General features: G+C 34.9%; 60 protein-coding genes, 6 tRNA genes and 1 pseudogene (1 of these 67 only partly in view). 11 read left to right on the forward strand and 56 right to left on the reverse strand.

Annotation, left to right across the window (positions count from 1 at the left end):
- The 4 genes from aroC to HMPREF9013_RS00725 form a co-directional block, all read right to left on the reverse strand.
- Positions 1–908, reverse strand: partial view of a chorismate synthase gene (gene aroC, locus HMPREF9013_RS00710; protein WP_006626449.1) — the 5' portion only. The gene continues 184 nt to the left of window position 1, outside the view; 908 of the gene's 1,092 nt are visible here — the first part of the coding sequence; it begins with the start codon at positions 906–908; its stop codon lies beyond the left edge, outside the window.
- Positions 901–1,896: a 3-dehydroquinate synthase gene (gene aroB / locus HMPREF9013_RS00715; protein WP_006626450.1), complete on the reverse strand. Its 996-nt coding sequence runs from the start codon at positions 1,894–1,896 to the stop codon at positions 901–903. Before aroB ends, aroC begins: the two co-directional genes overlap by 8 nt.
- Positions 1,897–2,244: 348 nt before the next feature.
- Positions 2,245–3,168, reverse strand: coding sequence for a 2-dehydropantoate 2-reductase (locus tag HMPREF9013_RS00720; protein ID WP_006626451.1), 924 nt, complete (start codon positions 3,166–3,168; stop codon positions 2,245–2,247).
- A gap of 21 nt (positions 3,169–3,189) precedes the next feature.
- Entirely contained in the window at positions 3,190–4,257 is a 1,068-nt protein-coding gene (locus tag HMPREF9013_RS00725) for a PTS sugar transporter subunit IIC (protein ID WP_006626452.1), read from the reverse strand.
- A 363-nt stretch (positions 4,258–4,620) separates the two neighbouring features.
- Between HMPREF9013_RS00725 and HMPREF9013_RS07515 the strand changes: the two are divergent.
- A pseudogene (locus tag HMPREF9013_RS07515) lies at positions 4,621–4,866 on the forward strand (DUF4417 domain-containing protein); the annotation flags it as partial.
- On the forward strand, positions 4,853–5,125 hold the full coding sequence (locus tag HMPREF9013_RS00735; RefSeq protein WP_006626455.1) for a hypothetical protein: 273 nt from the start codon (positions 4,853–4,855) through the stop codon (positions 5,123–5,125). The pseudogene HMPREF9013_RS07515 and the gene HMPREF9013_RS00735, both read left to right, overlap by 14 nt.
- Before the next feature lie 180 nt (positions 5,126–5,305).
- On the opposite strand, the gene HMPREF9013_RS07520 is transcribed toward HMPREF9013_RS00735, so the two are convergent.
- Genes HMPREF9013_RS07520 through HMPREF9013_RS00755 form a run of 4 tightly spaced genes read right to left on the reverse strand, consistent with a single transcriptional unit; the run spans position 5,306 to position 9,155 of the window.
- Positions 5,306–6,757, reverse strand: coding sequence for a hypothetical protein (locus HMPREF9013_RS07520; RefSeq protein ID WP_006626456.1), 1,452 nt, complete (start codon positions 6,755–6,757; stop codon positions 5,306–5,308).
- A gap of 11 nt (positions 6,758–6,768) precedes the next feature.
- The gene (locus tag HMPREF9013_RS00745; protein ID WP_006626457.1) at positions 6,769–7,563 is read right to left on the reverse strand and encodes a metal ABC transporter permease; all 795 of its coding nucleotides are present in this window, start codon (positions 7,561–7,563) and stop codon (positions 6,769–6,771) included.
- Positions 7,556–8,206: a metal ABC transporter ATP-binding protein gene (locus HMPREF9013_RS00750; protein ID WP_006626458.1), complete on the reverse strand. Its 651-nt coding sequence runs from the start codon at positions 8,204–8,206 to the stop codon at positions 7,556–7,558. The genes HMPREF9013_RS00745 and HMPREF9013_RS00750 overlap by 8 nt, the downstream gene beginning before the upstream one ends.
- Complete coding sequence (locus HMPREF9013_RS00755; RefSeq protein ID WP_006626459.1) at positions 8,199–9,155, reverse strand: metal ABC transporter substrate-binding protein; 957 nt, start codon at positions 9,153–9,155, stop codon at positions 8,199–8,201. Before HMPREF9013_RS00755 ends, HMPREF9013_RS00750 begins: the two co-directional genes overlap by 8 nt.
- 465 nt (positions 9,156–9,620) lie before the next feature.
- Here HMPREF9013_RS00755 and HMPREF9013_RS00760 point away from each other — a divergent pair, with 465 nt between their 5' ends.
- The 3 genes from HMPREF9013_RS00760 (at position 9,621) to HMPREF9013_RS00770 (ending at position 12,614) form a co-directional block, all read left to right on the forward strand.
- The gene (locus HMPREF9013_RS00760) at positions 9,621–10,946 is read left to right on the forward strand and encodes a polysaccharide deacetylase family protein (protein WP_006626460.1); all 1,326 of its coding nucleotides are present in this window, start codon (positions 9,621–9,623) and stop codon (positions 10,944–10,946) included.
- A 154-nt stretch (positions 10,947–11,100) separates the two neighbouring features.
- Positions 11,101–11,445 carry a hypothetical protein gene (locus HMPREF9013_RS00765; protein WP_006626461.1) on the forward strand — a complete coding sequence of 115 codons (345 nt, stop codon included), beginning with the start codon at positions 11,101–11,103 and terminating at the stop codon, positions 11,443–11,445.
- Positions 11,445–12,614 carry a cation:proton antiporter gene (locus tag HMPREF9013_RS00770; protein ID WP_006626462.1) on the forward strand — a complete coding sequence of 390 codons (1,170 nt, stop codon included), beginning with the start codon at positions 11,445–11,447 and terminating at the stop codon, positions 12,612–12,614. The genes HMPREF9013_RS00765 and HMPREF9013_RS00770 overlap by 1 nt, the downstream gene beginning before the upstream one ends.
- 112 nt (positions 12,615–12,726) lie before the next feature.
- Here the strand turns inward: HMPREF9013_RS00770 and HMPREF9013_RS00775 are convergent, their stop codons facing one another.
- From HMPREF9013_RS00775 to ulaG, 13 genes are all read right to left on the reverse strand, one after another.
- Entirely contained in the window at positions 12,727–13,215 is a 489-nt protein-coding gene (locus HMPREF9013_RS00775) for a hypothetical protein (RefSeq protein ID WP_006626463.1), read from the reverse strand.
- Positions 13,216–13,247: 32 nt separating this feature from the next.
- A complete protein-coding gene (locus HMPREF9013_RS00780; protein WP_006626464.1) occupies positions 13,248–13,583 on the reverse strand; it encodes a hypothetical protein in 336 nt (111 codons plus the stop codon).
- Positions 13,584–13,809: 226 nt separating this feature from the next.
- On the reverse strand, positions 13,810–14,919 hold the full coding sequence (locus tag HMPREF9013_RS00785) for a glycosyltransferase family 2 protein (protein WP_198002107.1): 1,110 nt from the start codon (positions 14,917–14,919) through the stop codon (positions 13,810–13,812).
- Between the two features lie 238 nt (positions 14,920–15,157).
- Entirely contained in the window at positions 15,158–15,721 is a 564-nt protein-coding gene (locus HMPREF9013_RS00790; RefSeq protein ID WP_006626466.1) for a DJ-1 family glyoxalase III, read from the reverse strand.
- A 25-nt stretch (positions 15,722–15,746) separates the two neighbouring features.
- Positions 15,747–16,205 carry a low molecular weight protein-tyrosine-phosphatase gene (locus HMPREF9013_RS00795; protein WP_006626467.1) on the reverse strand — a complete coding sequence of 153 codons (459 nt, stop codon included), beginning with the start codon at positions 16,203–16,205 and terminating at the stop codon, positions 15,747–15,749.
- A 62-nt stretch (positions 16,206–16,267) separates the two neighbouring features.
- Entirely contained in the window at positions 16,268–17,266 is a 999-nt protein-coding gene (locus HMPREF9013_RS00800; protein WP_006626468.1) for an NERD domain-containing protein, read from the reverse strand.
- 189 nt (positions 17,267–17,455) lie between these two features.
- A complete protein-coding gene (locus HMPREF9013_RS00805) occupies positions 17,456–18,304 on the reverse strand; it encodes an L-ribulose-5-phosphate 3-epimerase (protein ID WP_006626469.1) in 849 nt (282 codons plus the stop codon).
- Positions 18,294–18,983, reverse strand: a complete 690-nt coding sequence (gene araD / locus HMPREF9013_RS00810) for an L-ribulose-5-phosphate 4-epimerase (RefSeq protein WP_006626470.1) — start codon at positions 18,981–18,983, stop codon at positions 18,294–18,296. Before araD ends, HMPREF9013_RS00805 begins: the two co-directional genes overlap by 11 nt.
- Before the next feature lies 1 nt (position 18,984).
- On the reverse strand, positions 18,985–20,034 hold the full coding sequence (locus tag HMPREF9013_RS00815) for a hypothetical protein (RefSeq protein ID WP_006626471.1): 1,050 nt from the start codon (positions 20,032–20,034) through the stop codon (positions 18,985–18,987).
- Positions 20,035–20,081: 47 nt separating this feature from the next.
- Positions 20,082–20,375 (reverse strand): PTS sugar transporter subunit IIB, encoded by a 294-nt coding sequence (locus HMPREF9013_RS00820; RefSeq protein WP_006626472.1) that lies wholly within the window; start codon positions 20,373–20,375, stop codon positions 20,082–20,084.
- Positions 20,376–20,382: 7 nt separating this feature from the next.
- Entirely contained in the window at positions 20,383–21,843 is a 1,461-nt protein-coding gene (locus tag HMPREF9013_RS00825; protein ID WP_006626473.1) for a PTS ascorbate transporter subunit IIC, read from the reverse strand.
- An 8-nt stretch (positions 21,844–21,851) separates the two neighbouring features.
- A complete protein-coding gene (locus HMPREF9013_RS00830; RefSeq protein WP_006626474.1) occupies positions 21,852–22,307 on the reverse strand; it encodes a PTS sugar transporter subunit IIA in 456 nt (151 codons plus the stop codon).
- Positions 22,308–22,321: 14 nt separating this feature from the next.
- Positions 22,322–23,386 (reverse strand): L-ascorbate 6-phosphate lactonase, encoded by a 1,065-nt coding sequence (ulaG, locus tag HMPREF9013_RS00835; protein ID WP_006626475.1) that lies wholly within the window; start codon positions 23,384–23,386, stop codon positions 22,322–22,324.
- Between the two features lie 210 nt (positions 23,387–23,596).
- On the opposite strand from ulaG, the gene HMPREF9013_RS00840 reads away from it, so the two are divergent.
- Positions 23,597–24,412, forward strand: a complete 816-nt coding sequence (locus HMPREF9013_RS00840) for a DeoR/GlpR family DNA-binding transcription regulator (RefSeq protein ID WP_006626476.1) — start codon at positions 23,597–23,599, stop codon at positions 24,410–24,412.
- A 105-nt stretch (positions 24,413–24,517) separates the two neighbouring features.
- Here the strand turns inward: HMPREF9013_RS00840 and mgtE are convergent, their stop codons facing one another.
- The 17 genes from mgtE to HMPREF9013_RS00920 form a co-directional block, all read right to left on the reverse strand.
- Entirely contained in the window at positions 24,518–25,912 is a 1,395-nt protein-coding gene (gene mgtE / locus HMPREF9013_RS00845; protein WP_006626477.1) for a magnesium transporter, read from the reverse strand.
- 314 nt (positions 25,913–26,226) lie between these two features.
- Positions 26,227–27,546 (reverse strand): sensor histidine kinase, encoded by a 1,320-nt coding sequence (locus tag HMPREF9013_RS00850; protein ID WP_456297471.1) that lies wholly within the window; start codon positions 27,544–27,546, stop codon positions 26,227–26,229.
- Positions 27,547–27,569: 23 nt separating this feature from the next.
- Entirely contained in the window at positions 27,570–28,226 is a 657-nt protein-coding gene (locus HMPREF9013_RS00855) for a response regulator transcription factor (RefSeq protein ID WP_006626479.1), read from the reverse strand.
- 125 nt (positions 28,227–28,351) lie between these two features.
- Positions 28,352–29,728 carry an ABC transporter permease gene (locus tag HMPREF9013_RS00860; RefSeq protein ID WP_006626480.1) on the reverse strand — a complete coding sequence of 459 codons (1,377 nt, stop codon included), beginning with the start codon at positions 29,726–29,728 and terminating at the stop codon, positions 28,352–28,354.
- Between the two features lie 11 nt (positions 29,729–29,739).
- On the reverse strand, positions 29,740–30,384 hold the full coding sequence (locus tag HMPREF9013_RS00865; RefSeq protein WP_006626481.1) for an ABC transporter ATP-binding protein: 645 nt from the start codon (positions 30,382–30,384) through the stop codon (positions 29,740–29,742).
- Between the two features lie 10 nt (positions 30,385–30,394).
- Positions 30,395–31,678, reverse strand: coding sequence for an ABC transporter permease (locus tag HMPREF9013_RS00870; protein WP_006626482.1), 1,284 nt, complete (start codon positions 31,676–31,678; stop codon positions 30,395–30,397).
- 214 nt (positions 31,679–31,892) lie between these two features.
- On the reverse strand, positions 31,893–32,252 hold the full coding sequence (locus tag HMPREF9013_RS00875; RefSeq protein ID WP_006626483.1) for a DUF4153 domain-containing protein: 360 nt from the start codon (positions 32,250–32,252) through the stop codon (positions 31,893–31,895).
- Between the two features lie 352 nt (positions 32,253–32,604).
- Complete coding sequence (locus HMPREF9013_RS00880) at positions 32,605–33,954, reverse strand: MATE family efflux transporter (RefSeq protein WP_006626485.1); 1,350 nt, start codon at positions 33,952–33,954, stop codon at positions 32,605–32,607.
- Between the two features lie 68 nt (positions 33,955–34,022).
- The gene (locus HMPREF9013_RS07425) at positions 34,023–34,190 is read right to left on the reverse strand and encodes a hypothetical protein (protein WP_006626486.1); all 168 of its coding nucleotides are present in this window, start codon (positions 34,188–34,190) and stop codon (positions 34,023–34,025) included.
- 107 nt (positions 34,191–34,297) lie between these two features.
- Positions 34,298–35,761 (reverse strand): ABC transporter ATP-binding protein, encoded by a 1,464-nt coding sequence (locus tag HMPREF9013_RS00885; protein ID WP_006626487.1) that lies wholly within the window; start codon positions 35,759–35,761, stop codon positions 34,298–34,300.
- Positions 35,758–36,462: an energy-coupling factor transporter transmembrane component T family protein gene (locus HMPREF9013_RS00890; RefSeq protein WP_006626488.1), complete on the reverse strand. Its 705-nt coding sequence runs from the start codon at positions 36,460–36,462 to the stop codon at positions 35,758–35,760. The genes HMPREF9013_RS00885 and HMPREF9013_RS00890 overlap by 4 nt, the downstream gene beginning before the upstream one ends.
- Complete coding sequence (locus HMPREF9013_RS00895) at positions 36,463–37,062, reverse strand: MptD family putative ECF transporter S component (RefSeq protein WP_006626489.1); 600 nt, start codon at positions 37,060–37,062, stop codon at positions 36,463–36,465.
- A gap of 68 nt (positions 37,063–37,130) precedes the next feature.
- Positions 37,131–37,745 (reverse strand): TetR/AcrR family transcriptional regulator, encoded by a 615-nt coding sequence (locus HMPREF9013_RS00900; RefSeq protein ID WP_006626490.1) that lies wholly within the window; start codon positions 37,743–37,745, stop codon positions 37,131–37,133.
- A gap of 315 nt (positions 37,746–38,060) precedes the next feature.
- Positions 38,061–38,576 (reverse strand): hypothetical protein, encoded by a 516-nt coding sequence (locus HMPREF9013_RS00905; protein ID WP_006626491.1) that lies wholly within the window; start codon positions 38,574–38,576, stop codon positions 38,061–38,063.
- Positions 38,577–38,619: 43 nt separating this feature from the next.
- Entirely contained in the window at positions 38,620–38,994 is a 375-nt protein-coding gene (locus tag HMPREF9013_RS00910) for a hypothetical protein (RefSeq protein ID WP_420535203.1), read from the reverse strand.
- A 313-nt stretch (positions 38,995–39,307) separates the two neighbouring features.
- Positions 39,308–39,802 carry a methyltransferase family protein gene (locus tag HMPREF9013_RS00915; protein WP_006626493.1) on the reverse strand — a complete coding sequence of 165 codons (495 nt, stop codon included), beginning with the start codon at positions 39,800–39,802 and terminating at the stop codon, positions 39,308–39,310.
- A 233-nt stretch (positions 39,803–40,035) separates the two neighbouring features.
- On the reverse strand, positions 40,036–40,569 hold the full coding sequence (locus tag HMPREF9013_RS00920) for a DUF402 domain-containing protein (protein WP_006626494.1): 534 nt from the start codon (positions 40,567–40,569) through the stop codon (positions 40,036–40,038).
- 85 nt (positions 40,570–40,654) lie between these two features.
- Here HMPREF9013_RS00920 and HMPREF9013_RS00925 point away from each other — a divergent pair, with 85 nt between their 5' ends.
- Positions 40,655–41,107 carry a GAF domain-containing protein gene (locus HMPREF9013_RS00925; RefSeq protein WP_232209557.1) on the forward strand — a complete coding sequence of 151 codons (453 nt, stop codon included), beginning with the start codon at positions 40,655–40,657 and terminating at the stop codon, positions 41,105–41,107.
- On the opposite strand, the gene HMPREF9013_RS00930 is transcribed toward HMPREF9013_RS00925, so the two are convergent.
- Genes HMPREF9013_RS00930 through HMPREF9013_RS00945 form a run of 4 tightly spaced genes read right to left on the reverse strand, consistent with a single transcriptional unit; the run spans position 41,104 to position 44,292 of the window.
- The gene (locus HMPREF9013_RS00930) at positions 41,104–41,913 is read right to left on the reverse strand and encodes an aminoglycoside N(3)-acetyltransferase (RefSeq protein WP_006626496.1); all 810 of its coding nucleotides are present in this window, start codon (positions 41,911–41,913) and stop codon (positions 41,104–41,106) included. The genes HMPREF9013_RS00925 and HMPREF9013_RS00930 overlap by 4 nt on opposite strands.
- Positions 41,913–42,818 (reverse strand): pseudouridine-5'-phosphate glycosidase, encoded by a 906-nt coding sequence (locus tag HMPREF9013_RS00935; RefSeq protein ID WP_006626497.1) that lies wholly within the window; start codon positions 42,816–42,818, stop codon positions 41,913–41,915. The genes HMPREF9013_RS00930 and HMPREF9013_RS00935 overlap by 1 nt, the downstream gene beginning before the upstream one ends.
- Positions 42,815–43,750, reverse strand: coding sequence for a carbohydrate kinase family protein (locus tag HMPREF9013_RS00940; protein WP_006626498.1), 936 nt, complete (start codon positions 43,748–43,750; stop codon positions 42,815–42,817). Before HMPREF9013_RS00940 ends, HMPREF9013_RS00935 begins: the two co-directional genes overlap by 4 nt.
- Positions 43,750–44,292 (reverse strand): hypothetical protein, encoded by a 543-nt coding sequence (locus HMPREF9013_RS00945; protein ID WP_156780611.1) that lies wholly within the window; start codon positions 44,290–44,292, stop codon positions 43,750–43,752. The genes HMPREF9013_RS00940 and HMPREF9013_RS00945 overlap by 1 nt, the downstream gene beginning before the upstream one ends.
- A 95-nt stretch (positions 44,293–44,387) precedes the next feature.
- Between HMPREF9013_RS00945 and HMPREF9013_RS00950 the strand changes: the two genes are divergently transcribed.
- The gene (locus HMPREF9013_RS00950) at positions 44,388–44,774 is read left to right on the forward strand and encodes a metal-dependent transcriptional regulator (RefSeq protein WP_006626500.1); all 387 of its coding nucleotides are present in this window, start codon (positions 44,388–44,390) and stop codon (positions 44,772–44,774) included.
- An 86-nt stretch (positions 44,775–44,860) separates the two neighbouring features.
- On the opposite strand, the gene HMPREF9013_RS00955 is transcribed toward HMPREF9013_RS00950, so the two are convergent.
- The 6 genes from HMPREF9013_RS00955 to HMPREF9013_RS00980 all read right to left on the reverse strand — a co-directional run bounded on the left by HMPREF9013_RS00955 (position 44,861) and on the right by HMPREF9013_RS00980 (position 45,390).
- Positions 44,861–44,931, reverse strand: a tRNA-Gly gene (locus HMPREF9013_RS00955).
- 8 nt (positions 44,932–44,939) lie between these two features.
- A tRNA-Lys gene (locus HMPREF9013_RS00960) sits at positions 44,940–45,012 on the reverse strand.
- A 16-nt stretch (positions 45,013–45,028) separates the two neighbouring features.
- Positions 45,029–45,100 (reverse strand) — tRNA-Gln (locus tag HMPREF9013_RS00965).
- Positions 45,101–45,136: 36 nt separating this feature from the next.
- A tRNA-Tyr gene (locus tag HMPREF9013_RS00970) sits at positions 45,137–45,221 on the reverse strand.
- A gap of 4 nt (positions 45,222–45,225) precedes the next feature.
- Positions 45,226–45,301 (reverse strand) — tRNA-Thr (locus HMPREF9013_RS00975).
- A 13-nt stretch (positions 45,302–45,314) separates the two neighbouring features.
- Positions 45,315–45,390 (reverse strand) — tRNA-Val (locus HMPREF9013_RS00980).
- A gap of 224 nt (positions 45,391–45,614) precedes the next feature.
- Between HMPREF9013_RS00980 and HMPREF9013_RS00985 the strand changes: the two genes are divergently transcribed.
- Both HMPREF9013_RS00985 and alr read left to right on the forward strand, forming a co-directional pair.
- On the forward strand, positions 45,615–46,046 hold the full coding sequence (locus HMPREF9013_RS00985) for a hypothetical protein (RefSeq protein ID WP_006626501.1): 432 nt from the start codon (positions 45,615–45,617) through the stop codon (positions 46,044–46,046).
- A gap of 10 nt (positions 46,047–46,056) precedes the next feature.
- Positions 46,057–47,145, forward strand: coding sequence for an alanine racemase (gene alr / locus HMPREF9013_RS00990; protein ID WP_006626502.1), 1,089 nt, complete (start codon positions 46,057–46,059; stop codon positions 47,143–47,145).
- A 140-nt stretch (positions 47,146–47,285) separates the two neighbouring features.
- Here alr and HMPREF9013_RS00995 read toward each other — a convergent pair whose 3' ends face one another.
- The 5 genes from HMPREF9013_RS00995 to pnuC form a co-directional block, all read right to left on the reverse strand.
- Complete coding sequence (locus tag HMPREF9013_RS00995) at positions 47,286–47,831, reverse strand: hypothetical protein (RefSeq protein WP_040333203.1); 546 nt, start codon at positions 47,829–47,831, stop codon at positions 47,286–47,288.
- Between the two features lie 20 nt (positions 47,832–47,851).
- Positions 47,852–50,383, reverse strand: a complete 2,532-nt coding sequence (locus HMPREF9013_RS01000; protein WP_006626503.1) for a hypothetical protein — start codon at positions 50,381–50,383, stop codon at positions 47,852–47,854.
- A gap of 194 nt (positions 50,384–50,577) precedes the next feature.
- Positions 50,578–51,333 (reverse strand): SDR family NAD(P)-dependent oxidoreductase, encoded by a 756-nt coding sequence (locus HMPREF9013_RS01005; RefSeq protein ID WP_006626505.1) that lies wholly within the window; start codon positions 51,331–51,333, stop codon positions 50,578–50,580.
- Positions 51,317–51,874 carry an elongation factor P gene (efp, locus tag HMPREF9013_RS01010; RefSeq protein WP_006626506.1) on the reverse strand — a complete coding sequence of 186 codons (558 nt, stop codon included), beginning with the start codon at positions 51,872–51,874 and terminating at the stop codon, positions 51,317–51,319. The genes HMPREF9013_RS01005 and efp overlap by 17 nt, the downstream gene beginning before the upstream one ends.
- A gap of 74 nt (positions 51,875–51,948) precedes the next feature.
- Positions 51,949–53,160 (reverse strand): nicotinamide riboside transporter PnuC, encoded by a 1,212-nt coding sequence (gene pnuC / locus HMPREF9013_RS01015; RefSeq protein ID WP_006626507.1) that lies wholly within the window; start codon positions 53,158–53,160, stop codon positions 51,949–51,951.
- Positions 53,161–53,418: 258 nt separating this feature from the next.
- On the opposite strand from pnuC, the gene ftsH reads away from it, so the two are divergent.
- Positions 53,419–55,296: an ATP-dependent zinc metalloprotease FtsH gene (ftsH, locus tag HMPREF9013_RS01020; RefSeq protein WP_006626508.1), complete on the forward strand. Its 1,878-nt coding sequence runs from the start codon at positions 53,419–53,421 to the stop codon at positions 55,294–55,296.
- A gap of 37 nt (positions 55,297–55,333) precedes the next feature.
- Here the strand turns inward: ftsH and rpiB are convergent, their stop codons facing one another.
- From rpiB to HMPREF9013_RS01035, 3 genes are read right to left on the reverse strand one after another with little or no spacing between them, the layout of a single operon-like run.
- A complete protein-coding gene (gene rpiB, locus HMPREF9013_RS01025; RefSeq protein ID WP_006626509.1) occupies positions 55,334–55,768 on the reverse strand; it encodes a ribose 5-phosphate isomerase B in 435 nt (144 codons plus the stop codon).
- Entirely contained in the window at positions 55,765–56,526 is a 762-nt protein-coding gene (locus HMPREF9013_RS01030) for a prolipoprotein diacylglyceryl transferase (RefSeq protein ID WP_006626510.1), read from the reverse strand. The genes rpiB and HMPREF9013_RS01030 overlap by 4 nt, the downstream gene beginning before the upstream one ends.
- Positions 56,519–57,124 carry a DUF308 domain-containing protein gene (locus HMPREF9013_RS01035; RefSeq protein WP_006626511.1) on the reverse strand — a complete coding sequence of 202 codons (606 nt, stop codon included), beginning with the start codon at positions 57,122–57,124 and terminating at the stop codon, positions 56,519–56,521. Before HMPREF9013_RS01035 ends, HMPREF9013_RS01030 begins: the two co-directional genes overlap by 8 nt.
- Between the last annotated feature and the right edge of the window lie 547 nt (positions 57,125–57,671).

Below are 57,671 nucleotides of genomic sequence, written 5' to 3' on the forward strand. Positions count from 1 at the left end.
ATTGAAGAAGTTGGCTTCACCACCGTATGAAACACCAATGGCATACCATTAGAAAGGCCACCATTAATACCACCATTATGATTCGTCTTTGTTTTTACTTTCCCTTTTTCATAAAATAAAACATCATTGACTTCAGAACCTTTATATTGTGCAAAATCAAAACCCAAGCCAAAGGAAACACCTTTGATTGCCGGTATAGAAAATAAAATTTTGGATAAATTTGACTCCAAACTATCAAATATCGGATCCCCCAATCCCACTGGCAAGCCAACCACTGCTGTCTCTAAAATACCACCTATCGAGTCTTTTTCCTCCTTTATCTTTAAAAGATATTCTTGCATCGTCTTAGAAATTGAACTATCTAAAACCGGGAAATTCAACCGGCTTAATTTTTGAATATCCTTTTCATAATTTTCAAAAGATCGATCTTGAAAACGATACAGCCTTTTAATATGACTACCAATATAAACGCCTTTATCTTCTAACAGTTTTTGACAAATAGCTCCTCCCACCACAAAAGCAGCGGTTAAACGGCCACTAAAAATAGCCCCACCAGCAAGATTCATATACCCAAAATACTTTTCATAAGCTGCATAATCTGCATGGGAAGGTCTTGGCTTATGAAGTTCATAATCTTTAGACTGCACATTTTTATTTTTCAAAATAAACGCAATGGCGTTACCTTCTGTATATCCTTGATGGATGCCCGACAAGAAAGTAGGGACATCTTCCTCTTGTCTGGAAGTGGAGATAGATCCTTTCGCTTTTCGAAGATTTAATTTTTCTTGGATATATTCTAAAGGCAACTCAACCCCGGCAGGAATACCATCTAAAATTCCACCGATTACAGAACCATGGCTTTCTCCAAAAATCGTCAAACGAATACGTTCACCAATACTATTAGACATCTATACTCCTTTCCAATTCTGCCAACGAAACAGTTTGAATAACAGCTTCTCCTATCTTTTTAACCAAAACAATTGAAATACCGGTAGAATTTACCTTTTTATCCTGATGGATGTATCGTAATAATTCTTCCTGTTTCACCGGATATACAATTGGACAATGTAGTTTTTTTAAAATACATTGAACCCTTGATTTTAAAGGTTCTTCTAACATTTTCAACATACCAAGTCCAACCGCTTCTCCGTGTAACAATTCTCCTTTAGCATAAGATTCATACGCATGGCCCCAAGTATGACCAAAATTCAAAATCATTCTTGGCCCTGTTTCTTTTTCATCTTCTTCAATGACTTTCTTTTTCACCAATAAACTTTTTTCAATAACGGTTTCTAGAGGAAAAGAATCTTGTTCTAAAAGATAAACCAAGCTATCATCCGCAATCAACCCGGCCTTTAAAGCTTCTACTAATCCATTATAAACCTGCCTTTTCGACAATGTTTCTAGAACAGTAGGATCCATCAAAACCATCTCAGGTTGGTAAAATGTACCCACCATATTTTTATAGCCACCCAAATTAATTGCCGTTTTCCCTCCAATAGAAGAATCAATCATCGCTAAAGTGGTGGTCGGGATTTGAATATAAGCAATTCCACGCCGATACGTACTCGCCACAAAACCGGCCAGATCTCCAACAACCCCACCTCCAAGAGCTAAAATCACATCTTGGCGTGTCACTTCCAGAGATAATAATCGTTCCATCAGAAAAGTATACGAAGTCATGGTTTTATGACTTTCTCCCTGTTCAAATTCAATTAGATTAGAATTAGGTAATTGACTTAAAATGAGCTCTTTCCACTTTTTAGGAACGCCTGTATCACTAATGACAATATATCGCTTATACAACTCTAAATAGAAATCTAAGTGATGTAATAAGCCAGCTTCCAAATAAATTGAATACTGTTTACTTTTGGTTTGAATCTCTATTTTTTTCATTTCTTTCTCCCACTCAATTGTATCAAAAAAGCTGATATTGACTGATTAATGATAACTTTCTTCCCTATTTCTTTCAATCTCGCATCAAGAAAACTTAAAGGAAGGTCAAATGAAAATCTGTAGACTTTTTTACTTTGTTGGTTAATCTTTTTCAAAATAACTTCAACTGTTCAAACAGCAATACATGCGTTTTTATCTCATTCAGATTTTTTATCTTTATCTAAACTTAAAATTCTACGAAGCAAGTATCTCAATCAGTTTCGATCTTCTCATAATCTGATGGCACAATGGATACAATCCATTTGACAAGGCTAATTTAGAGTAAAAGAAAAAGGCTGATCTCTCAGCCTATTGAATCTTTAAAACATGTTCTTTCGCATGAACCAAATCTGTAATCATATGACAGTATGGTGTTGGAATACCTAGGGAATCTCCTTTCTTCGCTACAGCTCCATTGATGTAATCAATTTCTGTTAAACGATGATTTTGAACCAAATCTTGGTGCATTGATGGATAGTGACCTGCTGCCACAACAGATGTGTGCATCACATAATCTTTAATGGCCTGCTCATCTAATTTCACGCCAGTAGCTTCACCGACCATCACAAATTCATGAATGATTGTATCCACTACTCTTAAAGCTTCTTCACTCGCAAAAAATTCACCAATCGTACAATCCAATAAAGCACAAGTGGAATTCATAGTACCATTGACACACGCTTTACGCCAAATAGATGGAACGACATCTTCATCATAAGTGACTTTCAAACCGGCTTCATTCAACAAGTCTACAAAAACCATCGCTTCCTTTTCACCAGATTGATCAATGGATTGTAAGTTCACTGAACCAGTGGCTGTTAACAGAGCTGTCCCTGGCCCTTTTAAGCCGGCTGTCCAAACCGTCACTCCCATTAAAATATTTTTTTCCGGAATATATTTCTTGATGACATCTTCATGTCCTAAGCCATTTAAAAGACATAGAACTTTAGTCTTATCAGTAATAATTCCCTTAAGACTTTGAAGCATAGTTTCCAACTGCATAGCTTTTGTGAATAGGACAATAAAATCCGCTTTTTGAGTCGCTTCTTCCGGTCTCATGATTGGAATATGAACACAATCTTCGTGATCCCCCACAATCTTTAAACCATCTTTTTGAATGGCTTTAATATGATCTTCCCATTTATCTAGTAAGATAACTTCCTTACCAGCCTTAAACAATTGATAACCAAAGCGACATCCCATCGCACCAGATCCAGCAATATATGTTAACATTTTTCTTCCTTCTTTCTATTCTTAACCTTTAAACACAAAGATTTCTTTCTTATATAGATGGAGAACATCCCCTAAAACTTTATCCACTACATAGCCAACGGCGAAAGGAACGGCAATCCAAGCAATAACCATACCAATCACTCCGACAGATCCCGCATTTAAAGCGGCTAGCGGAGAAACTAAACCCACAAAACCAAAACCGGCTGAACCGGGTGTCCCAACCATTCCTAAAATAGGAACTGATAAGGAACTAATCGCTGCCGTCAAGGCTACCGGTAACGCCATAATTGGATTTGTTAAAAAATTAGGCATCATCATCTTCATACCACCCAACGCAATTGCAGTAGGGACACCAGGCTTATTCACCTTTAAAGTAGCCCAAACCAACAAAGCTGCCGCACTAGCAACTCCCATACCGGCCGCTGCTGAAGACATACCATTTAACCCAATTGCCAACCCGATTGCAACGGTGGAAATTGGTGAAATAATAATAATGGAGAATGAAATCGAAATAAGAATACTCATTAAGATTGGTTGTAAGGTAGTAAAGGAATTAATACCTCGTCCAATTAATGTGGTAATCATGGAAACATATGGTAAAGTCAACGTACCGATCCAACCAACTCCAAAACCAACAACAATCGGTAACAGAACCAAATTTAATGACCCCAATTTCGGACTGACTGCTTGAATCACCAAAACAGCCAAAGCCGCAATCAACATGGTATTAATAACATCCCCAATACCGGCTAATTGGAATAGCCCTACTCCCTTACCTGCCACAGTTGCCATTGTAAATTTCCAAGCTCCTGAAGCAATATAAGTCGTTCCAGCCAACGTAGCAGATTGAATGGGATTCATCTTAAATTGCATACCAATTAAGAAACCAGCCATAATTGGTGTGAAAAATTGGAATACAGTTACAATATGAAGCCAATTAGCCACTAGTGGATTTGAAGCAAATGGCTTGAGAAATGTAGCTAGAATTGCATTCGGAATTAAAGCAACTACAATCGCAACAGTCGTTCCATTCAAAATTTTAAGAATAAATGAACCAACTGTCTCCTTTTGAACAGCTTTTTCAGACATACTTGTCTACCTCCTAACATGTGAGTAATTTCACTATATATTTTTATAGTAATTCTTCTCCTTTTAAATTCAAGTAAAACGATTATAAAATTCTCTAAAATATCACCGATTTTTGATATTATTTTTAAAATAACGAATTCAACACTTTATAAAATCATCATCTTCTAAATTAAAAAAATTAGAATTCAAAGCCTTTCAAATTAACTTTTGTTTCATTATTTCATAAACAAGCGCTTTTTTTACATTTTTCATTTTTATAAAATATTTTTAACCCATCTGATAAAACATTCCCTAAATCTTTCAAAATTCTTTCTCTTAGATCTTGAAAATAGTCTCTCATTCACCTCATAGGCAGAAAAAGAAACATTTAGCTTTTGCTTTGACGGTATCCCGGAAGCTTCAATTGTGGCAGTAAGTACCGTTGGGGTTAAGCGTGATGATGACGCCTTACAAGTTTGGAAAGACGGTATGGACGCTATGATCGATAAAATAAAGCCTTCTGTGATACTGGTATATGGTGGTAAGTTGGAATATGCTTATAATGAGGATATAGAAGTGAAATATTTTAAAAATAAAGTAACAGAAAGGATGAAGCATGAAAAGAAATGATTTTATAAAGAACTTAGAATTTACCGGCAAATACATTCTTTACTATAAAAACAAAGAAATTGAGATATATGAGGATTGTATTCTTGGAATTGATGGAAAAAGAAAACGATATAATAGTTTTAAGGAATTATTTGACATAGATATTTTTGATAAAAAAATTGGTGATATAGTAGATGAATTAAAAAAGTATGATAAATCATGCCACTATCATATTCCAATAATGATGTTTGATGAAAGCGGTAATGAAGTAATTTTATAAATATCAAAAGGCGCATAAACAGCGCTTTTTATTTTGAAAGGAAAAAATAATGGATGGAAGAGGTGCGAGTATAAAGATAAAAAGTAAGGAAGAAACTAAAAAAGAGCTATTTTAAAGTGAACCTCCTCAGTCATTGTCCAACTTTTAGGATTCACTTCATTTCTAGCTCGTTTTACCTTCTTATTCTTTCTTTAATTTTTCCGGATATTTTAATTTCGGTAAATCAACCCCTGCTTTAACAATCCCGTTTTCAACAATCAGATCGTCAGCCGCAATTTTAACTAAATCATCTCCATTAATAGAAACCACATAATTACCCAAGAAATATCTCACTTGATTTTCTGAAACTCCATAATGTTTCGCTAAGAATCGACACTTAGCTATCATTTCTTCTTCGGTATCTATCCTATCTTCAATCACATAATGATGATTCACTTTATATTTCAAAAATGCGACCACTTCTTTTGCCGTAATCCCTTTGAAACGACCTTCTTTTTCCATCGCAATTAAATCCGGGATACTCACCGCATGATAATGTGAATCGTGCAACCAGTAGAAATACCGACCACTTTTATCAGGTTTTATGATACCAAAAACCGGTAAACCATCTGTCACTTTTCCATAATGAGTCATTTTTTTCAAATTCTTACTTAGAATTTTTTCTACTCTCTTATCCAATTTTTCTTTTACATCTTCATAGGTAAATAAGTCTGTTTCTTTAACTTTTGTATGTCCTCCATGATTGGATTTTTCTTGGATATATTCCGCCTTTGGAAACATAGATCTTGGATTTTCTTTTGTAATACCAATTTCTTTTCCATTTTCGTACACATGCCAATGGTCTCCATGATCCACAATCTTGGTAATATTTCTACCCTTTAATTTATTCAGTGTTAAGACTCCTACAACCGGTCCTAATTTTTTATTAGGAGTGTCCGGTTTTGGCAAAACAGCTTTAGGATTCGTTGGCTTAGAAGAATGATTCCCTTTATATTCCCCCACTTTTGCTTTTGGGTAAAAAGGGCGCGGATCTTGATAACTAATAAATTCACCGCCATCTGTTGTATAAATATGCCAATGATCCCCATGTCTTAAAATTTTATAGACCGTAGACTTTTTAGCTAAATTCTGAATGGAATGTGTTGGTTTTCCACGATGAGATCCCTTGTATTGTCCAATTTTAATTTTCTTAAACAAAGAAGACGGATCTTGATAGGTCAAATATTCTTTCCCATCTGCGGTATAAACATGCCAATGATTCCCATGTTTCTTAATACTAACCACCCTTTTACCTTTTAATTGTGCCAAAGTAAGAACTGAAACCAATTCTAATCCACCGGTATCCTTCAAATTAGCCGGATTGGTATATGTAATATGTTCCTTACCATCTTTAGTGAACACATGCCAATGATCCCCGTGTTTAATCACTTTAACAATATTAGATTTTTGAATGTGATTATCATCTACCAAAATAGTAGTAGTGGTATCTTTTTCATATGTTGTCACCTTTGGTTGCACGAATTCCTTCTTTTTCGACTCTGTATTAGAAGCCACTTTTTGATGAAAAGTACACGCAGTCAAAGAAAGAACAGCTAAAATAGCGACACTTGTTTTTTTATAAATACGATTCATATCTATTCCTTTTATTTTCTCCTTACCAACATTGCGAAGATCAGAAAAGTCACCGCAATCAACACAATCACAGATCCTGGTTTCAAATTTGCGTAATAAGAAACCAATAACCCTATGTAAACAAATAATACCGATAAACCAATGGATAAAAATAAAGTGGCCTTATAAGTTCTCGCAAATTGCATGGCACAAATTACCGGAATAACTAATAAAGATGACACAATCAAAGATCCAATAGTTTTAGCTGACATTGATATGGCGATCGCACTTAAGAAAGTAAATACAAACTGAATACGTTTTGCATTTACCCCTAAAATAGGCGCCGCTTTAGGATCAAATACACTTAAATATAATTGATCATAAATCCACCTATATAACACGATTACCACCATTGCAATTCCTAAGACTAAGTAAAATTCATCATCCGAAATTGTTACAATTGACCCAAATAAATAAGAACTAATCGAATTACTATTTCCTGTAAAACTGGAGAAAATACCCGCTAACCCGATGGAAGCCGCCAAAATGATGACTGTCGATATTTCTTGATAAGATCTTAATTTTTGTTGAATAAATTCAATGCTTAAGCCTGCTATCACACAAGCTATAATAGATCCTAGTAAAGGATTAATCCCCATACACAAACCAATTGCAACGCCCGCCAATGAAGAATGAGCTAATGTATCTCCCATCATAGATAACCGTTTCAATAGAATCGGAAACCCCATACAAGGAAGAATGATGGCTAATAATGTTCCAACAATGAAAGCTCTTTGCATGAATTCATAATGAAACAAATCAAGCATACATAATCTCCTCCCATTGTCCCCTCACCAGACGGAGAATTCGATCAACATGAATTTGAACATCTTGCAGATGATGGGTCACCATTAAAATCGTTTTCCCCTCTTTCTTCAATCGTTCTAACATTCGATAAAGTTCCTCTGAAAATAGCTGGTCCACTCCTGAAGTTGGCTCATCCAAAATAATCAATTTCGCATTTTTAATCAGTGCTAATAAAATAGCGACCCGTTGAAGTTGACCACCCGATAATTCATTGAGCATTTTATGACCCTGTTCTTCTAAATTCACCAATTTAAGGTAAGAACCATAGTCTTTTCCTTTTTTTAAAAAACGCAAATGAATCTTGACCACTTCTATCACTGTGGTGGGAAAATTACGATAATTCATGACTGAATTCTGTGAAATATAAGCAATATCTTCATAATGGGGCTTTTCATTCACTAAATCTCCAAACAACCGGATTTCACCTTGCTGAGGTTTTAAATTTCCAAGAATCAGATTAAGCAAAGTACTCTTTCCGGCTCCATTTTCCCCAACCATCGCAACGAACTCTCCTTCATTTATTTCTCCATTTAAATGTTGTAAAATCCATTCCTGATGATCATAGGTAAAACAAACATTGGATAGTTGAAGAATTTTATTCATGAAACGATTTCACCAAATTTTCTAAGTTCTTTTCCATTAGTCCAATATATCCCAATTTTTCTTCTTCGCCTGTAATGCTTTCCAAAGTATATAGGACATCTGTGCGAACTCCCACTTCTTTTGCCAAAGTTTTAGCCACTTTCGGTGTTGCCTTCCCTTCAAAGAAAATCACCTTGATTTTATGCTTCTTTACAAAATCAGCCAATTTTTTCAACTGTTGAGCGGTTGGCTCTTCTTCAGGAGAAATACCGGCGATAGCGGCTTGTTTTAAACCATAATCCCTCGCTAAATAATTAAACGCAGCGTGTGATACTACAAAATGTTTCTCTACGTTAGCTGGAAGTTTAGCAATTTCTGAACTGAATTTTTCATCAAGTTTCTTAAAATCAGCCAAAGACTTTTCTAAATTTCTCTTATAAAAATCTTTATTTTCAGGATCTAAATTCGATACTTTCTCATAAATACTCTTTAATTCAAACATCGCATTTTTCACGCTTAACCATGTATGAGGATTCACCTGATGTTCTTCTTTTCCATGTTTTTCTTTGTCATGATCGTGACCATCCTGAGAAGTAGCTTTCAATAAAGTCAATCCAACGGATAAGTCCAAAAACTTGTTATTATCTTTCACGGTTTTCTTTAAAGCCTCTATAAATGACTCCATTCCTGCTCCATTATAAATAATTAGATCCGCCTTGGAAATTTCAGCCATATCTTTTGTCTGAAGCTCATAGTCATGAGGTTCTTGATCTCCTTTGATAATTTGACGAACCTCCATCTTATCCCCGACAATACGATTTGTTAAATCTCGAACGGGATAGAAAGTTGTGTAGATCACCTTCTTCTTTTGTTGTTTTGTCTCACTCTTCGTCACTTTACTAGAACAGCCAGCCAATCCCAAAGCCGTCACCAGAAAAACACCCAGTAATTTTTTTATCAAACAATTCATTTCGTCCTCTCTTTCCCTAATTTAATAGTTGAATAAAATCAACCCAATATCACAAATATACTCATCTATTTTTCTCTCGTCAACCTTTATTATTCAAAAATATCATTTTTCTTAAAATATCGATAAAATAAGGCTTTTCGTCATATTATTTGTTCATATGAGTGATTATTCAAACAAATATATCAACTTTTTATTTGAATATATATTCAAATATTATACACTTAAAATACCACATTATATTCAAATGTTAATTTCTATTCATTTTGCTTTATAATAAAAGTAAACTTACGGATAGGAAAACAAATCATTCTATTACTAAAATATATAAACTCCAATATCCCAGAAAGGACGTCAGCATGAAAAAACATTCTTGGGCAAAGTGGCTTCTCATCAGCTTATTATTCACCATAATCATTTATGGCATTTCCTTTGTTTTTTCAATAAAAAACAATTGTTTTTGAATCTATGCCTTCATCAACCGTCGACTACAAATCTTCCTATGATGATTCACACACAAAAGCTTATGAGAGATGGTCTCTTTTACCGTTCTATAAAAAAGAAGTTCCCTTTACCCGTAGCGGTCATGTGGATACCACAAAACTAGGTTCTTATACCCTGCGATACAAAGTCGATCAAGGAAACCTTAAAAAAGAAGTCATTCAAAATGTTCGAGTGGTTGACCGTGAAGCACCAAAAATTCAATTAACTCATAAACCGAATTCTTATACGCCTATTGGTCATGATTACCAAGAAGAAGGCTTCACTTGCATGGATAATTACGATGGTGATTTAACCAAACAAGTCAAAAAAGAAATCAAAGACGGTGTGGTCTATTATAGTGTCCAAGATAGTTCGGGAAATATGACTAAGGTAGAGCGAAAAATCATCTATGATGATCGTAAAGGTCCACAAATTCAATTACTTGGTGGAAAAGAAATCCAGTGGCCAAAAGGTCAAAAATGGGTAGATACTTACCAAGCCATAGATGATGTCGATGGTGATGTTACTAAAAATGTGCGTGTTTCAGGAACGGTCAATGTCAATCAAGTGGGTGATTATAACCTCAGCTATCAAGTAGAAGATGCCCATCATAATAAAACTGAGCTGAAACGAATTGTCCATGTAGTCGAACCTTCCAAAATGACCAAATCCAATGAAAAAACCATCTATCTCACTTTTGATGATGGTCCTAGTCGTTATACAGAAGAATTATTAGCTATTTTAGCCAAGAACCAAGTAAAAGCCACTTTCTTTACAACTTCTTGTGATAAAACTCATCTTCACATGATTCGCAAAGAAGCGGAAGCTGGACATACGATAGCCTTACATACTTATACTCATAATTACCAAAAAATTTATTCTTCTAAACAAGCCTTTTGGAAAGACTTCTATGCACAGATGAATACTATTAAATCCCAAACAGGGAAAGGAACTAAGTTATTTCGTTTTGCAGGAGGCTCTTCCAATACAGTATCACGAAACTATACAAAAGGAATCATGCGTGAATTGGTAAAAGAAATAACGCTAAAAGGCTATGTCTATTTTGATTGGAATGTTTCCTCAGGTGATGCCGGTAGTACCACTTCCTCCGATGGGGTTTATAACAACGTCATTCGTCAAATCAAGGCCAACACAAAATACCATTACCCTTCTGTCGTTCTCCAACATGACACAAAACTTTATTCCATTCGTGCTGTAGAAAGAATCATTAAATGGGGAAAAGCTAATGGCTATACTTTTGCGACATTGGATACTCATTCTTTCGCCCCTCATCATCCGATTGCTAATTAAAAGGGATTTCAAGATCCCTTTTTTGCAAAACTTCCACCCCTATCCCTCATCCGTCTTCTTTTCCTTTTGTATACAAGATTATATCTAGAACTTTTCTTGAAAGTATTTTCTACCATCTCCTATAATAAGAAGAGAAAGGTCTATTTATACATTTATGCAATTACTTGTTCATATTACCAATCACGAAGAAAGTGTTTCTCCTATTTTAGCAAAAATGATGGAATCGGGTTTTCATGGTGCCAGTGTCTTAGATTGTGAAGGCATGTTAGCTAATTTAAACCATTCTGACGAAGTAAAAACACTATCCATGTTTGGAGGTTTACGGCAATTTTTAAATCCCGAACGTCCTCAAAATAAAATTATTATGGTTGTTCTCAAAGACGAACAAATTCAAACAGGAATTGAAATTATTCACCAAATTTCCGGTGATTTAAAATTACCAAATAGCGGTGTTTTATTCTGCTTACCAGTTACACGATGGGAAGGAGTCACCGATTAATGAGTCTTACCTTCCCTCTTGGTCTTGCTATTTTGGTGGGATTATTATTAACGTTAGTTACCAAAAAAATCCAACTGCCAAATGTAACAGCTTATATTCTCATTGGTGTTTTGATAGGACCTCATCTACTTAATATCCTCAATCATGAAACCTTAGCATCTTTAGGTATCATTCCTGAAGTTGCTTTAGGTTTTATTGCCTTTTCAATCGGCGATGAATTTGAGTTAAAAACCTTAAAATCCATTGGGAAACCGGCCCTAATCATCACTCTTTTTGAAGCATTGGGAGCTGTCTTAATTGTGGATACAGTCACTTTATTGTTAGGTTTTCCACCAGCAGAATGTTTGATTCTTGGGGCTTTAGCTGCTTCTACAGCTCCCGCCGCCACTTTAATGATTGTCCGTCAATATAAAGCAGACGGTCCTTTAACCAGAATGTTATTACCGGTGGTCGCAGCTGATGATGCCATCGGTCTAATTACGTATTCCATTTCAATTTCCATTGCGATTGGCATGATGAATCATCAAGCCTTTTCTTTGGTGAATACCATTCTATTTCCAATTGTCAAAATCATAGCTTCTCTGGTTTTAGGCATCGTCTTAGGACTCATTCTATCTTTTATCCACCGGTATTTTCAAATTGTGATGAATCGTATGTCACTATGTATTAGTTTTATCCTAATTGCTTGTGCTTTAGCAAAAAGTTTTGGACTAAGTGATCTATTAGTCTGCATGGCTTTAGGTTCTTCCTATGTGAACACCCGAAAAGATGCTCAAAAAGTACTGTCTTCCATCAATGATTGGACTTATCCTCTTTTTATTCTTTTCTTTGTGTTATCCGGTGCCGAGTTAAATCTATCCGCTTTACCAAAAGTCGGTATCCTAGGCATTCTCTATATCTCACTCCGTTTTGGTGGAAAATGGTTGGGATCTTATGTCGGTGCAAATATTTCAAAACAACCATCCGTTGTTAAAAACTATATCGGCTTTGCGTTAATGCCTCAAGCCGGTGTGGCTATTGGTTTGGCTACTTTAGTCATTAAAGATATGCCTGGTGAATTGGGAATGGAAATTCAAACCATTATTCTTTCCGCCACCTTGATTTACGAACTAATCGGGCCATTGTCTGCTAAGTTTGCCTTAACACAAGCCAATGAAATTCATGCTTGATCTCAATAAATAATTTTCTATATATAAAAACACCATTCATTTCAGATGGTGTTTTTATACCTATAGGTGATCATCCAATTCCTTTCAACAATCAAAAATTCTAGCATTTTTCCTAATCAACATCACATATAAGGGCTTTCCCTGTTTCATCTGGGAATAGAAGACATAACTTCTCAATCAGTACATCTAATTCCTCTAAATCACAACTTTTTATATCAATTCTTTCATTGTTTCTAAATTGCAACGCATAACCAAAATATTTCCCTTTCACAAATAATGAATGAATCAACATTGGTTCAATGGCATATAATTCATGAAAAAACACTATCTTTTCTTTTTTGTTTCTTTTTAAAACAATTCCATTTTCAAAAAGTTTTACCTCTTGCCATAAATCAAACTCTGTCGGCAAAATAAATTTTCTTTTCCCTTTTGAAACAAAAATCAAATTTCCTAACTCTGTTACCGTTGGAATCGGAACACTTCCCATCGCAAAAATGATTGTTTTTAATTTATAGGAAGGACCAACTGGTGGTTTTACAACTTTCTTTATCAAAAAGGCTCCCAATATAGCCAATAAACCGATCACTAAAAATTTTTCCATCATTCCTCCCTTTTTATTTATCTCAATTTATATCAAAAATTTTCTAAATAAGAAACTTTTTTACCCGTTTTCTTAGCATAGGCGATTTCCGACTTAGTACTATCTCCAATATACCCGTTCTTATTGATAACAAATATTTCATCTGCCATATCAATCTTTCTTTTGTGCATGTCATCCAACATTTCTTTCGTTTTAGTCAATGTTCCTTCATCCATATTTTCCCAGACTTCCTCATCTCCTGAATGCCCAAATAACCCCACACTAATTACAATCTTACCAGCTAAAGTAAGTACTTTTTGAGCTTGCATAAATTCATTTTTGAAACGTGTACTGCCACATAATGTAACAACTGGATACTGATCTACCATATAACCCTCCTTTATTTTCTATTACTTTATCTAACATGTTTTAGTAAATTAACCGGAATGGCTTCTTGTTGTCTTCCCTCTATTTTAAACTAAATTGGCGAATATCAATCAAATCTAAGCTCCTAAATAAGTATAAAAAGAATGCGATGTAGAATAGAAAAAACCATCACTAACCAGACTGCCTATCATCAAAAAAAGATTCTTAAATATTTCTCTAAAAACTCTATCATTTCATATCTTCAATTTTCAGTTTCCGATCATGTATCACCGGCTTCCATTCCGCCTTTTTGCGACATAAATTTAAGAATATCATGGGAATAAATAACATCACAAATAATGGGAAAAATACAATTCCCTTCCAAACCCTTATCAGTTTTGTACCATTTTTTCTGACTGCCAAGCATTGCACCCATACAATCAATCCATAGACAACTAGTAGGATCCAACCAATTGATCGAAATAGCCACTGTACAAAACCATCTTGAAAAAGACACATACCAATCAGTACCACCAAAGCAATCAGAAATAAAATTGGTGCCACCAATATCACAAACATATCCAGGCAAACAAAAGAGTGCTTCCTAACTCCCTCTTTAAGCAAGCAATAAGCATAACGCCGCATACACTGTAACTGTCCAAAAACCCAACGTCTTAATTGAATCCACGCCATTTTGATAGTGGCTGGATATTCATCATATACAAAAGCTTCATGAACGTAGCCAATTCTCTCTCCTTTTAATGCTGCAATAGCGCTTAACTCAATATCTTCTGTCAATAATTCAACCGGAAAACCATACTCTTTCAAGAATGACCTTTTCATCATCCAAGCCGTTCCATTTAGAGAAGCACTATGTCCTTTTTGCATATGGGCATGATTAAATACCATATTTTGTAAAATATAAAAAACTTCATAACAAGAACTTAGCCAACTATCTTGAATATTCTTCCCCGTTCTTCTTCCTTGATAAAGTTGATATCCATGTCCATAGGCTCGATTCATCTGTTCTAAGAATTGTGCATCCGCCAAATTATCCGCATCTAAAATAATATAAGCCTCTATTTTTGAATCTGATTGCAGTTTCTCAAAAGCAACCTTTAATACTTCCGCTTTTGAACGAACCTCTCGATCCATATGAATGACTCTAGTCCCTTGATTTAAAGCAATCTTTTCTGTCTGATCTTGACTATTATTGACTAAAACATAAATATCATATGCGGTATTCGAATACTCTTGTTTCTGAAGCGATTCTATTAAAGGACCTATGACCTGCTCTTCGTTTCTAGCCGGAATTAATATCGCAAAATGGTGTTGGATAGAGGACTTTTCATAAACCATAAAATCCTTTCTTAAAGAAACTAAAAAGATATATAGAAAATACAATAGGATCAAAATCACTACCACCCAAAATATCATGTCATTTCCTTTCTAATCTTTTCAAAACCAAATTCTTTTTCACTATGATTCATCATAAGAAGAGATCGCTAGAGTTCATCATCCCAACTACATCCATCCATATGAGTCTGATTCCAAATGATGATCAGTCAAATTTCCACTAAAAGTCTCCAATCTGAAGTCAATATTCTAAGAATGAATGTTCGTATTGAATACCTATTTCCACCTGTTTACGAGCTTCTAAACCCAGAGAGGTTTCAACAATCGCTAAGGCAAAATCAATAGTTGCCCCCATTCCACGTCCTGTTATTATATGACCATCTTGAACAATAAGAGACTGTTGATATTCACCTTCAAAACCATCTTCATTAAATCCCGGATAACAGGTATATTTCTTACCTTTAAGCAAACCCATATGACCTAAGATTGAAGGGGCTGCACAAATGGCACACGCCAATCTTCCTTGTTCAATATGCTTTCTAAAAGCCAGTTTCAATGTTTCATTCGCTTCTAAATTAATGGTTCCCACTTTCCCGCCAGGCATGATTAGGATGTCATAATCCATTGGTTGAATCTCTTTAAATAAGCGATTGGCTTGCACCGCCACACCATGGGAACTTTCTACACTTAAATCATCGTTCATGGATATCATGTCAATATCCATTCCCGCTCTTCTTAGTAAATCAACGGTAATCAAAGCCTCACACGTTTCAAAACCATTCGCTAAAAAAATTGCTGTTATCATCTTTTTCCTCTTTTCTTTTTTATTATCAAGCTTCTGTAGTTAATTTTTCAAGCCAAACTTGTAATCCATGCTCAATCTGTTGATATACCCCTTCAAAATTGCCACTATACCATGGATCTTCAATATCTTGTCGATTTAACAGCAAGGAAATTTTGCGGTCCGGATCTTTCTTAAACAGGTTCATTAAATTCTTATAATTTTGTTGATCCATACAAATAAGGTAATCGTAATGATGATAATCATCCCAATTGACTTGACGAGCTCGCTTATCAGAACAATCAATGCCTCTTTTTTTCAATAAATCTTTAACAGGGGGATAGACCGGATTTCCTATGCCATTCCATATTTCTTCTGAACTGGTGGCAGCCGAATCAATCTCAAATAATTGACTCATTCCTTTTTCTTCCACCATTTCTTTAAACAAGAATTCTGCCATTGGGGAACGACATATATTGCCGTGGCAGATAAAAAGTACTTTTATCATTGTTATCATTCTCCTTAACTTATTGTGACCTATCACACTTTTTCTTAATATATTCAAATAAATTATTTTTTTATTTCTTCGATGATAGCTTTGCCATGAATATTAACTTTAACTGGTGTTAATATATTGTAATCATTTAATTCCTCAATTGTTTTAGGTCTAAGTTCTACTATTTTATCCAACTCTATATTGGTATAAACATAATAAGCCGGGATCTTCATTTCCCTAGATCTCTTTTTTCTCAATTCTATTAACCTATCCTTTAAATCATCACAAACTTGATTACTTATATGACTACAATAATTTTCTTTATAGTAATCGTAATAATTAATAGCCTCTTTAATGGATATATTGATATATGATTGAGCTGTTTTCTCCATACTATTTTTGGTATCAAAAAGCTCGCCATTTTTTCTATGGTTTAAATCATATTCTATTTGTCTTATTAAACCATCTGCCCGCAATATCTTGTACTTCATTGCCTTTGGCGCTTTACTGGTATTTAAGATTGTATCTTGATTAGCCACCACCACTAATACCTTACGATAATCATCAAAGTATTTTGAAGCAAATAGTTTTTTGATAGTCGAAGAACCACTATCCCATATTTTTCTTAATACTTCTCTTTGAGCTTCCACTTGCCTCAAAGGAGAATTCATTCCCTTTTTAACTTTTTTACCATTAATAGTCAGTTCTCTTATAAAATCACCTTTATCAGTTACAGTAATATTTCCCACTAAATTTTTGCACTCTATGTAATAAGTATAGACGGGAGTTATGATGACATAATCAATTTGAGCTGTTAAATCTTCATACTTTACCTTAATATCTCTCAGTACATACATTCCAATATGTGCTTTTTTTAATTGATATGCAATTTCATCTTCTCCATCTAATCCTCTTTTAATAGTCATCATTTCACTTAAAAGTTCTTTATTATTTGGATATTCATCACTTAATTTTTTCAAAGCATTATACCTGTCTTTTAAATCACTAGTTTCTTTATAAAAAACTGTCTCCTTAAATCTAAAAGCATCAGTCACTAAATCTATTAATCCCATTTATATCACCTATTCACCAATATAACACAAAAAAGGTGGGCTTTTCACACCACCTTATAAATCCTTAGAAATTCACCACTAACCCTCTTTGCTCAATTAAGTATAAATGAATTTCCTATCACAATACTAAAAATATAGATTTAAAAACAAGGTTTGAAAACCATATTCCATAACCTTGCTTATCTATTTTTAAAACACTTGATCCAACTGTTTCCTTAGAAAAGAAGCGGCTTGCTTACAAATGTCTTGCCAATTTTCTTGCCCCGTATACCAAAATTCTCCCGTAAACATTCGAACACCCATTTCCTTTAGGACAATAATATCTTTTACATAGTCTGTATGTCCTGTCCCAAATGGTATTTCCCGATATTTACCCGGAACCGTTTCCTTTAAATGAGCCGCTAGAATATGTCCATTCCCTTTAGACAAATCCTCTACCACTGAAGTTCCATATATCTTTTCAGCATTCGTCAGATTCCCTATATCTGGATAAATTTGCAAGTAAGGACTATGAACATATTTCACATACTCCATAGCCTTCTCCACTGTATCCATAAAAGGAGTCTCCATGGTTTCAAAGCCTAATAAAATCCCAGCTTTCGCAGCCATGATGGTTGCTTTAATTAAATTGCTCTTAAATCGTTCCTTCGTATCCTCATTTCCTTCTTTATAGTAGACATCATAGCCAGCCAACTGAATGATATGTACACCAATATCTTGAGCTAAATCAATTGCCTTCTCCATGATTTCTAAACTACGTTTTTCTATCCATGGATCCAGATCACCTAACGGGTACTTACGATGTCCACTTAAACACATCGTATGAATCGGAACACCCGTTTGAAAAATAGCCGCTTTTAATTCATTTCTTTCTTTTTGACTCCAATCTAAACGAGCTAATTTTTCGTCCGTTTCATCAATGGATATTTCTAACCAATCAAATCCCGATTCTTTGCAAATACGTAGTTTTTCCTGCCATGACAACTCTTTTGGCATGGATTTTTCATACATTCCTAAACGATACTCTCTATTGCCCATAATACGCATTCTTTCCATGTTTTCGCAAATAATGTTTATCTAACAATTCTTTCTGCATACTTCCGGCTTGTGGATTAAGAGATAACGCATGATAATTCATAAAGCAAACTTCTTCCAAAACCACGGCATTATGCACGGCATTGAATGGATCTTTTCCCCATGTAAATGGTCCATGACTATGTACCAGCACAGCCGGTATATCATCCGGTTCCTTGTTTTGAAATGTTTCTACAATGACATTACCCGTTTCCAATTCATATTGACCGGCAATTTCTTCACTCGTCATCTTGCGGGTGCATGGAATCTCTCCATAGAAATAATCTCCGTGTGTTGTTCCCATAGGCTGTACACCAATGCCTGCTTGGGCAAAAGAAACAGCCCATTTACTATGCGTATGAACAATTCCTCCAATATGTGGAAAACTGCGATATAGAACAAGATGTGTGTCAGTATCTGAGGAAGGCCTATACTCGCCCTCTACTTTTTCTCCTGTTTTCACATCGACAACCACCATATCTTCCGGTTTTAATTGATCATACTCCACCCCAGATGGTTTAATGACCATCAATCCTTTTTCTCTATCAATACCAGACACATTACCCCATGTAAAGACAACCAATCCATTCTTTGGTAGTAACATATTCGCTTCATAAACCTTCTTTTTTAATTCTTCCAACATATTAATCTCCTACTGTATACAAGGCAATTTCATTCGTTTCACGATTGGCTGCAATCATTTTATCCACACTACCATCTTTAAAACACAATACATTGGTTGGCCCTGCACCCTCATCTAGTTGGATACTCTTGTATGTCTTCTCCTTCTTGTCATAGTACAAGGCATTCAATTCCAATTCATTTCTTCGATACCCATATATTCCATACATGACAGATTTATAATACAACGGATAGATAGCATGTAAAAACGGCATTTTACGAGAATCTTCCCATACTTTTTGATACAAACCATCCACCAGTTTATATACCGATAAAGTATCCCCGTGGAATGGCGCAAAAGTCATCAATTCTTTTTTGCCATCACCATCCAGATCTACATACAACATATCAGAAGCAGGATCCTTCGTAAGCTGTTCATAAGTCCATTCTTCTTTTGGACAAGCAGGTGGAATAATCTTGAAGATACCATTATCCGTACCAACCAAAACTATTTCATACCCATTTTCTTCTCCTTTAAAGAAACCGTGGTTTTTTGTTAGACCACTGATTAATGGCATTAATTCTAATTCATGCTCTTCATCGTATCCGGATAGATCTTCTGGCATTTGAGCAACCCAAACTCGTCCGGGGCAAGTCCAATCATCTTTAAATGCATGTGCACTTTTTAATGTACAAGCCACTAGATAAGTATACCCATTACGCCTGATCGTTCCAAAACGATGAACAAATGGTAATGTGGTTAAAATATGCTCATCCCACTTTCCATCCCGTCTTGTATAATAAGCGATTTTTGAATCCGCTCCATTATTTGGTGAATAGAATTTCCATGTTGCCAATAAAGTTGGATATAGTTGATTTGGGTACTGTTCTAACGACATGACACCGCCTGGACCATCCCATAATTTTTCAATATAGTTCCCTTCGTAATCGTACAAATAAGCAGGATCTTCTTTTTCAGCCGCACAAGCCAAATAGTGTCTTCCATCCCATTCCACTTTCGCCAAAGCATAGCACTTATTCAACTCACCAATTACTTTCTTACTTACTTTCATGATGAAAACCTTTCTAAAAAGCTACTGCATGGCAGTAGCTTTCTTATTTATCCCGCAAAGCCCGCTTCTTTTAAAAGCGCTTGTGCTTCTTTATCGGATAACACATTCTTCATGCCACAAATCTTGACGCCCTTCTTTTCTGCATCCACAAACATATTTTTAAAGTTCAATGGACAAAATACGACATCATATTGTGCAGCAGCACTCTTCCCTTCTGAAAGAGAACAGTGGTGAATATTGGATACTTCAATTCCCAGATCCTTACATGCCTTTTCCACACGCATCTTCATCATCAACGATGTGCCGGCTCCATTGGCACAAGCCACTAATACTTTAATCATGTTCTACTCACTCCTTTTTAACTTTTTCTTTATAAGCTTCATAATCTTCAACACATAAGAAATAAGTATCCGGATGTTTGCGATATTGTAATTGAGGGATCAAAATTAAGATCACGATAATCAATCCTAATCCAACAAAGCTTAAATATTTCATAATCACCGTGAAAGTTGGCCATAGAACTGCCCAGTCCCACATACCTAAATATCCACCATGAGCCGCTAAACCTACCCATCCTGCAATCAAGGCACTACCAAACACTTGGCATAAGCCGGAAATAAATGGGAATAACATAGCTGCTTTAACGCCACCTTTATTATTGGCATATACTGCAATAGTCGCATTATCAAAGAATACCGGTACAAATCCTGCGATAACAATGGTTGGAGATTTCAACAACAATAATGTCATAATAGCAATAAATTGACCTAAAGCACCAAATAAGAAACCAATCGTTACAGCATTTGGACTACCAAATCCATAAGTCGCCGCACAATCGATACCAGGAACAGCTCCAGGTAAGAAAGTATTGGAAATACCTTGGAAAGAATTGGTCAATTCTGTTACGAAAGTACGAACACCAAGCTGTAAAATAGCCAAATAAACCGCAAATTTCAAGGAAGTATCAATGACATACATAAAGAAACTTGCACTTTCTTTTAAGACTTTTGCATGAACAAAGTAATCTTTACCTAAAACAGCCATAATAGCTCCAAAGAAAATGGTCATCAAAATAGCGGTTGAAACCATGTTTTCATTGAAAATAGACATAAAACCAGGTAATTGAATATCTTCAATGCGCTTTGAATTCTTCTTATTGCCAAATAATTTCTTAGAAAGATAGGTAAATAAAGCAACCCCAAACATTTGTTGGTGAGCAATACAGAAACCACCACCATCTGTTAAATCCTGTGAAATTTCAACCGTCAAGTTAGAACCAACAGCCCAATATAAGCCAAGAATCAAAGACATCACAATCAATATTGGCGTTTCCCCAAGTTGTGGGAAGCAGAATAAGATTAACCAGAATGCCGTTGCGGCTTGTTGCATCTGCACATGTCCCGTTGTAAATACAGCACGCAATTTCGTATACTTATTAAACTTAACCAATACTAAATTAAAGATAAAGGCAATCAATAACAGAAACATAACTTGTGAAAAGCTTCGCCCAATCCCTGCCATGGCTGACTGTACCGCATTTTGTCCAAAGTATGGATCAATCACCATTGCATGCAAATTGAAACGATCTTTCAAACCGACCAAAATAGGTCTGAAATTACTAACCAATCCGCCTGAACCAACGCTTAAGATTAAGAATCCGACGGTCGCTTTAATAAAACCAGCAAGTGAATCATACCATTTCTTCTTTTGAAGAATGTAACCAATCAAAACAATTAAACCAATAAAGTATGCCGGCTTGGTTAAAATATTATTGGCAAACCAAACCCAAATATTATACAAAAAATTCATATTATCCCCTAATTATATTTTTCGATGACCTTTCTTAAATCATCATCATTTTGTACTTCTAATAAATCCCGAACGATTTCTTCGTTCATCAAAAGTTCTGACAACTGCATCATATTTTCTAAATGTTGATCACTATTGACAGCCGCAAGCGTAAAGAATAATCTTGCGTCTTTTTCTCGATCATGCTCATCAAAAACTACCGGTGTTTCTACTTTCATAAAACCAATTCCTGTTTTATAAACACCTTCTGCACCAAGCGTGGAGTGTGGCATAGCCACGTCTTTGACTAATACAATATATGGTCCATATTCCGTAACGCATTGAATGATAGCCTCAACGTAACGTTCATCTATAAATCCTTCTTGGATTAAAGTTTCTCCACATCCTTGAATCGCCTCTTGCCACGTCGAAAATGATGTATGATAGCTTGTCAAATGGTTGTCTAAAATATCTTGTAACAGCATGATCATTCCCTCGTCTACAAAATACTTGGGAACGGAACGTTGCGTTTCTTCGTGAAGCAATCTTCAAAGCCACGACGATAATGAAATTTCAATAAATCTTTATCTAATGGCCATGTATACTTTCCTCCTACATCCCATATAAATGGATGGAATTGGTATTTCAATACATCTTTCTTGAAATTGTATACCAACATAATTTCTTCCGGATCCGCTTTCATATTCGTCCAAACATCATGATGCAATGGAATGATCACTTTTGCTTTAGTGGCTTCACCCATTCTACACATATCCACTGAAGTCATCTTATCCTGACATCCAACCGGATTTTCCCCATAGGCTCCAAAAGCAATATCAATATTATATTTCTTTCCAATATCCGCATAACAAATACTGTAGTGTGAATCACCTGTGTGATAAACCGTACCGGCTGGCATTTCAATAATATAGTTTACCGCTTTTTGATCCATATTGGTTGGGCAAATACCTTCAATATCTTCACCAACCTCCGTTGTCACAAGACAAGTACGATCATACGATTCTAACACATGTATTTTTGTGTCTTTAATCGTAATGACATCACCCGGCTTAACCACTCGACAGCGATCTTTCGGTACACCCCAACCCAACCATTTCTTCACACATTCTTCCGGTCCGATAAATGGCACATCAGGACTACAATTCTTCAAAACAGCCGCCGCAAAGAATGGATCAATATGGTCATTATGATAGTGTGTTGCTAATACAGCATCACATTTTGTGACACCAAATGGATCATATACAATTGGTGCCGCCCGCAAATTCGGTTGCAGATTTTCAACGCCCATCATATTCCGCATTTGATGGTATGGAGCCATGGACGAAACCTTTTGTGTTCTCTTTCCATTTCCAAACCATAGATCAATCGCAATATTGGTGTCATTTTCTGTCTTAAACCATACTCCAACACAGCCTAACCACCACATAGAAAAAGTTCCCGGTGCAACAACTGTGTTGTCAATCTCTTCATTTAGCCATGTTCCCCACTCAGGAAACGCTCCCAAAATCCAAGATTCCCTTGTAATTTCATCTACTTTTGGCATTTTTACCTCCTCCTCTTATATGCTTTAATCATAACAATTGCCATATCAATTATCAAAAAATTATATGTTTATTTGACTGTTTATATGATTATTTATAAATATCTAAGCGTTTTCTTTTTGTTTAATGAAAATTTATATCCTTTTACATTTTATTTATACGAACGTTTATTCATTAAATGATATACTATTACTAAAATGAGGAATAAAAATATGAAAGTTGATTATAAAATCGTACAACAAAGACGGAATGATATCATGATGTTGATACAAAAGCTAGGTCATATTACCGTCAAACAATTAATGAACGACTTTAATGTTTCAGAAATCACTATTCGACGTGATTTACAATATTGGGAAGATAAAGGAGCTATCATACGTTATCATGGCGGGGCCAAAATCATTCAGCACATGGTTCATCACGATAATAGCAACTTTACAAACAGTCGTTATAAGCATGCCATCGCTAAACTTGCAGCAAGCTATGTCGAAGAAAATGATACGATTTTTATTAACACCAGTTCAACCGCCTTGCTGATGCCACAATACATTATGAATAAACGTTGTACGATTATTACCAACAATGCCAAGATGGTATTAGTCAAACATAGTCCGCTCATTAATATTGTTCTAACCGGTGGCGAATTACGTTATCCTAAAGAGGCTATGGTTGGTGATTTTGCTTTGAATAATCTATCCAAAGTGCGTGCTAACAAATGTTTCTTAGGATGTAGTGGTATTAGCAGTGAAAGTGGCGTGACGACCGCTATTTTCTCTGAAACATCCATTAATGAAACCATGATTCAAAATACATTAGGAAGTGTATTTATTTTGTGTGATTATACAAAAGTCGGTCAAACACACAACTATATCTCAGCCAATATCCATCAAATTCACCATCTCATAACAGATATCAACGCCTCGGAAGAAGAGTTGACTCGTATTCAAGAACTACACCCCAACAGCCTCATCCATAAAGTAGAACCGCTCAGTTCCATTGCTATATATCAAGAAGAATCATTTCACTAGAAAAGGTATGTATATTCTCTATACATACCTTCTTTTATTCCTCAAAGTCAAACAATCTGATCACTCTCTACCATTTTATAAAACAGCCCATCAATGATTTCATCTTTAAACTATTTTCATAATCTGAATTAATAATGCCCAAGCAAGCCCATAATAGGTAATAACAGCCACCAAATCATTGATTGTGGTAATCAAAGGACCGGAAGCCACAGCCGGATCTATTTTCAATTTGTTAAAAAACATTGGAACCAATGTTCCTACCAAGCTCGAAATGATGATAGCAACCAGAAGAGATATCCCCACACATCCGGATATCAAAAAAGCCGTTCCGAATGAATACCCTTTAAACAAAGCAATATAGCCACCCAAACAAATCAGTGCCAGTATTCCAAGCAATGCACCATTACAAAATCCTACCCTCATCTCTTTGAATATTAAAAGAAGTTTATCTTTACTATTAAGATTTTCATCCATTAATACTCGTATAGTGACCGCAAGAGATTGCGTACCAACATTTCCGGCCATATCCAAAATCAGTGATTGAAAACAGATGACAATCGGCAAAACAGCCACAACACCCTCAAACGTTCCGACAACTGTAGAAACCCCCATACCAAGAAATAATAAAATAATTAACCATGGAAGTCTTTTTTTCACACTCTCTTTAGTGGTTTCATTTAAATCTTCTTCCGCTGATAAACCGGCCAATTTGGCATAATCTTCTCCTAATTCATCATCAACCGCTTCAATGACATCTTGCGCTGTAATAATGCCAATAATCTTTTTATCTTTATCCAAAACAGGCAATGAATCTTCCGCATAATTTTTGATTTTTTCAATGCTGTCTGAAATTTTTTGATGGTCTAGTAAATACGGATAAGCATAACTGATTAAAGTACTCAATTCCACCGTTTCTCTAGCGATGATCAAATCTTTTAAATCAATTGCTCCACAAAAACAACCTTGATCATCCACTGCATAGATCGTAATGATATTATCATTTTCTCCAGCTTGTCTCACCAATTCGTGCATAGCTTGACGAATGGTCAGATTTTGTTTGATACAAATATAATTAGTGGTCATTAAGCTACCAATTTCATCATCATCGTATAAGTTGATCAATCGGATATCCGTTTTAGTTTCATGATTAATTCTTGGACGAAGTTTATCTTTGATACTTTCGTCTAACTCTTCCCAAAGATCGACCGCATCATCCGCATCCATTTCATTGATCATATTAGCCAATTGATCCATTCCGATTTCTTCAATATATTGATCAATATCATCCACATAAGGAATGATTTCAGCCATCCATTTAATACCAAGAGCACTATATAAAAGTTTCCTTTCCTCTTGGCTTAATAGTTCAAAACTTTGAGCAATATCATTGTCATGATAATCCGTCAATTTTTCTCTGATTTCATCTGAAGACTGAGCTGTTTGAATGATTTCAACGATTTTCTCTGTAAAAATTGGTTCTTTTAATACTTCTTTCTTCATATTAATCCTCCTCTACCTGAAAAGCACATAAAAATCCATCGTATCCTTCCCTCATATATCGATATATATGAGCAATAAAATTATGCCTAACGATGGATTAAGACTTCTCAAATAGAACAAAAACGATATATTTATAAACAACTAAAACAATTCTTAAGTCTACCTCCATCCATATATACTTCGCTGCTCACAACCGTCCATACATCTTCTCCTTAACTAACTTTTTCTACGATACATTCTAAAAATACGTAAACCTATTTAACACTATATCACAAAGACTCTTTTCTCCACAGATAAAAAGCTTATCTATTACATCAAAAACACGATTCACCATTTTCTTCCTGATCATTCAACTCAATGAAAAAGATGACTCCTATTTCATTTTTAGCTACTTTATAGTTGATTTTATAATTCAATAATAAATTTTTGACGATATACAACCCCAGCCCATTGCTATTCTCCTTATTCAAATCAAAGTTGATATCAAATATCCTATCTAGATCTAAATCTAGAGTCTTCTCATATGAATTTTCAATATACAACCACTTTCCATCCGTCCCAATATTAATGACACCATATTCCTCTGTGTACTTAATTGCATTGCCTATCAAATTGGATAAAATAATTTTCAATGCTGTTTTGCCTATATAAAGTGTTTCATCGGATAAACAATTAGTAACGTCAATATTTTTTTGATTAGCTAATACTTCATATTTTTCCAACACCTCTTTCAAAATATCATTGATCTTCACGACTTCTTCATCATTTTTTAAATGTTCTAATGAAGAAACCGATAAAATTTGGGAGATATTTTTTGTCAATCCATCTACAATATCAATACAACTATTGATATAAGTATCTCTATTTTTATATTTACCAATATTGTATTTCATATTTTCTAATATAATCTTAAGACTGGCCAAAGGTGTTTTAAGTTCATGAGAAGCCCCTCTAAAAAAATCATATTTCAGTTTTTCTAATCTTACGATTTCCTTATTTTTAATTTCTAAATCATCAATAGATTCTAATAAAGTTGAATACAAATTGTTGATTTGTGCTTTTAGCTGCCCGACTTCATTGGTGGAATTAACCTGTAGAATAGCCCCTCTATCAATTGTCATCATTTTATCCGTAACCGATTTTATTTCTTGTATATTGTTTTTAATAGCCTTGGCATACATCAGAGAAATAATGATTGAAAACAAAAAAGAAATAAATAAGGAATAAGGTAAAAATTTAAAACTGAGATCCTTCGCATCTTTTTGCATATCGGCTGTAGAAAGAAAACGTATCGTTATCTTTTTCCCTGTATTTAATACAATTTCTCTTTCTTCAATGACTAAAGAATTATGATCACTTTTTAAATTGATATTACTGCTTTTTTCAATCTGTATCTCATTTTTCCTATTTTTTCCTTTTATAAAGGCTTTTATTTCACTATTTTTAGAATAAAAATCCAATGCTTGTTCTAAATATTGAATATCTTTCCCTCTCATTTTACTGGAAATTTCATCCGCTTTTGAATTAATTTCTTGTTTCCTAACTTCTAAATAAGTATGTGGAAAAACTAAAAACACCAATAAATGAACCAAAATAATCAATAAAGCCAGAATAGAAAATGTTTGTATAAACATCTTCGGAAATATTTTTAAATTTTTCATTTTCTCTCCAATTTATAACCGACATTTCTAATGGTAACAATACAATCTAATTCCAATTTTTTCCTTAATTCTTTAATATACACATCAATGACACGATCATACGGAATTTCTTCCGTATCTTTCCATACATTATCAATAATTTGTGTTCTTGTTAAAGCGTGCCCTTCATTATCCAATAGGTATTTCAATATTTCTAATTCTTTGGCGTTTATATCAACGTCTTTATTTTTTAATTTGGCTGTATAGCTAGTGAAATTCACTTCTACATTCTTGTATTCAAATTTTTCGATTTGCCCAAAATGTTTCTTAATCAAAGAATCCACACGAGCTTTTAAGACCGGTAAAGAAAAAGGTTTTTCAATGTATCCATCTGCCAAACTGGTAAAGGCGTCAATTTTATATTCTTCATCACTAAAAGCTGTTAACATTAAAATTGGTAACGCACTTTTTTCTCTGATTTTCTTCAAAACTTCCAAACCATTCATAAAAGGAATTTGAATATCTAAAATGACTAACTGAATATCTTGATGTTCAAAATGAAATAAAGCTTCTCTTCCATCTTTTGCTTCAATCATGCGATAACCAAATTCAGACAAATATTCACATATTCCATCCCTTATTATTTGATCATCTTCTACCACAAGTATTTTCATAAGTCATCCCCCTTTTCCATGTAGAGCATAATTCTTATCGATCCAATTTTCAATCATAAGATAAAAAAGTTCATACAATACATATATATCATAAAATTATCGGTGCAGGATTGCACCGATAATTTTTATTTTGTATCAATTAATAATTCTTTTGGATTTTTCTTTAGAATACCCGATGAAGATATGATCAATGAAACAATCAATACCAAGGCCATAAATAGAACCACATAGATCATGGATTTTGGTAATATATGAACATCTAAGCTTGTAAGAGTTTTATTAAAGCCATCTACTTCAGCTCCACCACCAAGTTGACTAGAAGAGGATTGCTTCGCTATTTGTTTTGCAATATCTCCGGTTACTTTCTTTAATATATTATTTCCAAGCATTTTACCCGTATAATCCGCCAAGAAATAAGATCCTATAAACGCCGGTATTGATATAAACATTAATTCAATAACAAACTGCCCAAAAATTCTTACTTTTGATATTCCTAACGATAACAAGACCGCAATTTCTTTCTTTCTCGCATTCATCCATAAGAATAACAAGAGCGAAACAACTACGCCTGCGAAGATCAATGATCCAGCAAACAACTTATTAGCAATAGAATAAATACCCGATATAGATTGTTGCAAGGCAGGGAAGTTCGATGAACTCTTAACCAAATTGTATTGTTGCCAATTGATATCTAATTTTCCAAGATCTTTGATGACTTGATCTAAATTTTTATTTCCTTTTACAAAGAAAGTAGCGTCTTGGTACACAGCTGTTTCTTCTGTATTACCATACACCTTTGCGGCTGTATGAACGTCTGTGATTAAAGTATTTTCATAAAGCTCTTGGGCTGCACTGACACCACCGTTATTGTGCCCATCAAAAAGACCTTTAATTTCTACTTCTACTGTTTCATCAGCGCCTTTTTCATTATCTGCATCAAACAAATTAGACTTAACTTTAATTTTATCTCCAACTTTCAACTTATTCTTTTTAGCCAAATCTTTATGCATCAAGATTTTATTTTTATCGTTGTTTGTCAAATGTTTGCCTTCTACTAATTTATAGGCTCCTGATACAAATTTAGTTTCTTTTGAAGAATCATTGACTCCTGTCAACATAACAGTTCTTTTAAAATTTTTCGCTCTTTCTGGAGATTGATTTTCAAGGGTTTCTTGGGTATGAATGATATCATATCCAACTAAATCAGCAACACTGTTGATTCTTTTTACATAATGGTCAATATCTTTTGAATCTGATATTTTTTTGATATCTTGCCCTTTTACATTACCCCCTCCTCTAGGAGTACCCTGATTTGCTCGTCTATTGATTTCCATAGAAAAGCTATTCGTTATATTACCAAAAGTCTCCTCTGAAGCTCTATTAGTAGCATCCTTAATTGATAAACTGATCAAACTAAGGGCTGACATAGATAGAATAATTAATAATATGATTAATGATTTTAGACTTTTTCTTGTCACATACGCAAAAGCATTTTTGATCATTGATAATCCTCCTAACTACTCTTATTCACTTTTCTCAATTTTTTGCCACTCAGCTCTAATGTCGTATCGGCTGCAGCAGCTACTTCCGGACTATGAGTCACCACTATGACACACTTATTTCTTTCTTTAGCTAATCTTTTTAATACTTCTATGATTTCGCCTGCTGTACCACTATCTAAATTTCCCGTAGGTTCATCCGCCAAAATAATAGGAGCTTCTGAAACAAGGGCTCTGGCAATCGCCACTCTTTGCTGCTGACCACCAGAAAGTTTCATCACATTTCGTTTTATTTGGCTTTTGTCCAATCCCAATTCAAATAATATCGTTTCAGGTGCTTGACTGTTCACCAATCGAATATTCTCCAATGGAGATAAATAATCAATCAGATTATAATTTTGAAACACTAAGGAAATGTTGTTTTTTCTATGATGACTATATCCTTTTTCCTCTATATCTTCACTTTCAAATAAAATCTGACCATTACTTGGTGTATCCAACCCGGCTAACAAAGAAAGAAGCGTTGACTTACCGGCACCAGACTTACCGATAATGGCATAAAATTTTCCTCGTTCAAAACTTTGGTTGACTTGTGATAAGATTTTCTCTCTGGAATTTTCATAGCTATATGATACATTCTTAATTTCTAATACATCCATATGTGTTCTCCTAACTTATTCTTGATAATATTTCTTTTGGTTTTTTGATTAAAATCATGGCAGACGCAATAATGACAGATCCCGCAATAATAACGATTAAGATACCATAACTTTGTATAAAAGTAATAAAGTTATCTATACCGCTTCCACTATTCAGCAGATTATTAGCCAGTGTTCCTGTATTATCAGAACTGATAAACCCACCAACAATTTGATTTAACACCAAATTACCAAATAACAAAGAGGCTACTGTAGCCGGTATTGATATGAAAATCAACTCCAATATAAACTGGGTGACAATCTTCATTTTATTAACTCCGATAGATAAGAGGATTCCAATTTCATATATTCTTTCTCTCAACCATAAAATCAATATTAAGGAAAGAACGATAATGCCTCCCACCATAATGGCATAAGTCATAATCTGAATAATATGCTTAATGCCTCCTAAAGATTCTAAAGCTTCTTTGAATGCATTGTTATCTTTAGCAACCACATACTTTGACCAATCAACACCGATATCTTTAACCTTCTTGATGACTTCATCCATACTCTTTGGACTATCTGTAAATAGCGTAAGCTTATTAACAATTTTGTTGTTTTCCTTTACACCTAGTGCTTTTTGACTGGATTCATAATCTACAAACATTGTATTTTCACTAAAATCAGATGACAGACCTGTGTATTTTTCCTGCTTTTTTCCTGAAAAAATACCAATAATTTCAAATGTATGGGTTTTTTTAATGGATTTGTTTTGACTCATTTCAACAAATTCCAAATCAATCTTATCTTTTAATTTCAAATTATTTTTCTTGGCAAATTCCTCATGTACCAGAATCTTATCTCGATCATTTTTCTCAATACTTCTGCCTTCTTTAATCGTGAAGACTCCACTGCTGAATAAAACATTTCTTTTTGTATTATTTGTAGCTTCTATTGATACAACATTTTTTAAGTCTTTAGATAAATCTTCTCGTTTGATTTTTTGTTCACTTTCAACCACTTTTGCTTTAGTTGGTTTTGCCAACCCGACATATTGAGGAACAATTTCCTGAATTTCTTTTATGCCTTGAATATTTTTAAATTGATTCATATCAAAATATCCATTAGCTGATTTTTTAGTTATAGACACAGACGAATTAGAAGACTTGTATAAAGATTTTTCTAAATTGTCGCTTGATTTCGTGATACATAAACACGCATATAAACACGAAAGAACTACTGTTAAAATAATAAAAACAATCAATGTTCTATTCTTTTTTCTAGAAACATAAGCTATAGCATTTTTTACCACCTTTATGTTCTCTCCTTTCTACCACTTGATTGCATAACTACTTTTTCTTATGCCTAGTTATTCTATCTTGGTTTTATGAAATGTTTATGAAATGAAAAAATATTTATACTATTTTTTACCGACCTAAAAATCTCTACCTCATAAAAAACCGACTGTTTTAGACAGTCAGTCATTTTTCTTTCATTCAAATCCAATACATGATACTGAATTTCTATTATCTATTTTCATTCATAAGCTTGTTTACTTCAGCTTTTATCCATTGATTCTTCAACGGAACAATTACCATGAAAGGAAGAATCGTAAAAGGAGAAACAGATAAAATACCGACTAAAGCAGTTACTATATAAGTGCGTGTTCCTGCATTAATCTTATTTAGCAGATTTGATAGCCAATTTAAAAAAGCTCCATCTCCAATCATCAATAACGAAACAAACTCCAACAAAAATATCACCAGAAATACAATCATTATTTTCAAAGCCACTCTCTTACATACTTCCATTTTCTTTTCCATACTAATATTTTCTGAACCTGGTATATGACGAAACCATTTTTCCGCTCTTTCTTCTTTTGTCATAATATGACCTCCCCATCAATCACTCTTTAACCATTCTTTATTTTTGTTTTGATACTTATTTCAATTTCAATGAAAACGAACAAGGAAATTATAGCATCTTCTATTCACAACACAAATAAGAATCAGATGATTACTTCATACCATCTTCCTGACACCCTAAAAATAGGCATCTATTCGTTATCTTATTTTGCTAAATACCATCGTTATATAAAGCTTTTTCTCTATCACTTTTCCAAAAATCACCTATATTTTCCCTATTTTTTTGATAGAAAGACGCATAAGTCAGAACATCAAACGATAGAGGTAACAAGAGCACCATGACTCAAACCAACAAATCGCTGCTTCTGATTTTTTATTCCGTTGTAAGCTGAATAAGATGCTTATATTCTCTTATCAGCAACATAATAGCAATTAAAATAATAACAATGTCATTCAAAGGCAATGCTAACCATACTCCAAGAACATTTCCTTTCAATAAGCGAGGCAATATCAGTACTAAAGGAACGACAAGTACCAGTTGCCTTAATATCACTAATATTCCGGCTTGTTTTGCTTTTCCAATGGCTTGAAAATAGGTGACTGTCATGATAAGCACTCCATAGGTAGGAAATATACAGTACATAAGTCGAAAATTGGTTAAACCCGAACTCACAGTGGATGAATCAGTGATGAAGGCAGATAATATTTGTACCGGAAAAAATTCGATGATCGTAAAGAAAAGTCCGGCAAGACAAGTAGAACCTATCATAAATACATTCATCAGCTTTTTAACTCGTATATACTCTTTAGCTCCGAAATTTGTTCCAACAGCAGGCTGCAACCCTTGACTCATACCCCATATCGGAACAAATGCCAACTGCATCACTCTTTGAGCGGCTCCCATAAGAGCTATCTGGCTTCCTCCGCCAAAATGCACAGCTGTATTATAGACAACTGTCATTTGAACCAGCATCATAATTTGCATCAGCATAGCACTCATTCCCACAGAGAAAATTTCAGGCAATAAATCTTTGGCCAGTTTTAATCCATGAAAACGGATCACCGGACTTTTTTTCAAGAAGTATAGTAAGGTTACTAAAGCCTGAATCATTTGCGAAATCACAGTTGCTATTGCAACAGCCTGTGGTCCTCGAGATGGCATAAACCGAATAAATACAGGATCCAATATAATATTTAGGATAGCACCGGCCGCCATGATTCCCATTGCGATTTTCATACGTCCCTCTGCTCGAATGATCATATTGGCACCCTGCATAAAATTTACGAATATGGAGCCAAGATAGACAGTTCTTAAATAAGAAACCCCCATCTTTAATACCTCTCCATCAGCACCGGATAAACGCAAAAATTCAGGAGCAACTATCATACCGATAACCATCACTACCGATGATAAAATAATCACCAAGAAAGTAAGATTTCCCATAATCTTATCAATGGTCTCTTGATCTTTTTTCCCGATAGCTCTAGAAAGTACAGATCCTGATCCTATTCCTAACAAAACGGCAATTGCATTATTAATCAGTACAAACGGTGATGCCGCGGAAACTGCACTCATCGCATTAGTCCCTACCATCTGTCCAACATAAATGGAATCAACAAAGGCATATAAACCCACTATCAGTTGACCTAAAATAGCGGGTAAACTAAGACTAATCATTAACTTCCAAGGATTTTCCGTCAATAATTTATCACGAACATCCATTATAAAATCCTCCTTATTTTTTATATTTGATTTATATTTATTCTGTATTTACGACAAGAATCACTACTTTAATTAAAAATTTTAACTACTTCTATTCCTCCTATATATTCAACAGTAGTGGCAACCATAGCTTTAATGGCTTTAATAAATCCAGCATAACGCTTCTCATCATCTTTTATCATTCCCATATAACAAATCATTCCAATGAAAAAAGCTATGATTGTCATAATCGTCATCAGTATGATCGATTCCAACCCCTGCACCAAGAATAGCAAAAACAACTAAACCGCCAAGCAAACTTTTACAAGACTCAGCAAATTAAAATAAACGATGCACTGTTTTTTTATGATTCATTCTGATACCCTCCTGTTAAAATATCCTTTTCGATATGTTCCTTATTCTTCAAATCAGCCACTATGTTTCCACCTGACAACAGCAAAACTCTAGAACATATTGTTTTTATAAATTCAATATCATGCGTAATAACAAGTAGAATTTTCCCCTGTTCAGAAAGATGCCCTATCATAGTTCCTACTTCTTGCATACTTTTTAAATCAAGACCACTAGTCGGTTCATCAAAAATAAGAATTTCTTTATTGCAAAGCAAACTGATGGCCACTGCTAGTCTTTGTTTCTGCCCTCCTGAAAGTGACAAGGGATGCCTGCCTTTCAATTCAGACAGAGATAACATTGATAACGTTTCATCAATATCACTCTCATTTGAGACTTTAGTTCCAAGTGTACATTCAGTTTCTACACTATCCGTAAAAAGTTGATGACCGACATCCTGCATAACCATGTAAGATTTTTTAATCCGTTCTTTTGCACTTAATTTTTGGCCATTGATACATATATTTCCTGATTGTTGTTTGAGTAGACCACATATAGTACGCGCTAATGTTGTTTTCCCTGCTCCATTGGCACCGGTAATTGCGATGATTTCTCCACCATTTACAGTGAAAGAAATATTTTGCAAAATGATATGATTTCCATATTTGACTTGAATGTTTTTCAACTCTAAAATACGTTCGGAAATATTTTTAACCTTACTATTTGTTTCTATTTCAGAAAATTTTCGACACCTAAGTCCCTTACTTTGAATCTGTTTAATAGGCAGTTTACAAAAATCCTGTACGCTCATATCCTGAACAATTTGACCATCTTGCATGAATATGACTCTATCTACAATATCCATTAAATACCACAAGCGATGTTCGGCAATGATCACCGTTTTTCCTTGTCGCTTTATTTTTTCTATCAGTTTTTTCAGTTCAAGCACAGCATAAAAATCCAGATTGGAAGAAGGCTCATCCAATACAAAAATATCAGGATTAGTAGCATATACAGATGCAAAAGCGATTTTTTGTTTTTCTCCACCGGAAAGTTCAAAAATATTGCGACCTCTTAATTTTTCGATATGCAACTCTTTAATCACCCTTTCCAAGTGTTGTTTTAATTTTTCAGATTCAAGTGTTCTGTTTTCCAATCCGAAAACAATTTCACTATCTGTATCTGTATTAAAAAACTGTGTTCGTGGATTTTGAAAAACCGTACCGACGCTATCGGAAAGAGTTGAAATTTCAGTCTCAGCAACATTCATGCCTTTCACTGTTACTTTGCCTGAAATTCTTCCTTCAAAAAAATGGGGAATCAATCCATTCACTAACCTTGTTAGTGTCGTTTTTCCACATCCAGATACACCACACAAAAGAACACATTGTCCTTTTGAAATATTTAAGTGTAATTCCCGTAAAGATTCTTTTTCCAAATCCTTGTAAGAAAAAGAGAGTTTTATCAATTCAATCAAGGAAACACACCCCCTCGTAAAAAGTTAAACAACATCACACCAATAATTCCTATATATATCATTACAATCAACGCATCCCAGACTGAAAAACAAACCTTCTCTATACAACTACGTTTTCCTACGTGATCAATGCCCCTTGTGATTGCAGCCTGAGTGATTTCATCTGAAATTTTAGATGCAGATACCAACATTGGTACATACACATATTCCATGATTCTGATCGGATGTCTCAGAAATCCTATCAAAGAAGCATTTATCCCACGAAGAATCATAGCCTCTTTAATATAGTTCCATTCTTCAGACATCGTCGGGAAGTAACGCAATGTCACAGAAAGTGCAATTGTAAAACCTTTAGAAAAACGCAATCGACTAAACGCCACCAGAAAAGTACTTACTTTTGTCGTATGTATTAAAAATGATCCCAGCATAAAACAAGGAATCAATTTTCTCATATAGACATCAAACATATAGAAGATGCCGGCGATGGTAACGGGTAATTTCGATACCACAAACAGTTGTAATATCAATAACACCATAAAGAAAATTCCCTGTTTTATAGCCATTCGAAACTCTTTTGCCTGTAAAAGCAACCATACAGGAATGATTATAAATAGGCATTCTATGACAATGCTTTCATTCAGAAAAACAGAAATACTGGTTATGGATAAAATCAGTAATTTTGTTCTGGGATCTAAAACCATCTAGACAATCCCCACTTTTTCAAAATGTTTTCTCAACATTTTTTTGCCAATAAATCCTCCAATAATGGCACAAATCACCGTCCCTAAAATCATTAAAGGGATAATCCACCAATTGGCTCTGATAACATGAATAATTCCTGCAAAAGAAGAAACGTCCCCTTTTCTACGCATAAATTCATCAAACTGTACCGGCAATATAACCATAGGAATATAAGCCCCCATTGGAGATATCGCAAATACACAATAGGCAAATAAATTCTTTCTAAATGATTTGAAATTTCCTGTTGAGCAAATAAAATCTGCTATAAATCCAAAAATGACAAAAAACAAAGACATCATCCAAAACATACCGGTTATCAACAACAAAAGACCAGCCAGTATACCAAGTATGGAAAGTGACCCTCGTTTCGGTATTTTAGCGATATATAACATAAAAATACTACCTGCGAATAAAGCAACTATCATTGGCATAAACGGAAAAGTAATAGGTGTCATTTGCGCCAAACCGCCTATCACAAAAGCCACCACAAAATAAATAAGTGAAAAAACACCTATGGAAATATAATCTCTTGTTAACAAAACAGTTTCATGCTCTTTCATAATGAACAACATCCTTTCTCAATAAAAGCGTTAGTCTTAACTAACTTAAATATTAAAATTTTTAAGGCCTATATAAGCCTTAAAAGTCCAGACCATCCAGAATTAAAGAAAATGGCTAGTTCTTCCACATATTCAATCGCCTGTTCCCTTGTCATATCATGAACCACCGTTTCAAATGCGGCTGTGAAATAGGCACTGGTAATCATATGATGAAGCTCATGGCTAACACTTCCTGTCATTTTCCCTTGCTTTCTAAGGAGATCATAGTATTTCTCTGTACGAGATACATCCAATTCAACCAACTCATGAATATAATCCGCGTATTTTGTACCTTCAGAACAACAAATGATCAGTTTAAATTCTTCAAAATGATCGTAAATATAATTCACAAAATGAAGAAGATATTGCGTAGATAATTCCCTACTTTCATTCGTTTTATTTTCAGGGATCAAATCAAAATGTGCATCCTGCGCAACTTTGAATTGTTCTATTAAGTGATCTGCCACATCGGAAACAAGTGCTTCAAATAAAGCAGCTTTATCCGGATAATATCCATAAAAAGCACCCTTTGTAAATCCAGCTTCTGCTACAATTTTTCTAAGGGATGCATCCTTAAACCCTTTTTTCAAAAACTCTCGTTTGCCAACTTTTAATATTTTTTGTTGTGTTTCTGATATTTTCATGGAATACCTCTACAAGTATATACCGGCGGTATATACCACTGGTATATTACCATATATGTTACTTTCCATCAACAATTCTGGAATAAGCAACTCCCCTTTTTATAAGACTCTTTTATTTGAATGGAAGTAGTTGGAAAATCGAAAAACGATTTATTATCAAACATAAAAAGCAGCCAGCTCTACCATTTTGGTTTTGCATGCCGCTAGATTATCTATCCATTATCATTCACAACATATACACTTCTTCTATCAATATAGTCATCTAATCCTTACTTTTTCAATCAGGAAAATATGTTCTCATATCCAATCATCCATTCACCTATATTTATACTCTATTTTTCTTTTCCTAAAATCTTTTATGAGATCGTCATGTAATTTTTGAAGATCCGTTCGAATAAATCCTGCAATTCCAAGGCGAAACTGTTGCCTCAACCTCTTACCCTTTAACTTGACCAATACTTTAAACCCATAACTGCTGTCTGCTTGCCTATACTTTTTAATTGTGATATTTTCTATTTTTTCAATTGGAATAGGAGAAAATCTCGAATGAATGTAAAGTTTATCTCCAGAAAAATAATAACATTTAGCTCCAGTATGTTTGTAAGTTAAATAAAACCACAAACTCGCTGATGTTACATATATAAAATAACCATACCAAATCACAATGAACGATATGAGAAGATAAGTAAAAATTTGGAAAAATAAAAATGCCTCTTTTTTAATGATCATCCTCAAAATATCCTCATTCCATGTCCAAAGACCAACTATAACAGGTAAAATGACAAGTACCATAAATACAACATATAAAATAAGAATGCCTCTTTTTTTCATAAACGCAAAACACTTCTCCTGCCTACCACTTATTTACCTTAGCTTACCTCTTTGACATATACTTTTGCACTTCAGCAAAAGTCAATTTTCTCACTTGCGTATTCGCATACTCTTTATATTCTTCCACTATAAAAACCGGTTTCATTTTCTCACAATTTTTCTTCTTATTCTTGTTTAAGTAGAGCTTTAGTTCTTCATCATCTACAAATATTTTATAAAAAAGATGTCCTTTTTCATTTCTCAACTCATAAATACCACAAGCTTTTTGATTTGTATAATCAGCCGTTCTTAAATACAACTTCGCTATCTCTAAGGATTTAAACGGAAAATTCCATCTTTGAAGTCCTCTACTAGATTCCTTTTCAATACAAATACAACGCCCACATGTTCCACAAATGTATTGTGTATGGTGATTCAAACAATCGAGAGGATGTAATAACGGAGTTTTTCTATTGTCTATTGCATAACACTCTTTGCACATTTTTTCTTCAAGTTCCTATTTCCATTATAATGCATAAGCCTCATTTTTAAATAATCATTAAATGATCTCTTCAATACATCGTAAATGATCCACAAACACTTATGACACGAAAAAAGCTGTCATATTTATTTCAAGATCATCCGTTGAAATACTATTTATCAGAATAAAGAAATTTCTTTGAGACATAAATTCTTGCCATAAATGGAATATATCAAGTATCTTCAACACTCTACCATATTTCTTACTGATGTCACTTTTTCCAAGGGATACATCTGTTTACTCTTTGGCAATAATGGATATACTCTTCACCATATAAATCATATAACCATTTTTCTTCTGTATATTTCATCAACATCGTCATAAAAGCCCAATACACAAATGGTAAAAAAAGCAGTATAAGATTAGCATAAATACATAAAATTCCTGTACAAACAAACATGAATGCACTATAGATTGGATTACGGACATACGCATAAACCCCTGTTATGATGAGTTGATTTTTCTTAACATAAGTGTCAATTTTATCAAAAAACACCGCTTTCAAATACAGGATCACACCAAGCAAGATGCTAATAATACCCAATATTCTAAATAGAATTTCTAATTTTGGTATACCTATAAAAGGAATCCTATTCATAATAGAAAGAGCGATTCCGACAACGGTCAAAATGATAATAACCACAACATATAACGGACCTATCCCCATAATTGGTAAATGTTTATTTTGTATTTTTTTCTCTCTCATCAAAAGTATCCCACCTATTAAGTAATTTTAATCATTTATGAGTTAACCATGTAGCACAAATACTTACTTTGACATCATTATCAATCTATCCTATTTACTTTCTACCAATCCCTTCTTCAAAGAACATTGGACCATTTTTACTTCTGAATACAATCCGACCAACCCTATTCTTGAGTCAACAGAAATGAAGCACTTTAAGTATAGATATTAATGATTCAACTAATTGATCAAGTTCAAAATCTATCTTTTAAATCCAAATACATCTGGTAATACTTATTAATACACTCTTTCCGGAAAGGATCTTCTTCCTTTTCCATCATCTCGATTAAATTCTCCATAGATCTTTCAACCACTTCCTTTAAGTCATCTGAATAGACATATTCTTCTCCATGATCTCGATATTCATCTTCATCTAAAATCACATAGCTTCGATCGGGAAATAATTTAACATCTAAATCATAATCCACATTCTTGATAGCCTCTCCATCATATAAACTGGGAGAAGCTAAGTTACAATAATAATAAATGCCACTATGACGAATCATAGATATCACATTAAACCATCTCTTCTTATAAAAGAAACAGACCGCCGGTTCTCTGGTAACCCATTTACGCCCATCTGATTCAATTACCCATGCACGATCTGTAACAGCCACTATTTTTTCTTCATCTGCTTCTAAAACAAAAGCCTTACACCAGGTTCTATGTAGCGAACCATCATGTTTAAAAGATTGGACATAGACTGTATCTTTAACTTTTGGATTCATCTAGTCTCCTTCCTTTTTTCGTTTTTTATTCTACTCCAAACCACCAAAATTGTCGAAATATGACTTTTTAGAGTAAACTATGGATATGACAATTCTAGAGCAACAAACACGATCTCTTTTAGAAGAGACAGATTTCATAGCCGCTACAAGTAATCTGACGGCTTTTATGAATCAATTATTTCCTAATATAAATTGGATCGGGTTTTATTTTGTAAAAAATAATGAACTGGTTTTAGGACCATTCCAGGGAAAAATAGCTTGTACCCATATCCCATTTGAAAAAGGCATTTGTGGAAGATGTTATCGTGAAAAAAGATTACTGAACATTCCCGATGTTTTAAGCATTCAAGATCACATTGCTTGTGATAGTGCATCACGAAGTGAACTTTGTATTCCCATTCTGAAAGAGAATAACTGTATCGGCATGCTTGATATAGATGCTCCCATTAAAAATCGCTTCACTAAAGAGGATGAAAAAAAGGCATCCTTGATCGTTTCTCTTTATGAGAAAGCTATTCAAGAACACCGTTGGTTTTAACGATACAAATCAAACACACTTGAATTTTCTAAATACCGAGTAGCTTCATCAATAGCCGCTGTAGCGGAAAAGAGCATCACTTTGCAGCCACAAATCGTGGTTTCTCTAAGAAGCTCTTTTTTTCTTAAAATCTGCTCGACTTTTACAAAATCATCGCTATCTAGTTGAAGATCTAAATATTCTTTCCATTTAGAACCTTCTTTTGTGTCTACCATAGCTCCTTGAATTTGAATTGGGCGACAATCTGAGCGATATTCTGCTAAATGCAGTGCGGTACAACTGGACAAGTCTACTCCCATCAATAAAATATATCCCTTTAATTCATATAAGCGAGCGGCTGGACTTTCTTCACTCAATGGAAAATGCAAAGATTGACCGTTCACCAGTAATTTAGCATACCTACCCCAAGCCGCATAAGAAAAACTCGGATGTTTCGAACTGACTACACCTTCTCGATGCTGAAAATTTAAGACCACAGAACCCATATAGTGAGTATCCGAACTTTCCGGATCGAAGGCGGGAATTTCTTGACGCACCGTTTTCCAAAGTTCTGGTGAAATAGGAGGATATTGCCAATCACTAGGCTCACTATTATCCGCTACTTGCGTTGGCATTAAAATCGTTCCCCCGTTTTGACACAACTCTAAAAGACCATCCACAATGGTTTTCGCTCCGCCCACTACATAATTAAAAGCTGACATTTTGGTATGCACCTCTAAAATTTGGCTACCGGTAATCCCCAACATTTGTAAACCGGAAATCAATTTTTCTTTGGTCAATACTTCAGAAAGTTCGGTTTCATTCATTATTTATAGTACTCCTTAGCAATATCACAGCCTACCCTTGCATTATTAAATACCAATTGAATATTGGAATTCAACGATTCACCACCTGTTAATTCAGCCACTTTTGCTAATAAGAAAGGAGTGGCTTCTTTACCATGAATACCTTTTTCATCCATTTCAGCAATAGCTTGATCAATTACGCCATGAATCACTTTTGGATCCATGCTGTATTCTTCCGGAATTGGATTAGTAATTAATACACCACCATTTAAACCTAACTCTCTCTTGGCATGAATCATAGCTGCCGCTTCACTGGCATCCTTCAAAGAATAATCAACTTTTAGACCGGATGTTCTGGTATAGAAAGCAGGTAACTCTTCTGTTTGATAGCCAAACACAGGAACACCCTTTGTTTCTAACACTTCCAATGTCTTCGGTAAATCTAAGATAGCCTTCGCACCTGCACAAATAACAGTTACATTTGTATTACCTAACTCCTCTAAATCAGCACTAATGTCAAAGGTTAGCTCAGCACCACGGTGAACACCACCGATACCACCCGTCACAAAGAATTCAACACCTGCCATAGCCGCAAAAATCATGGTTGTCGCAACCGTAGAAGCTCCCCATTCCTTCTTCGCAACAATAGTAGGAATATCACGACGGGACACTTTCGTAATGGATAAACCACGTTTCCCAAATTCTTCAATTTCTGCCCGAGACATCCCCACCACCGGTTCTCCTTCAATGATACCAACCGTTGCTGGAATACAGCCCTGATCACGAATGATTTGTTCAACCTCCAATGCAGTTTTTACATTTTGTGGGTAAGGCATACCATGAGAAATGATGGTGGATTCTAACGCAATGACCGGCTTTCCCTCTGCAATAGCTTTCGCCACTTCTTGACTTGTTCTTACTTTCATAATTTTTCCTCCTGTATTTTCATACTTTCCATCCATTCACGCACCTTGGCGCTTTCTAAGCTGCGACGTCGTACAGCATCTTGTTCAATACTAACAACCGCTGCACTAAGACCAAATCGAATGGCCTTACGAGGACTAATCCCTCGAATTCGCTCAGAAACATACGCTCCTAACAAAGAATCGCCACCACCTGTTGCATTAGACAGACGAATCGGACGATGACGGTACCAGAACATGCCTTCTGAACTTCCAAGTATAACACCTTGATCGGCCAATGACACAATAATCTCTTGAACTCCTTGATTTAAAAACCAAGAAAGACATTGTCTAGCTGTTTCTTTATCTTTTACAAAAATATTTGTCAATGCTTCAGCCTCATATTGATTTGGTTTAAACACATTTAAGTGAGGAAGCACCGAAACCAAACGCTTGGATTTTTGAACCGAAACCGGATCGGCTACTAAAAATGATTTAGCCTGTTTCGTTAAATACTCAATACTTTTTAAATCCAAGTTAGCGTCTAAAATCAAAGCATCTCCTTCATCTAAATCTTCTAACGCTCGATCCAACAAAGCAGTATCCATTGCTCTTAAAATACGCATATCGCTCATGGCAATTTTCATATCGCGATTTTGATCTAAGATAGCCATATAAATAGAGCTTGGATACTCTTCAGTTTCAGAACTTTTGGAAATATCAATACCCAATTTTCGGCAATCTTCTTTCAGCATTTTTGCGTATGGATCAGACGCAAAACAAGTCACAAACTGTACATTTTCACCTAACAAAGCACAAATTTGAGCAATATTACGCCCTACTCCACCAAAACTTAAACTAATTTCACCGGGATTAGAATCGTATTGACGAAGTGGTTCTAAACTGGAACCACAAATATCAATATTAGCTCCTCCTACAATACAAATTTTTTTCATTATTTTCCCTTCAATATCTCTTTCAATAAAATCAGATGTTCTTTCACTTGCTCTTTTTCGAATTTTCCTTGTGATAACAATAGATATGAACTCATCAGGGCATGTTTAATTTCTTCCCTTTGTGATTTTTCTAAAGAGTTTAAGTCCAATTGATTTGCCCTAGATAAGATAGATTCCAATTCCATAACCATCGCCATCAATTCCTTCTCTCGAATCGCTTTACTAAATACTTCCAGAAGATTCCAATGTTGATTATGACTCGTTCTAATGATGACAATAACATCAAAATTCTTTATCCTTCTTTTGATATTTTCAAACAGAGTATACCATTCTTCTTTTGTGATTCCATCCATCAACAAGTATTCCCCCGACATTTTCCTATGATCACCTGTTTGATCTTTATCTAAAAGAAAAGCAAGTTGCACTGTTAACTTCAACTGTTCATCACCGATTAGTATAAAATCTGTTTTTTCTTGTTGCATGATCTCTCTAACAACACTTATGTTTTGTTCATTTGAACTATACATTAAAATTTTCTTCATAACTGTTATAATAATACTATATAAAAAGGAACTTACGAAGCATCGTTCTTCCTCAAACCCAAAAAATCAAGTATGATAATCAGAAAGGAGTTCAAATGTCTATTTACGAATCAGGTGAAGATTATTTATTGGCTATTTTAGTTATCAAAGAACGAAAAGGTCTCTGTCATTCTATTGATGTAGCGGAAGAAACCGGTTATTCCAAAGCAAGCGTTTCTATTGCCATGAAAAAATTGCGAGAAAATGGCTATATTCAGATGAATCAAGATGGAACTTTAGAATTGTTAGAAACAGGCCTAGCCATTGCCAAAAAGATCCATGAACGCAATACAGTGTTGACCGATTATTTTAAACAACTTGGGGTTGATCCGGACATTGCTTATCACGATGCTCATAAGATTGAACATGATTTAAGCGATCAAACTTTCAGTAAAATCAAAGAAGAATACCTAAAAATAAAAAATAAGAGAGGCAAGTCTTAAAAAACTTGCTTTTTTTTGTGTCATTTAAAACACCAGTTCTATTTTCACATACAACAAAAAAAGAAACCTGAAGGCTCCTTACTAAGAGCGCGTGATGAGAATCGAACTCACGTATGCAGCTTGGAAGGCTGCCGTTCTACCATTGAACTACACGCGCATAAGAGGTGACTCGGAAGGGACTCGAACCCTCGACCCACTGATTAAAAGTCAGTTGCTCTACCGTCTGAGCTACCGAGTCAGACACAAAATAAAGGCTGGGGCAGCGAGATTCGAACTCACGCATGAGGGAGTCAAAGTCCCTTGCCTTACCGCTTGGCTATGCCCCAATCCGAATTCATTGCGATGAACACAACAAATATAAATGGTGGAGGCGGGTGGTTTCGAACCACCGAACCCAGAGGGAGCAGATTTACAGTCTGCCGCGTTTAGCCACTTCGCTACGCCTCCAACATGGTGCCGACTATAGGAATCGAACCTACAACCTATTGATTACAAATCAATTGCTCTGCCAATTGAGCCAAGTCGGCATTTAGAAAAAAATGGTGGAGGTTAACGGGCTCGAACCGCTGACCCTCTGCTTGTAAGGCAGATGCTCTCCCAACTGAGCTAAACCTCCACAGTTATTTGCTGCTTAGTTATACTAACATGCCCCCTATCTATCCGTCAACATTTTTTTATGGTTTTTTTGAAAAATTTCAGACATGAATTTCAATCAAAAGATTCATTTGTCATGATAAAAAACACTTTATTTCAATACCATTCATTTATCTTTCACCTTCTTTTTTTAGTCAGCAAAGATGTGTTACTATATATTTGTATATCGTACATTTGGAGGTATCTATGCGTATCTATAACTTAAATACCCACAATGAAAACAAGCGCTTTTTGCTTTCTATCCTCATTGGTCTACCCGCTTCTATTTTAATGGGATATTTGTTTTATCTTGTATCAAGGTGGTTTACTTTCCGTTTAGATATCTTTTACATCGTGATTGCTTATACGATTTCCCTATTATTAAAAAAAGTAGGTCGAGGCGTTACTAAAAAATTCTCCATTCTAGGGGCTTGTTTAGCTTTTGTAGCTATTATTGTAGGTGATGCACTCATTCTATTTGGGCAGAACGCTATTAACCTTTTAACAAACGCTATTTTCTTCTCTCAATTTATTCGCATAGAAGTTTATTCTCTAACAGCCAATCTAAATGCTTTAATTGGTCTTTTAATTCGAGTAAGCGCTATTTATGAAGCCTATTACTATTCTGTATTGTTCTAAGGAGGAAAACATGCATCGTCAAACCTGGTTTGAAATTGATTTAGAAAAAATCAAACATAATGTTCAACAAGTTCAATCTTTTCAACAAAAAGAAGTGATGGCTATTTTAAAAGCAAATGCTTACGGTTGTGGAGATATACAATTAAGTAAACAACTGGAAATGATCGGTATCCATTTTATAGGGGTTTCTTCCGTTGATGAAGCTCTTGTTCTTCGTAAACATGGCTTCCAGGGCAAACTGTTAGTTCTAGGCGGTACTAATATAGAAGATTTAGAAACTCTTATTCAAAATCATATTACTGTCACCGCTTATTCTGAAGAATGGATCGAAAAATTCACACAACATGATTTAACCGGTTTAAGCATTCATCTTAAAATTGATACCGGTATGAATCGCATTGGTTTCGATAATGCCGATGAAGCTAAAAAAGCCCTATCTCATCTGCTAGACCAGAATGCGCAAGTTGAAGGAATTTTCACACATTATTACCAATCAGACCAAGACGAAAAAAATACCGCTCGCCAATTTAAAGATTTCAAAAAAATCGTCACTTATTTGAATCATTCATTTTCATATATTCACGCCGATAATTCCGATGCCTCTTTGTATTTTCAAGATAACTTTACCAACATGGTACGCCTTGGGATCGCTCTTTATGGTTATAGTACACACCATACCGGTCTACAAGAAGCTCTTTCTCTATACACCAAGCCCATCATGATCAAAGTCGTTCATCCTGGTGAAACCATCGGTTATGGAGCCACTTACAGGGCTCAAGAAGAAGAAATCATCGCCACCTTACCCATCGGATATGCAGATGGTCTACTTCGCATCAATCAAGGAAGAAAAGTATATGTAAATGGTCAATACGGAACAATCGTCGGACGCATTTGTATGGATCAATGTATGGTGAAATTAGAGCAGAAAATTTCCCTTGAAGATACCGTTGAAATCTTTGGATCCCATATTTCTCTTAACCAAATGGCTTTAGAAACCAACACCATTTCTTATGAAATCATCTCTTTGATCACACCAAGAGTCACTCGTGTATATAAAGATAGTCATACTTCTTGGGAAATGAACTGGCGATACGAATAGAATCCACTTTTCCAAAATATTGTACTGAATAACGACCAAGCTGACCTATTTCAACTTGGTTTTTTTATTTAGTTATCAACCCATTCAGTATTATAAATTCCCCCACTAAAAAAGGTTAGCTTTTACGCTAACCCAATCACTTAATCATTTCTTCTTTTATAAATATAGAGACCAATACCGATAATTGAAGCCGTACTAATAAATCCAATAGCAAGAGGCATAACAGAATTCTTCTTTTCTTCTGTTTCTTCCTTTTTCATTTTTTTATTAGTTGCCCCTTTTTCTTTCTTGCTGGTATCTGTACTTTCTGCTTGATTTTCTTTTTGAGTCTTCTCTTGTTTCTCTTCTTCTACTTTAGATGTGGTATCATTTTCAATCTTATCCTTGCTCTTAGAAGCAGAGTCATTTTTCTTCATTTTCGCCACCTTAGAAACTGTTTTCTTAGTAGAAGACTTTTCAAAAGAGGCTTCATCTTTAGACGCAGTATCAGCAGCTTTTTTCTGTTTTACTTTCTCTTTATTTTTTTCCAAATAATCCTTATGAGCTTTCAACGCCAAATGATATTGATGGCGTAATTTATCTCGTTTCATGGCTAATTCATTTAATTTAGCTTCTTTCTTTTCTAACTCTTTTTTAGCCAATTCTAAAGCCTGTATTGCTTTGACATGATTCTCTTGGGCTATCATTAACGCTGCGCTGGATTGCTTTAATTTTCTTTTGCCTTGGTCAAAGTGGCCTCTGTCTTCACCGTATCAAAACGATCCACCGCCTTTTTAGCTTCTTCTAATTTATCTTGTTTAGCTTTCAAATCTTTCTTAGCTTCTTCTAACTTACTCTTAGCATCTATGAATACCTTATAAGATTCATCAGACGATTTTTTAGCTGATAAATATTCCTGCTTCTTAGCTTCCTCGTTTTTCTTGAGAACTTCAAAATCATGATTGACCTTAGTTTGTTTTTGGACTAATTCATCGTACTCTTTCCAAACCCGCTTCTCAGCTTCTTCCAGTTGAGCTACTTCTTGTGTTAAGGTTTTTACTTTTTCTTTTGTTTTTTGTAGCTCAACCTCATAATTTTGCAACTTATTCGTTAAATCCGTTTCTCTATTTTTAAGAATATCAGAAGATTTCTTAGCATCCTCTAATTCCTTAGTAGCCTTTTGAACTTCTTGTTCAGCCACATCTCGAACCAATTTAGCTTTTTGTGTTTCTGCTTCTGCTTGTTTTAAGCCGGTTTCAAGATCCGATACCATTTTTTCTTTTTCTTGGACTTCCTTAGTGGCTTTAACTAAAGGTTCAATCGCCTTTCCTAATGCTTCATTAGCCGCTTTAACCGCTTTATCTAATTCAGCTGTCTTAGCTTCTAATTTGGCAACCTTTTCTTTAGCTTTAGCCACCTTCTCTTGTGCTTTCTTCAATTGAGTTGCACCCTGATTAGTCACCGCTTCATCATAAGATTTCTTAGCTTTATTGTAAGCCTTTTGTGCTTCTTCCTTTTTTGCTTCCACTTCAGCTTTATACTTAACTAATTTTTCTAAATACCTAGTATCTTCAATGCCTTCATGCCCATAATTAGGCTCATTTTTCATACCAAATACTTGGTTCATCAACGTGCCATACTGATTAGCCGTTTTAATACCATCAACAGAACCAACCGTCGTATATTTTTCAGAAACAATATTCAAATAATGTCCATCTTCACGTGTAAGTGGTTTGTATCCAAACTTTTGTTCAAATTTAGCGATATACTGATCATCTTCCAGTTCATTATTGTCATAAACAAACTTTTCTTCTTCATATAATGCTTTTAAAGCCTTTCCTTTGCCATAGCCTTGTGCTACATTTTCACCAACACCTTTAATTAAGTGAGAATGAGCCGACGCATGTTCATCTTTTTCCACAATTTCCTTCGACTTAGCCCCTTGAATTTGTGCAACAGCCATAATATCGTCATGGATCATCAATTTTTTTAAGCCTTTAAAGTTGCTATCAGTCGTACGCAACTTGTTCATTTCAATAATTCCCTTAACTCCATCAATCGCATTATCCAATGACAATAATGAGTTATTCTCGATAGTTCTAAAAACGCTCTTATACTTTTCTATTAATTCAAGTGCCTTAGTGGATTTATTGGTTTCATAGAATCCAACCATTCCCTTAGCTACGTTAGCTATTGCCACATCTAGCTGAGACTTAGCTCTATCTAAAGCGTTTTTCAATTCGGCAATCATTTTATCCACATTTAGATTTTTAAGCTCTTCTTCTGCTTTTTGAACTTCTTGTTTAGCAGCATCCACTTCTTTATTATGTTGATTGATATCGTTGGCCGCTTTCTTTAAATCAGCTTGTGCTTTATTTTTAGCTTCTTGTAACTTCTTTTGTTGCTCTTTAGCACGATCCAATACGTTTTTGGCGTCCTTTAAATCTTCTTTCTTTTCTGTTTCAGTCGCTTCTTTTGTTCCAAATTCATCTTCAGCCACCTCTAACTTTTCTTTAAGTTGCTTAACTTGTTCTTCTTTTTCATGAATTTTTTTCCTGAGCGTTTTCACATGATTCTTAATTTCTTCTAATTCTTTTGCGGCCTTAGATTTAAAATGGCTATCCTCCATCTCATCTAATTCCGTTTTAGAAGTATTTAGCTCACCGGTTTTTGTTTGTTTATTCTTAGTTGCTTGATCCCATTTCGCTTTTGAAGCTGCAACTTCTTTCTCTAATTTTGCTTTTTCTTTTACTTTAGTAGCTGTTTCCGTCTTGGCTTTTTTATACTCGGAAACTGTTTTATCAGTTGTCGACTTTTTATCATCATAGTCTTTTTGCGCTTTATTTAAACGTTCTTTTTTAGTATTCAACTCATCTTGGGCATGATTAGCCTCATCAGTAGCTAATTCCAGTTCAGCATCAGCTTTCTTCCTAGCTTCTCCACTATGAGCCTCTTGATTTGCTTTATCGGCCATAGAAAAATCATGTTCAGCACTCACCTTATCTTTTTTAGCCGCTTCTAATGCTTCTTTCTTTATTTTTTCCAATTTCGTTGCTTGATCATAGGTATTCTTAGCAAGATTAACGGCATTTTGAGCGCCAATTGTTTCTTGAACTGCTTTTTCATATTCACTAGAAGCCTGATTCAACTTGTCTTTCGTTTGTTCAGCTAATACAGGGGTTACTTGTGCAATCACTTGACCAGTAGATAAGGTAGCAAGGGTAGCGAGAGTTATTTTTTTCAACTTTTTACGATTCATATATTCTCCTATCGTGACTTTATTCTAATTAGTCCGTTGGTTCATTATAATGTATATTCACTTTTTTTCAAATTAAGAAGCTCTATCATTAAAATTAAACAATTTGATATCGTTATCCTCTCTTTCTTCAAAATCAGCTATAAATGTATTTTGATCATCAAAAAATGACCTGTTCAAGTCTAACAGATCATTTTCTAACAACTACCTCTTTGTCCACCATCAATACGGATGATGGAATTATTGATATAACTAGCTTCATCACTAATTAAGAAACGGACCAAAGCTGCCACTTCTTTCGGTTCACCATAGCGTTGAACTAGAATTTTTTCACATTCCTCTTTCAAGAAATCCGCATCGTAACCATCTAGTTCACTTTCTGTTCCAATAAACCCCGGTGCTATCGCATTCACATTCACGTAAGGAGAACATTGCCAAGCTAAGTTATGAGTCAATGAAATTAAAGCTGCTTTAGAGGCATCATAATCAAAACTCATTGGATAATAACTATTGATTCCATTCGTAGAGACAATATTCACAATCTTACCAAACTCTTTTTCAATCATGTGCGGATATACCCGATTGGCACAATTATAAGCACCAACTACATTGACATCTAAAGTTCTTCGGAATTCCTTTGCTGTTTTTAAATGAAATAAGTTTGATAAATCAATCGCCGCATTATTAATCAAAATATCAACATAACCCAACTCTTTTTCAACTTGTTTGACCATCCTATCCACTTCTTGTTCTTTGGAAACATCAGCTTGAATCGCCATGCAAGGAACTGAATACTCCCGTTGAATCTCTTCTTTCAAAGAGAATGCTTCTTTTTTAGAATGATGATAATTGAGGACGATCGCATATTGATTTTTAGCCAATTCTATGGCAATGGCTTTACCAATCCCTTTAGCGGCTCCTGTAATTAAGACAATTCTAGGCGCGACTGGCATATTTACCATCAGACGTTGACACAAGAATCTTTTCACCTTGCTCAATGAATTGCGGAACACGAATGGTAATACCTGTATCCAAAGTGGCATCCTTTGATTGGGTTGAAGGAGCCCCCTTGATGGCTGGAGTTGTTTCTACAACCGTTAACGTTACCTTATCTGGTAAATCAATGGATAATACGTTACCATCAAAAAACATCAAGGTGACTTCCATACCCTCCACTAAGAAGTTCTTACTATCTCCAACATGATTTCCATCTAATTCATACATTTCATAACTCTCTTGATCCATGAAATAATAAATAGAACCATCATTATATGAATATTGAACATCCTTCTTTTCAATCATCGCCGCTTCAAACTTGGTGGAAGCGTTAAAGTTTCTTTCTTGTGTCGAGCCCGTCTTAAGATTCTTCATCTTAGTTTTTAAAATAGCGGCTCCTTTACCCGGTTTCACGTGTTGGAAATCTAAAACCACCCATGGATCATTATCTACTAATACGGTTAATCCCGTTTTAAAATCACCTGCTAAAATCGCCATAAAATCCTCCTATACTGATTTTGTTCATCCTAATTTTAATCTTTTCGCCTCATTCACGCAATGACAAGTCTTGGTTAGAAAATGGTGAGCTTTTCCTCTTTATGCGACTTAATGTACTTTGTCCATTTGATATAACCATACGTTGTATTGGTTAAATATCCTAATTTTAAAACCAATAACACATACTGTCCCAACATGATATTCATCGAGGCTTCTAAAATAGCACTAATATACCAAGCCACCCATTGTTCACGAAAACGGAATAAAATAAACAAACCATTCGCTATCCCAACCGCCGTTGCACAAGCGTCTAGGTATGCAATCCATGTCGCCATAGAACGATTCACAAAATCTGTTCGAATATCCAATCCACTGATAAAGTATCCTACCACTACAGTAAACACAACAATTCCGGTTAACACAAGCACCTCTTGCCAGCCCGTTAAACGACGAACAATGGTTAAATCTTTCTCTTCTGAATCCTCATGTTTTGACCAGTTGATAAAGCTGATGATATCAATCGGTATCCAGAACAATAAAGTCACCACCATCGACGCAAAACGATACATTAAAACCAAATTAATGGCAATTTCTACCAACTCAACCGCAACTGAAATCATGAAATTATATTTATTTTGCTTAGAAATCAATAATTCACACAAAATATTGAGAAAGGTATCCATGAGATATAGCCACATGATGATAATTCCATTGACTCCATTCGCACTTTTTTCCGGAAAAGCAACCGCAAAAATAGTCGCCAATACCATGATAGATAAAAACCACGACTTCTCATAAGTACTAAACATGTGCCCAAAGACAATCATAATCAACACCGAAACAGCCAAAATAGTCAAAGAAGAACACAGGTTAAAAATAGCCATCGTTTTTTCAGCCATTTTTTCTCTATAAGTTGCTTGTACCTTCTCTAAACTAGGATTCTTTTCTGCAAAGAATAAATTCGTCCCATCTTTACTTTGATATTGATAAGCTTGAATCGTATCTTTCGCTAAATTTTCATACTCCTCCTTGGAATAATTCACAATCATTTTAGAATCTTTACGTCGATAAACCACCTCAAATACTGTTGCATTATCATCAAAATCCTCAGCCTCTTTATCACGTGTCATTTCCAGTTGGCCAACGTATTTTATCGTTCCAACAGCAGCGTGTAATTTGACATATCCTAACCATCCGGACACAACAGATCCAAGCATTAGTAACACAAATACAATTGTGCCCAGTTTCACCATTTTTTTAGAAAAATCTACTCTGATTTTCTTCATGTATAAACCCCATTTCTTCCTATTTTTTCAATCCGAATCTCAGCTATTATACTATAAAATTGCATCTTTTAATGCGACACTTTTTTACTATCTAACCTCTATTCGTCCCAACTAACTACAAACACCAAATCTCCTTTTGAGAAAACACTTCCCATAATCAGCACACGACTTCACATAATTAATCTCCTTTACAATTCAAAAGGGGATGATAAAATAGTTTTAGCACTCTATAAGAAATAGTGCTAAAGAGGTGACAATATGAATATGAATTCTAACAATCATAAACAACGAAAACCGTTGCTGTATTACTATTCATTGGTCATGCTCGTATTAATTTCTTTGAATTTAATCTTGCGGCCACTTGTTCAGCAACAAAACATTAAAGAAACATCTTACACAACTTTCATTGAAAAAACCAATAACAATCAAGTCAAAAAAGTTCGTGTTGAACAAAACCAAATCTACTACGAAGTACATAACGATAAAACCATTTATAAGACAGGTATCGTCAATGACCCTCAATTGACCAAGCGTCTTTATGACCATAAAGTCGATTTTTCTTCCACCATTAAAGAACCAAGTAATACTTGGTTAGATATTTTGATTGCTTGGATTTTCCCAATTCTAGGGGCGACTTTCTTAATTCGTATGTTAATGAGGAATGCTGCAAGAAACGGTTCCGACTCCTCCTTTGGAGGTATGGGTGGTATGTTTAATTTTGGCAAATCAAATGCTCGTGTGCATGAAAAATCTAAAGAAGATATTCGGTTTAAAGACGTAGCGGGTGAAGATGAAGCAAAAGAAAATCTACAAGAAATTGTTAATTATTTACATGATCCAAACCAATATAAATCCATTGGGGCAACCATGCCGAAAGGAATTCTTTTAGTCGGTCCTCCCGGAACTGGTAAAACGATGCTAGCCAAAGCAGTAGCTGGTGAATCCAATGTGCCATTTATTTCTATTTCCGGTTCCGAATTCATCGAAATGTTTGTTGGTATGGGAGCTTCCAAAGTTCGTGACTTATTTAAAAAAGCAAAAGAAAAAGCACCTTGTATTGTCTTCATTGATGAAATTGATGCAGTTGGTGGAAAACGTACTGCCGGTCATATGGGTGGCAATGATGAACGAGAACAAACTCTAAACCAGTTACTGACGGAAATGGATGGCTTTGAAGAAAACAATGGTATTGTAATCTTAGCAGCAACCAACCGTCCTGAAAACTTAGATCCGGCTCTTCTTCGCCCAGGTCGTTTTGACCGCCGAGTGCCGGTTGAACTACCTGATTTACAAGGTCGTGAAGAAATCTTGAAAGTTCACGCTAAGAAAGTAAAAACCGAACCAGATATTGACTATAACATGATTGCTCGTATTGCCTCTGGTGCATCAGGTGCTGAATTGGCAAATATCATCAATGAAGCTGCTTTACGGGCAGTTCGAGAACACCGTCAAGCTGTTAGTCAAAGGGACTTAGAGGAAAGCATTGAGGTCGTCTTTGCAGGCTATCAAAAGAAAAATTCGATTTTGACCGATAAAGAAAAAATGGTCGTCTCTTACCACGAAATAGGACATGCCCTTGTAGCTGCCTTGCAAACTCACAGCGCACCTGTTCAAAAGATTACTATTATTCCTCGTACTTCTGGAGCACTTGGTTATACTATGCAAGTCGAAGAAGGAAATCATCCTTTATATACCAAAGAAGAGCTGGAAGCAAAAATTGCGATCCTAACTGGCGGTCGTGCTGCTGAAGAAGTGACTTTTGGTTCTATTACAACCGGAGCTTCTAATGATATCGAGCGAGCTACTCAATTGGCTAGGGCAATGATTACTCGTTATGGTATGTCCGATTTCGATATGGTTGCTATGGAATCGGTTCAAAACAAGTATTTAGGTGGTGACACATCCATGGCTTGTTCCGATGCAACAGCCGCTGAAATTGATAAAAAAGTGGTAGCCCTTGTTAAAAAACAACATGAATTAGCGAAATCTCTATTAACTGAACATAAGCAAGATCTCGATAAACTAGCTCAATTCCTCTATGAAAAAGAAACCATCACAGGAGATGAATTCATGAATATCCTAAATGGTGAATCCGAGCAAGAACAGCCTCAAACAGATGAAAGCCAAGATCAATGATCTTGGCTTTTCTATTCTCAAAAATAACACCTATTTTCTAACCAATATGATTTAATAAATTCACTCTTCTTTGGTGACGACCACCTTCAAACTCCGTTTCTAAGAAAATGTCTACGATCATCTTTGCTAATTCAGAACCAACAACCCTAGCACCAATTGAAATAACTTGGGCATCATTATGTTTCCGAGCCAACATAGCTGAATAAGGTTCACTACAGGTACAACAACGAATACCAGGCACTTTATTACAAGCAATCCCGATCCCAATACCGGTTCCACAAATAGCAATACCTCTTTCCACTTTACCGCTCATAATCTCTCTGCTTAAAGTTTCTCCATAGGCCGGATAATCCACTGATTCTGTTGAATCGGTTCCATAATTTATCACCTCATACCCTTTTTGAATCAAATGATTCATCAATTCTTGTTTCAATTCTACAGCGCTATGATCTCCTGCAATCCCAACTTTCATCCAATCACCACCTTTCGTTTATTTTCAAGCATTAGTAAACCAACTCCACCTGCCACAACAAATAAACTAATAAATTGAGAAGTGGATAAGAAACCAACCATACCGCGAATCAAGTCACCTCGAATAAATTCAACCAAGAAACGACCAAAACCATATAAAATCAAATACCAAGCACCTGTCTTATTTGATTCTTTTGACTTAGTTAATACATAGTATAAAACGCCAAAAATAATGAAATTTCCTAAGGAAGAAATCAATTCCGTCGGAATGACTTTAATTCCAGCACCAGGTCCTAAAGAACCTGCCGGAAACGTTACCCCATACCAAGCATCTGTCGGTATTCCATAACAACATCCTGCCAAAAAGCAGCCAATTCGACCAAATCCTTGAGCTAAGGCAATACAGGGAGCTAATACATGAAAATAAGTTAAAAAATCTAAATGATAATGACGACAATATAAATAACCCGCCAACGCACCGGAAAGAATTCCTCCATACACCACAAATCCTTGTGAACCCAAAGTCGCAATTGGATTTGCCATAAATCCTTTTAAATCCGTTAAAATAAACAAACCCTTTGCTCCAACAAATCCAACAATCACACATAAGAAAATTAGATTATCTATTTTATTCGTTTCTAAATGAAATCGCTTCGCTAATCTTTCCGCCATCCAAAAGGCCGCTAAAATTCCCACGGCAATCATAACACCATAGCCATGAACCGTCACTGATCCGATTTTAAACCAATCATTATACATTTTTTTCCTCACTTTCTTTTATTTTTTCAACAGGAGTTGAATGATCTATCCTCTCAATCGCTTTTTTATAAGAACTTTCCAAAAAGAAAATCGCAAACAAGTCTGATATACCCGCATAAATCAACCCAATACCGATAACTATAAATAACACCTGCCGAGATTGGTGCCCAGCTAATAGAAAAATAATCACTAACCCAAGGATCAAAGCCACTACTGACAAAACCAAATAAGTCATCGCTTGATTGGATTGGATCCTTTGTGCAACAACAGCTCTTTGAAGTTTCATTAGCCCGCTTGCCATAATGACTAAGCCCAGTAAAATAGGGATTAAACTCAAAATCAAGTCTTTTTGAATAATGATAACTAAACCAGCCAAGATGGATAAAATACCAAACGCAAAATCATTTCGATATAAAATTTTATGAACATCTAATACAAAGTAAGTTGTTAACAAAATAATACCAATAACCGTAAATATAGCCCCCACACTAATAGATAACAACTGTGCACTCATACCCGGAAAGAAAGTCATCAAAGTACCAATTAAGATATATAGGGCAGCCGAAAGTATCGACATGTTTTTTGATTCTGGAAACATAAATTCACCTCTTTATTACCTATTGTATAATAAGATACTTCAAAATATCTATCTTTGTTCTCTATCGTTTAAATTTTCTGCTAAACTTCAAAGAGATTAACTCATCCGTAGGATTTCCTTGATGACTAATCCTACCAAGGAGTTAAAGCATATAGAATCCACAAGGTGAATTGAATTGTATAGCTTGACCAATGCTTGTAAAGAATAAATATTTAAAAACCACTCCCGATCTAATCATGAACAATATAAGGTGATGTCAATCTTAATTCAGCCATTTAAAAGCTTCATAAATTAGTGCAAATAATATCCCAAAAGTATGGAAATAGCCACTTTTTTAGTTTTAAGTGAAACGAGAGCATTTTAAGCAAAAAATATATTGATATACTTTTTATATCGTAAAAATAATCCGTTCCTCTATGAGTCTATACCTTCGCTTTCCCCACCCTTTTCAATTCTATATTCTCTGCAAATTTTATTTTTTGACATTTTCATATCAAAAAAGCAACCAAAAACAAACTTTTAGTTGCTCTAAACATCATCTGAATAT

This window comes from Bulleidia extructa W1219, from assembly GCF_000177375.1.
Taxonomy (GTDB): Bacteria; Bacillota_I; Bacilli_A; order Erysipelotrichales; family Erysipelotrichaceae; genus Bulleidia; species Bulleidia extructa.

Excerpts from the sequence above, each read along its gene's own strand:
- aroB (WP_006626450.1), bottom strand. The coding sequence starts at position 1,896 with ATGAAAAAAATAGAGATTCAAACCAAAAGTAAACAGTATTCAATTTAT.
- HMPREF9013_RS00720 (WP_006626451.1), bottom strand. The coding sequence starts at position 3,168 with ATGTTAACATATATTGCTGGATCTGGTGCGATGGGATGTCGCTTTGGT.
- HMPREF9013_RS00725 (WP_006626452.1), bottom strand. The coding sequence starts at position 4,257 with ATGTCTGAAAAAGCTGTTCAAAAGGAGACAGTTGGTTCATTTATTCTT.
- HMPREF9013_RS00735 (WP_006626455.1), top strand. The coding sequence starts at position 4,853 with ATGAAAAGAAATGATTTTATAAAGAACTTAGAATTTACCGGCAAATAC.
- HMPREF9013_RS07520 (WP_006626456.1), bottom strand. The coding sequence starts at position 6,757 with ATGAATCGTATTTATAAAAAAACAAGTGTCGCTATTTTAGCTGTTCTT.
- HMPREF9013_RS00745 (WP_006626457.1), bottom strand. The coding sequence starts at position 7,563 with ATGCTTGATTTGTTTCATTATGAATTCATGCAAAGAGCTTTCATTGTT.
- HMPREF9013_RS00750 (WP_006626458.1), bottom strand. The coding sequence starts at position 8,206 with ATGAATAAAATTCTTCAACTATCCAATGTTTGTTTTACCTATGATCAT.
- HMPREF9013_RS00755 (WP_006626459.1), bottom strand. The coding sequence starts at position 9,155 with ATGAATTGTTTGATAAAAAAATTACTGGGTGTTTTTCTGGTGACGGCT.
- HMPREF9013_RS00760 (WP_006626460.1), top strand. The coding sequence starts at position 9,621 with ATGCCTTCATCAACCGTCGACTACAAATCTTCCTATGATGATTCACAC.
- HMPREF9013_RS00765 (WP_006626461.1), top strand. The coding sequence starts at position 11,101 with ATGCAATTACTTGTTCATATTACCAATCACGAAGAAAGTGTTTCTCCT.
- HMPREF9013_RS00770 (WP_006626462.1), top strand. The coding sequence starts at position 11,445 with ATGAGTCTTACCTTCCCTCTTGGTCTTGCTATTTTGGTGGGATTATTA.
- HMPREF9013_RS00775 (WP_006626463.1), bottom strand. The coding sequence starts at position 13,215 with ATGGAAAAATTTTTAGTGATCGGTTTATTGGCTATATTGGGAGCCTTT.
- HMPREF9013_RS00780 (WP_006626464.1), bottom strand. The coding sequence starts at position 13,583 with ATGGTAGATCAGTATCCAGTTGTTACATTATGTGGCAGTACACGTTTC.
- HMPREF9013_RS00785 (WP_198002107.1), bottom strand. The coding sequence starts at position 14,919 with ATGGTTTATGAAAAGTCCTCTATCCAACACCATTTTGCGATATTAATT.
- HMPREF9013_RS00790 (WP_006626466.1), bottom strand. The coding sequence starts at position 15,721 with ATGATAACAGCAATTTTTTTAGCGAATGGTTTTGAAACGTGTGAGGCT.
- HMPREF9013_RS00795 (WP_006626467.1), bottom strand. The coding sequence starts at position 16,205 with ATGATAAAAGTACTTTTTATCTGCCACGGCAATATATGTCGTTCCCCA.
- HMPREF9013_RS00800 (WP_006626468.1), bottom strand. The coding sequence starts at position 17,266 with ATGGGATTAATAGATTTAGTGACTGATGCTTTTAGATTTAAGGAGACA.
- HMPREF9013_RS00805 (WP_006626469.1), bottom strand. The coding sequence starts at position 18,304 with ATGGGCAATAGAGAGTATCGTTTAGGAATGTATGAAAAATCCATGCCA.
- araD (WP_006626470.1), bottom strand. The coding sequence starts at position 18,983 with ATGTTGGAAGAATTAAAAAAGAAGGTTTATGAAGCGAATATGTTACTA.
- HMPREF9013_RS00815 (WP_006626471.1), bottom strand. The coding sequence starts at position 20,034 with ATGAAAGTAAGTAAGAAAGTAATTGGTGAGTTGAATAAGTGCTATGCT.
- HMPREF9013_RS00820 (WP_006626472.1), bottom strand. The coding sequence starts at position 20,375 with ATGATTAAAGTATTAGTGGCTTGTGCCAATGGAGCCGGCACATCGTTG.
- HMPREF9013_RS00825 (WP_006626473.1), bottom strand. The coding sequence starts at position 21,843 with ATGAATTTTTTGTATAATATTTGGGTTTGGTTTGCCAATAATATTTTA.
- HMPREF9013_RS00830 (WP_006626474.1), bottom strand. The coding sequence starts at position 22,307 with ATGCTGTTACAAGATATTTTAGACAACCATTTGACAAGCTATCATACA.
- ulaG (WP_006626475.1), bottom strand. The coding sequence starts at position 23,386 with ATGCCAAAAGTAGATGAAATTACAAGGGAATCTTGGATTTTGGGAGCG.
- HMPREF9013_RS00840 (WP_006626476.1), top strand. The coding sequence starts at position 23,597 with ATGAAAGTTGATTATAAAATCGTACAACAAAGACGGAATGATATCATG.
- mgtE (WP_006626477.1), bottom strand. The coding sequence starts at position 25,912 with ATGAAGAAAGAAGTATTAAAAGAACCAATTTTTACAGAGAAAATCGTT.
- HMPREF9013_RS00850 (WP_456297471.1), bottom strand. The coding sequence starts at position 27,546 with ATGTTTATACAAACATTTTCTATTCTGGCTTTATTGATTATTTTGGTT.
- HMPREF9013_RS00855 (WP_006626479.1), bottom strand. The coding sequence starts at position 28,226 with ATGAAAATACTTGTGGTAGAAGATGATCAAATAATAAGGGATGGAATA.
- HMPREF9013_RS00860 (WP_006626480.1), bottom strand. The coding sequence starts at position 29,728 with ATGATCAAAAATGCTTTTGCGTATGTGACAAGAAAAAGTCTAAAATCA.
- HMPREF9013_RS00865 (WP_006626481.1), bottom strand. The coding sequence starts at position 30,384 with ATGGATGTATTAGAAATTAAGAATGTATCATATAGCTATGAAAATTCC.
- HMPREF9013_RS00875 (WP_006626483.1), bottom strand. The coding sequence starts at position 32,252 with ATGACAAAAGAAGAAAGAGCGGAAAAATGGTTTCGTCATATACCAGGT.
- HMPREF9013_RS00880 (WP_006626485.1), bottom strand. The coding sequence starts at position 33,954 with ATGGATGTTCGTGATAAATTATTGACGGAAAATCCTTGGAAGTTAATG.
- HMPREF9013_RS07425 (WP_006626486.1), bottom strand. The coding sequence starts at position 34,190 with ATGACGATTATGACAATCATAGCTTTTTTCATTGGAATGATTTGTTAT.
- HMPREF9013_RS00890 (WP_006626488.1), bottom strand. The coding sequence starts at position 36,462 with ATGGTTTTAGATCCCAGAACAAAATTACTGATTTTATCCATAACCAGT.
- HMPREF9013_RS00895 (WP_006626489.1), bottom strand. The coding sequence starts at position 37,062 with ATGAAAGAGCATGAAACTGTTTTGTTAACAAGAGATTATATTTCCATA.
- HMPREF9013_RS00900 (WP_006626490.1), bottom strand. The coding sequence starts at position 37,745 with ATGAAAATATCAGAAACACAACAAAAAATATTAAAAGTTGGCAAACGA.
- HMPREF9013_RS00905 (WP_006626491.1), bottom strand. The coding sequence starts at position 38,576 with ATGAAAAAAAGAGGCATTCTTATTTTATATGTTGTATTTATGGTACTT.
- HMPREF9013_RS00915 (WP_006626493.1), bottom strand. The coding sequence starts at position 39,802 with ATGAGAGAGAAAAAAATACAAAATAAACATTTACCAATTATGGGGATA.
- HMPREF9013_RS00920 (WP_006626494.1), bottom strand. The coding sequence starts at position 40,569 with ATGAATCCAAAAGTTAAAGATACAGTCTATGTCCAATCTTTTAAACAT.
- HMPREF9013_RS00925 (WP_232209557.1), top strand. The coding sequence starts at position 40,655 with ATGACAATTCTAGAGCAACAAACACGATCTCTTTTAGAAGAGACAGAT.
- HMPREF9013_RS00930 (WP_006626496.1), bottom strand. The coding sequence starts at position 41,913 with ATGAATGAAACCGAACTTTCTGAAGTATTGACCAAAGAAAAATTGATT.
- HMPREF9013_RS00935 (WP_006626497.1), bottom strand. The coding sequence starts at position 42,818 with ATGAAAGTAAGAACAAGTCAAGAAGTGGCGAAAGCTATTGCAGAGGGA.
- HMPREF9013_RS00940 (WP_006626498.1), bottom strand. The coding sequence starts at position 43,750 with ATGAAAAAAATTTGTATTGTAGGAGGAGCTAATATTGATATTTGTGGT.
- HMPREF9013_RS00945 (WP_156780611.1), bottom strand. The coding sequence starts at position 44,292 with ATGAAGAAAATTTTAATGTATAGTTCAAATGAACAAAACATAAGTGTT.
- HMPREF9013_RS00950 (WP_006626500.1), top strand. The coding sequence starts at position 44,388 with ATGTCTATTTACGAATCAGGTGAAGATTATTTATTGGCTATTTTAGTT.
- HMPREF9013_RS00985 (WP_006626501.1), top strand. The coding sequence starts at position 45,615 with ATGCGTATCTATAACTTAAATACCCACAATGAAAACAAGCGCTTTTTG.
- alr (WP_006626502.1), top strand. The coding sequence starts at position 46,057 with ATGCATCGTCAAACCTGGTTTGAAATTGATTTAGAAAAAATCAAACAT.
- HMPREF9013_RS00995 (WP_040333203.1), bottom strand. The coding sequence starts at position 47,831 with ATGATAGCCCAAGAGAATCATGTCAAAGCAATACAGGCTTTAGAATTG.
- HMPREF9013_RS01000 (WP_006626503.1), bottom strand. The coding sequence starts at position 50,383 with ATGAATCGTAAAAAGTTGAAAAAAATAACTCTCGCTACCCTTGCTACC.
- HMPREF9013_RS01005 (WP_006626505.1), bottom strand. The coding sequence starts at position 51,333 with ATGCCAGTCGCGCCTAGAATTGTCTTAATTACAGGAGCCGCTAAAGGG.
- efp (WP_006626506.1), bottom strand. The coding sequence starts at position 51,874 with ATGGCGATTTTAGCAGGTGATTTTAAAACGGGATTAACCGTATTAGTA.
- pnuC (WP_006626507.1), bottom strand. The coding sequence starts at position 53,160 with ATGAAGAAAATCAGAGTAGATTTTTCTAAAAAAATGGTGAAACTGGGC.
- ftsH (WP_006626508.1), top strand. The coding sequence starts at position 53,419 with ATGAATATGAATTCTAACAATCATAAACAACGAAAACCGTTGCTGTAT.
- rpiB (WP_006626509.1), bottom strand. The coding sequence starts at position 55,768 with ATGAAAGTTGGGATTGCAGGAGATCATAGCGCTGTAGAATTGAAACAA.
- HMPREF9013_RS01030 (WP_006626510.1), bottom strand. The coding sequence starts at position 56,526 with ATGTATAATGATTGGTTTAAAATCGGATCAGTGACGGTTCATGGCTAT.
- HMPREF9013_RS01035 (WP_006626511.1), bottom strand. The coding sequence starts at position 57,124 with ATGTTTCCAGAATCAAAAAACATGTCGATACTTTCGGCTGCCCTATAT.